Annotated in this window: 51 protein-coding genes and 2 tRNA genes (1 of these 53 cut by a window edge); 31 read left to right on the top strand and 22 right to left on the bottom strand. The window is 33.8% G+C overall.

Features of this window, described 5'->3' with window-relative positions:
- The first annotated feature begins 307 nt into the window (after window positions 1-307).
- The 13 genes from glmU (at window position 308) to PMOB_RS07410 (ending at window position 13,693) form a co-directional block, all read left to right on the top strand.
- Entirely contained in the window at window positions 308-1,663 is a 1,356-nt protein-coding gene (glmU, locus tag PMOB_RS07465; protein WP_041534116.1) for a bifunctional UDP-N-acetylglucosamine diphosphorylase/glucosamine-1-phosphate N-acetyltransferase GlmU, read from the top strand.
- Window positions 1,664-1,665: 2 nt separating this feature from the next.
- A complete protein-coding gene (locus PMOB_RS07460) occupies window positions 1,666-2,616 on the top strand; it encodes a ribose-phosphate pyrophosphokinase (protein ID WP_012209255.1) in 951 nt (316 codons plus the stop codon).
- Between the two features lie 298 nt (window positions 2,617-2,914).
- Window positions 2,915-3,574, top strand: coding sequence for a 50S ribosomal protein L25 (locus PMOB_RS07455; RefSeq protein ID WP_012209254.1), 660 nt, complete (start codon window positions 2,915-2,917; stop codon window positions 3,572-3,574).
- Window positions 3,575-3,577: 3 nt separating this feature from the next.
- Window positions 3,578-4,153, top strand: coding sequence for an aminoacyl-tRNA hydrolase (gene pth / locus PMOB_RS07450; RefSeq protein ID WP_012209253.1), 576 nt, complete (start codon window positions 3,578-3,580; stop codon window positions 4,151-4,153).
- Window positions 4,154-4,181: 28 nt separating this feature from the next.
- Window positions 4,182-4,877, top strand: coding sequence for a ribonuclease E/G (locus PMOB_RS11045; protein WP_049755299.1), 696 nt, complete (start codon window positions 4,182-4,184; stop codon window positions 4,875-4,877).
- The gene (locus PMOB_RS10300; protein ID WP_081429282.1) at window positions 4,874-5,596 is read left to right on the top strand and encodes a ribonuclease E/G; all 723 of its coding nucleotides are present in this window, start codon (window positions 4,874-4,876) and stop codon (window positions 5,594-5,596) included. Before PMOB_RS11045 ends, PMOB_RS10300 begins: the two co-directional genes overlap by 4 nt.
- A 43-nt stretch (window positions 5,597-5,639) precedes the next feature.
- Window positions 5,640-6,875 carry an SBBP repeat-containing protein gene (locus PMOB_RS07440; RefSeq protein ID WP_012209251.1) on the top strand — a complete coding sequence of 412 codons (1,236 nt, stop codon included), beginning with the start codon at window positions 5,640-5,642 and terminating at the stop codon, window positions 6,873-6,875.
- Window positions 6,876-6,911: 36 nt separating this feature from the next.
- Entirely contained in the window at window positions 6,912-7,994 is a 1,083-nt protein-coding gene (locus PMOB_RS07435; protein ID WP_012209250.1) for an AAA family ATPase, read from the top strand.
- Window position 7,995: 1 nt separating this feature from the next.
- Window positions 7,996-9,180 carry a vWA domain-containing protein gene (locus PMOB_RS07430; RefSeq protein WP_012209249.1) on the top strand — a complete coding sequence of 395 codons (1,185 nt, stop codon included), beginning with the start codon at window positions 7,996-7,998 and terminating at the stop codon, window positions 9,178-9,180.
- An 18-nt stretch (window positions 9,181-9,198) separates the two neighbouring features.
- Window positions 9,199-9,585 (top strand): YbaB/EbfC family nucleoid-associated protein, encoded by a 387-nt coding sequence (locus tag PMOB_RS07425; RefSeq protein WP_012209248.1) that lies wholly within the window; start codon window positions 9,199-9,201, stop codon window positions 9,583-9,585.
- Window positions 9,586-9,683: 98 nt separating this feature from the next.
- Entirely contained in the window at window positions 9,684-10,688 is a 1,005-nt protein-coding gene (gap, locus tag PMOB_RS07420) for a type I glyceraldehyde-3-phosphate dehydrogenase (RefSeq protein WP_012209247.1), read from the top strand.
- A gap of 69 nt (window positions 10,689-10,757) precedes the next feature.
- The gene (gene tpiA / locus PMOB_RS07415) at window positions 10,758-12,725 is read left to right on the top strand and encodes a triose-phosphate isomerase (protein ID WP_012209246.1); all 1,968 of its coding nucleotides are present in this window, start codon (window positions 10,758-10,760) and stop codon (window positions 12,723-12,725) included.
- Between the two features lie 122 nt (window positions 12,726-12,847).
- Complete coding sequence (locus PMOB_RS07410; protein ID WP_012209245.1) at window positions 12,848-13,693, top strand: GNAT family N-acetyltransferase; 846 nt, start codon at window positions 12,848-12,850, stop codon at window positions 13,691-13,693.
- Here the strand turns inward: PMOB_RS07410 and PMOB_RS07405 are convergent.
- Window positions 13,683-14,018, bottom strand: a complete 336-nt coding sequence (locus PMOB_RS07405) for a hypothetical protein (RefSeq protein WP_012209244.1) — start codon at window positions 14,016-14,018, stop codon at window positions 13,683-13,685. The genes PMOB_RS07410 and PMOB_RS07405 overlap by 11 nt on opposite strands.
- A gap of 307 nt (window positions 14,019-14,325) precedes the next feature.
- Here PMOB_RS07405 and PMOB_RS07400 point away from each other — a divergent pair, with 307 nt between their 5' ends.
- The 6 genes from PMOB_RS07400 (at window position 14,326) to PMOB_RS10295 (ending at window position 23,791) form a co-directional block, all read left to right on the top strand.
- Window positions 14,326-16,002, top strand: coding sequence for a peptidylprolyl isomerase (locus PMOB_RS07400; RefSeq protein ID WP_012209243.1), 1,677 nt, complete (start codon window positions 14,326-14,328; stop codon window positions 16,000-16,002).
- Window positions 16,003-16,070: 68 nt separating this feature from the next.
- On the top strand, window positions 16,071-16,529 hold the full coding sequence (locus PMOB_RS07395; protein WP_012209242.1) for a QueT transporter family protein: 459 nt from the start codon (window positions 16,071-16,073) through the stop codon (window positions 16,527-16,529).
- Between the two features lie 5 nt (window positions 16,530-16,534).
- Complete coding sequence (locus PMOB_RS07390) at window positions 16,535-17,923, top strand: pyruvate carboxylase subunit B (protein ID WP_012209241.1); 1,389 nt, start codon at window positions 16,535-16,537, stop codon at window positions 17,921-17,923.
- Between the two features lie 182 nt (window positions 17,924-18,105).
- Window positions 18,106-19,308, top strand: coding sequence for a sugar ABC transporter substrate-binding protein (locus tag PMOB_RS07385; RefSeq protein ID WP_012209240.1), 1,203 nt, complete (start codon window positions 18,106-18,108; stop codon window positions 19,306-19,308).
- A 116-nt stretch (window positions 19,309-19,424) separates the two neighbouring features.
- Window positions 19,425-21,179, top strand: a complete 1,755-nt coding sequence (locus PMOB_RS07380; RefSeq protein WP_012209239.1) for an ABC transporter permease subunit — start codon at window positions 19,425-19,427, stop codon at window positions 21,177-21,179.
- Window positions 21,179-23,791, top strand: a complete 2,613-nt coding sequence (locus tag PMOB_RS10295; protein WP_012209238.1) for a sugar ABC transporter permease — start codon at window positions 21,179-21,181, stop codon at window positions 23,789-23,791. The genes PMOB_RS07380 and PMOB_RS10295 overlap by 1 nt, the downstream gene beginning before the upstream one ends.
- Window positions 23,792-23,875: 84 nt before the next feature.
- Here PMOB_RS10295 and PMOB_RS07370 read toward each other — a convergent pair whose 3' ends face one another.
- From PMOB_RS07370 to PMOB_RS07360, 3 genes are all read right to left on the bottom strand, one after another.
- The gene (locus tag PMOB_RS07370; RefSeq protein ID WP_012209237.1) at window positions 23,876-25,537 is read right to left on the bottom strand and encodes a nucleoside kinase; all 1,662 of its coding nucleotides are present in this window, start codon (window positions 25,535-25,537) and stop codon (window positions 23,876-23,878) included.
- A gap of 48 nt (window positions 25,538-25,585) precedes the next feature.
- Window positions 25,586-25,660: transfer RNA gene (locus tag PMOB_RS07365), tRNA-Gly, on the bottom strand.
- A gap of 10 nt (window positions 25,661-25,670) precedes the next feature.
- Window positions 25,671-25,747 (bottom strand) — tRNA-Thr (locus PMOB_RS07360).
- Between the two features lie 264 nt (window positions 25,748-26,011).
- Here PMOB_RS07360 and PMOB_RS07355 point away from each other — a divergent pair.
- The 7 genes from PMOB_RS07355 to PMOB_RS07325 all read left to right on the top strand — a co-directional run bounded on the left by PMOB_RS07355 (window position 26,012) and on the right by PMOB_RS07325 (window position 35,979).
- Window positions 26,012-26,428: an OsmC family protein gene (locus PMOB_RS07355; RefSeq protein WP_012209236.1), complete on the top strand. Its 417-nt coding sequence runs from the start codon at window positions 26,012-26,014 to the stop codon at window positions 26,426-26,428.
- A 24-nt stretch (window positions 26,429-26,452) separates the two neighbouring features.
- On the top strand, window positions 26,453-27,454 hold the full coding sequence (locus PMOB_RS07350; RefSeq protein ID WP_012209235.1) for a DUF5700 domain-containing putative Zn-dependent protease: 1,002 nt from the start codon (window positions 26,453-26,455) through the stop codon (window positions 27,452-27,454).
- 10 nt (window positions 27,455-27,464) lie between these two features.
- Window positions 27,465-28,274 carry an Mrp/NBP35 family ATP-binding protein gene (locus PMOB_RS07345; RefSeq protein ID WP_012209234.1) on the top strand — a complete coding sequence of 270 codons (810 nt, stop codon included), beginning with the start codon at window positions 27,465-27,467 and terminating at the stop codon, window positions 28,272-28,274.
- 62 nt (window positions 28,275-28,336) lie between these two features.
- Complete coding sequence (locus PMOB_RS07340; RefSeq protein ID WP_012209233.1) at window positions 28,337-30,328, top strand: alpha-amylase family glycosyl hydrolase; 1,992 nt, start codon at window positions 28,337-28,339, stop codon at window positions 30,326-30,328.
- Window positions 30,329-30,343: 15 nt separating this feature from the next.
- Complete coding sequence (gene priA / locus PMOB_RS07335) at window positions 30,344-32,638, top strand: replication restart helicase PriA (RefSeq protein ID WP_012209232.1); 2,295 nt, start codon at window positions 30,344-30,346, stop codon at window positions 32,636-32,638.
- Between the two features lie 84 nt (window positions 32,639-32,722).
- Complete coding sequence (gene hpf, locus PMOB_RS07330) at window positions 32,723-33,322, top strand: ribosome hibernation-promoting factor, HPF/YfiA family (protein ID WP_012209231.1); 600 nt, start codon at window positions 32,723-32,725, stop codon at window positions 33,320-33,322.
- Between the two features lie 140 nt (window positions 33,323-33,462).
- On the top strand, window positions 33,463-35,979 hold the full coding sequence (locus PMOB_RS07325) for an alpha-amylase family glycosyl hydrolase (RefSeq protein WP_012209230.1): 2,517 nt from the start codon (window positions 33,463-33,465) through the stop codon (window positions 35,977-35,979).
- Window positions 35,980-36,038: 59 nt separating this feature from the next.
- Here PMOB_RS07325 and PMOB_RS07320 read toward each other — a convergent pair whose 3' ends face one another.
- Complete coding sequence (locus tag PMOB_RS07320; protein WP_012209229.1) at window positions 36,039-36,281, bottom strand: glutaredoxin family protein; 243 nt, start codon at window positions 36,279-36,281, stop codon at window positions 36,039-36,041.
- A 286-nt stretch (window positions 36,282-36,567) separates the two neighbouring features.
- Between PMOB_RS07320 and PMOB_RS07315 the strand changes: the two genes are divergently transcribed.
- Window positions 36,568-37,428, top strand: coding sequence for an alpha/beta fold hydrolase (locus PMOB_RS07315; RefSeq protein ID WP_155811087.1), 861 nt, complete (start codon window positions 36,568-36,570; stop codon window positions 37,426-37,428).
- On the opposite strand, the gene PMOB_RS07310 is transcribed toward PMOB_RS07315, so the two are convergent.
- Entirely contained in the window at window positions 37,417-37,947 is a 531-nt protein-coding gene (locus PMOB_RS07310) for a hypothetical protein (RefSeq protein ID WP_012209227.1), read from the bottom strand. The genes PMOB_RS07315 and PMOB_RS07310 overlap by 12 nt on opposite strands.
- On the opposite strand from PMOB_RS07310, the gene PMOB_RS07305 reads away from it, so the two are divergent.
- Entirely contained in the window at window positions 37,934-38,380 is a 447-nt protein-coding gene (locus PMOB_RS07305) for a GIY-YIG nuclease family protein (protein WP_081429278.1), read from the top strand. The genes PMOB_RS07310 and PMOB_RS07305 overlap by 14 nt on opposite strands.
- Here PMOB_RS07305 and PMOB_RS07300 read toward each other — a convergent pair.
- From PMOB_RS07300 to mreB, 5 genes are all read right to left on the bottom strand, one after another.
- Complete coding sequence (locus PMOB_RS07300) at window positions 38,370-39,611, bottom strand: hypothetical protein (protein ID WP_012209225.1); 1,242 nt, start codon at window positions 39,609-39,611, stop codon at window positions 38,370-38,372. The genes PMOB_RS07305 and PMOB_RS07300 overlap by 11 nt on opposite strands.
- A 152-nt stretch (window positions 39,612-39,763) precedes the next feature.
- Window positions 39,764-41,473, bottom strand: a complete 1,710-nt coding sequence (locus PMOB_RS07295) for a penicillin-binding transpeptidase domain-containing protein (protein ID WP_012209224.1) — start codon at window positions 41,471-41,473, stop codon at window positions 39,764-39,766.
- Window positions 41,454-41,867: a hypothetical protein gene (locus tag PMOB_RS07290; RefSeq protein ID WP_041534115.1), complete on the bottom strand. Its 414-nt coding sequence runs from the start codon at window positions 41,865-41,867 to the stop codon at window positions 41,454-41,456. Before PMOB_RS07290 ends, PMOB_RS07295 begins: the two co-directional genes overlap by 20 nt.
- 19 nt (window positions 41,868-41,886) lie before the next feature.
- A complete protein-coding gene (locus tag PMOB_RS07285) occupies window positions 41,887-42,564 on the bottom strand; it encodes a hypothetical protein (RefSeq protein WP_012209223.1) in 678 nt (225 codons plus the stop codon).
- Between the two features lies 1 nt (window position 42,565).
- On the bottom strand, window positions 42,566-43,585 hold the full coding sequence (gene mreB / locus PMOB_RS07280) for a rod shape-determining protein (protein WP_012209222.1): 1,020 nt from the start codon (window positions 43,583-43,585) through the stop codon (window positions 42,566-42,568).
- Between the two features lie 199 nt (window positions 43,586-43,784).
- Here mreB and PMOB_RS07275 point away from each other — a divergent pair, with 199 nt between their 5' ends.
- Genes PMOB_RS07275 through speE form a run of 3 tightly spaced genes read left to right on the top strand, consistent with a single transcriptional unit; the run spans window position 43,785 to window position 45,600 of the window.
- A complete protein-coding gene (locus PMOB_RS07275; RefSeq protein ID WP_012209221.1) occupies window positions 43,785-44,321 on the top strand; it encodes a helix-turn-helix domain-containing protein in 537 nt (178 codons plus the stop codon).
- A gap of 14 nt (window positions 44,322-44,335) precedes the next feature.
- Window positions 44,336-44,734: an adenosylmethionine decarboxylase gene (gene speD / locus PMOB_RS07270; RefSeq protein WP_012209220.1), complete on the top strand. Its 399-nt coding sequence runs from the start codon at window positions 44,336-44,338 to the stop codon at window positions 44,732-44,734.
- Window positions 44,734-45,600, top strand: a complete 867-nt coding sequence (gene speE / locus PMOB_RS07265; protein WP_012209219.1) for a polyamine aminopropyltransferase — start codon at window positions 44,734-44,736, stop codon at window positions 45,598-45,600. The genes speD and speE overlap by 1 nt, the downstream gene beginning before the upstream one ends.
- 47 nt (window positions 45,601-45,647) lie before the next feature.
- On the opposite strand, the gene PMOB_RS07260 is transcribed toward speE, so the two are convergent.
- The 11 genes in view from PMOB_RS07260 to PMOB_RS07210 are tightly spaced (at most 26 nt apart) and all read right to left on the bottom strand, a layout consistent with a single transcriptional unit that may run on beyond the window.
- Window positions 45,648-46,664 (bottom strand): SPL family radical SAM protein, encoded by a 1,017-nt coding sequence (locus PMOB_RS07260; RefSeq protein WP_012209218.1) that lies wholly within the window; start codon window positions 46,662-46,664, stop codon window positions 45,648-45,650.
- Window positions 46,633-47,469 carry a 5'-methylthioadenosine/S-adenosylhomocysteine nucleosidase family protein gene (locus PMOB_RS07255; protein ID WP_012209217.1) on the bottom strand — a complete coding sequence of 279 codons (837 nt, stop codon included), beginning with the start codon at window positions 47,467-47,469 and terminating at the stop codon, window positions 46,633-46,635. The genes PMOB_RS07260 and PMOB_RS07255 overlap by 32 nt, the downstream gene beginning before the upstream one ends.
- Window positions 47,470-47,478: 9 nt before the next feature.
- Window positions 47,479-48,882 carry a DNA polymerase III subunit gamma/tau gene (gene dnaX / locus PMOB_RS07250; protein WP_012209216.1) on the bottom strand — a complete coding sequence of 468 codons (1,404 nt, stop codon included), beginning with the start codon at window positions 48,880-48,882 and terminating at the stop codon, window positions 47,479-47,481.
- Complete coding sequence (locus tag PMOB_RS07245; RefSeq protein WP_012209215.1) at window positions 48,879-49,496, bottom strand: IMPACT family protein; 618 nt, start codon at window positions 49,494-49,496, stop codon at window positions 48,879-48,881. Before PMOB_RS07245 ends, dnaX begins: the two co-directional genes overlap by 4 nt.
- Window positions 49,486-50,292: an SAM hydrolase/SAM-dependent halogenase family protein gene (locus tag PMOB_RS07240; RefSeq protein ID WP_012209214.1), complete on the bottom strand. Its 807-nt coding sequence runs from the start codon at window positions 50,290-50,292 to the stop codon at window positions 49,486-49,488. Before PMOB_RS07240 ends, PMOB_RS07245 begins: the two co-directional genes overlap by 11 nt.
- 26 nt (window positions 50,293-50,318) lie before the next feature.
- Window positions 50,319-51,494 (bottom strand): ABC transporter permease, encoded by a 1,176-nt coding sequence (locus PMOB_RS07235; protein ID WP_012209213.1) that lies wholly within the window; start codon window positions 51,492-51,494, stop codon window positions 50,319-50,321.
- A gap of 3 nt (window positions 51,495-51,497) precedes the next feature.
- Entirely contained in the window at window positions 51,498-52,202 is a 705-nt protein-coding gene (locus PMOB_RS07230; RefSeq protein ID WP_012209212.1) for a hypothetical protein, read from the bottom strand.
- A 12-nt stretch (window positions 52,203-52,214) separates the two neighbouring features.
- Window positions 52,215-53,573 carry a tRNA uridine-5-carboxymethylaminomethyl(34) synthesis GTPase MnmE gene (gene mnmE, locus PMOB_RS07225; protein ID WP_012209211.1) on the bottom strand — a complete coding sequence of 453 codons (1,359 nt, stop codon included), beginning with the start codon at window positions 53,571-53,573 and terminating at the stop codon, window positions 52,215-52,217.
- Between the two features lie 12 nt (window positions 53,574-53,585).
- Window positions 53,586-56,510, bottom strand: a complete 2,925-nt coding sequence (locus PMOB_RS07220; RefSeq protein ID WP_012209210.1) for a DEAD/DEAH box helicase — start codon at window positions 56,508-56,510, stop codon at window positions 53,586-53,588.
- A 7-nt stretch (window positions 56,511-56,517) separates the two neighbouring features.
- Entirely contained in the window at window positions 56,518-57,219 is a 702-nt protein-coding gene (locus PMOB_RS07215) for a hypothetical protein (protein WP_012209209.1), read from the bottom strand.
- Window positions 57,198-57,671 carry the 3' portion of a hypothetical protein gene (locus PMOB_RS07210; protein WP_012209208.1) on the bottom strand. Its footprint extends 24 nt past the window's final position, so 474 of the gene's 498 nt are visible here — the last part of the coding sequence; the start codon falls outside the window, past its right edge; its stop codon occupies window positions 57,198-57,200. Before PMOB_RS07210 ends, PMOB_RS07215 begins: the two co-directional genes overlap by 22 nt.

Here is a 57,671-nt window from a genome sequence, read left to right as displayed (position 1 = left end):
GCTTTTGAAGTAATATCCTAATTCTCATTTGCGAAGCATTTTGCAGCCTTATGCAAAACGCCTTTTGCTGATCTGTGCAAAATGTTTTGTTTTGCAATGCTTTAGAAATGTTTTCCAAAATCTCGTTTGCGTAGCAAACGATGTACCACGCAAACAATGTTTTTAAATGATTTTTTGCTGATTTATGCAAAGAAGCTTTTGTTTCCAGAGCTGTGCAAAAAAGATCTTTTAAAAAAGAGATTTTTGTTTTTGGGGAGTTTGAGGGGGGGTACCCCTCAATGTCCAATTATGAAAGGAGGAGGTAGATATAAAAGTATTAATACTTGCCGCTGGGCAAGGAAAACGAATGAAATCAAAGATCCCAAAAGTTGCACATAAAATTCTCGATAAACCAATGATAAATTGGGTTATCGATGTTGCAAAAGAGATAACCGACGAAATCGGGATAGTCCTAGGAAATGGTAAAGATCTAGTAAAAGAATTGTTGGCTGAAAATGTTAAAATTTTTGAGCAAAAAGAAAGATTGGGAACGGGTCACGCTGTTCTCTGTGCTGAACAATTTCTCGATGATAACGATATCTTGATACTTTACGGCGACGTGCCTTTTATTTCTTACCATACCCTGAATACTCTCGTTGAAAAACATCTAAAAGATGATAACAGTTCGACTATTCTATCAGTAAGACTAGAGGATCCAACTGGTTATGGACGCATAATAAAAAACGAAGATAAATTTGTTAAAATAGTAGAAGAGAAGGATGCTAATCCTTCTGAAAAGCAAATAAAAGAAGTTTATACAGGTATTGCTGTTTACAAAGGAGAACAATTAAAAAAAGCCTTACACCATATCACCCCACAAAATGCCCAAGGAGAATATTATTTGACCGATGTTTTTGAGCATATGGAAAAAGTTGGTGTGGTAGATTTAGAAAATGAAATAGAAGTTATGGGCATAAACGATAGGATACAGTTAGCAGAGGCTGAAAAAAAGATAAGAAAAGAAATTTTAAAGAAACACATGTTAAATGGAGTTACAATACAGGATCCAGATTCCACATACATCTCCGCCGATGTAAGTATTGGCCCTGATACAATAATTTATCCTCAAACATTTATATATGGAAAAACGACCATTGGCGAAGATTGTGAAATAGGTCCACTAACGAGGATCAAAGATTGTATCATAGAAGATAAGGTGAGAATAATTCGATCAGAATGCGAATTAAGTAGAATACAAAAAAATGTTTCAATAGGTCCTTTTTCAAGGCTGAGAGAAGGAACAGAATTACAAGAAAACGTTAAAATAGGCAATTTTGTTGAAACTAAGAAAACGAAGATATCCTGCAACAGCAAAGCACAACATTTAACTTATTTGGGCGACACTTATGTTGGAAAAGATGTAAACGTTGGTGCAGGAACTATAACATGTAACTATGATGGTAAGAAAAAGAACAAGACCTTTATAGATGATGGAGCCTTCATTGGAAGTAACACCTCTTTAGTTGCACCTGTTAATGTTGGTAAAAATTCTCTTATTGGAGCGGGTTCTGTAATAACAAAAGATGTACCAGATAATGCTTTAGCTTTAGCAAGATCACATCAAATAAACAAAGAAAATTGGGTGTTAAAAAGGAATTCAGAAAATGTTGAGAAGGGAGTATAAAGATGCCAACTAACGAGAATCAATTCAAGTTATTTGCAGGAAATTCTAACCCTCCTTTGGCAAAAAAAATCGTAGAATACATGGGTACAAGATTGGGGGACTGTGAAGTATCAACTTTTGCAGATGGTGAAGTAAACGTAAAAATTAACGAAACAGTCAGAGGATTCGACGTATACATAATTCAATCCATAGCTCCTCCCGTCAATAATAATATCATGGAGTTATTGATAATGATAGATGCCTTAAGAAGGGCTTCAGCTGCATCTATATCTGCTATAATTCCATACTTTGGGTATGCTCGTCAAGATAGAAAAGCAAGGGGTAGGGATCCAATCACTGCAAAGCTTGTCGCTAACTTAATTACAACTGCGGGAGCGACAAGGGTAGTGACAATAGATCTTCATGCCGAGCAAATCCAAGGGTTCTTTGATATACCAGTTGATAACCTTTGGAGCTTTCCTATTTTCTCAAGATATTTTTTAGAAGAAATGAAATTGACACAAAACGAAACCGTGGTAGTTTCCCCAGATGTTGGTGGGGTAAAAAGAGCTAGAAAGTTTGCCCAAAAACTAGGTTGTTCTCTAGCCATTCTAGACAAAAGGAGGCCGAAAGATAACGTTGCAGAAGTAATCAACGTAATAGGAGAAGTAGAAGGATCCAATTGTATAATATTCGATGATATAATAGATACCGGTGGATCCCTTGTAGCTGCTGCTGAAACTCTACATAATAAAGGTGCAAAAAAGATTATTGCTGCAGCCACACATGGTATATTCTCACTCAATGCTGTTGAAAAATTGCAAAATTCAAGTATTGATAAAATAATTGTTACAGATACAATATATCATAAAGAATTGCCTGACAAATTTGTGGAACTTAAATCCTCTGAACTTTTGGGAGAAGCAATTGTCAGAATAAGAAAAAATTTATCTGTTAGTATACTTTTCAGATAATTAACGGTTGGGGAGCGGGGTGAAAGGGTTTTAAACCAAGTTTTTATAAGTAAGATTTTGATCTTAAAAGGGTCACAGGGCGAAGCCCTTTTGCTGATTTATGCAAAATGATTTGTTTTGCAGTGTTTTAGAAATGTTTCCCAAAATCTCGTTTGCTACGCAAACGATGTACCACGATGTACCACGCAAATGATGTACGGGGATCTTAAGGGGTTTACCCCTTAACGTTTGGCGAAGGGGCGCTATATATAACGTTTTTGGAGATATTAATAAAGACAAATGGTTAGGAGGTTATTGTATGGCAACAGTTTTCAAAATGAATGTTAATAGAAGAGATTCAAAGGTCAAGGCAAAGAAATTCAGAAATGAAAAATTAATTCCAGCAGAAGTATACGGGCCAGCTTTAAAGGAAAACAAACATATAAATATTCCATATAAAGAACTGGAAAGTATGTTAGAAAAAGTTTCTGAGACTACTTTGATTGAACTCAATGTAAAGGGAGAAGATAGCGAAGAAAAATTCACTTGCTTCGTAAAGTCTGTTCAAAGGCATAAAGTATCTGACCAGCCAATTCATGTAGATTTTTATGTTCCAGAAGAAGGAAGAAAAATGAATTTGAGGATACCTTTAGAATTTGAAGGTGAACCCATTGGAGTTACACAAGGGGGTTATTTAAATACCTACGTTCATGAAATACCTGTAGCTATTCTCCCCTCAGATATCGTTGATTCAATAAAAGTGGATATCTCTGCGTTAAAACTAGGTGAATCTTTATCCGTTTCAGATATTAAAAGTCTTCTTCCAAAAAGTGCAGAATCACTTCTTGAAGACGAAGAGCTTGTCATTAGTGTAATTGAACCGAAGTCAGCAGAAGTGACTGAAGAGACGCAAGAAGAAGAAATAACCGAACCTGAAGTAATACAAGAAAAATCAACTCAAGACATGAAGGAAGAATAAAAAGTGAGAAATTTGGTAATAGGTTTAGGAAATCCTGGCCCGCGTTATGTTTTTACAAAACATAACGTGGGTTTTTTAGCTTTAGATAAATATGAAGAAAACAAAAAAAATATATCGAATATTAAAAAAATATCCGGTAAGAACTTTGAAGGCTTTTCTATAGAAAACGATATTTTCATTAAACCGTTAACTTATATGAATGCAAGTGGAGAAGTGTTACCATATGTTTTTAAAAAATTTGGTAAAATAGAGGAAAGTTTAGTAATAATTTACGATGATATTTGGTTGAACTTGGGGGAAATTCGTATAAGAAAAAACGGTTCTGATGGGGGACACAACGGATTAAAATCAATAATAGCCATTTTAAAAAGTACCGATTTTCCCAGGATAAGAATAGGTATAAACAATGGATACGAACATGGATCTGGAAATTTAGCAAACTACGTTTTAACCCCTTTTACACAAGAAGAATGGATCATATTGGACAAAGCACTTGACTATGTTACTATTACAATAGACTTGATTTTAGAAGGAAGAATAAACGAAGCGATGAATAAATTTAACAAAAAGATAATTTAGAACAAAGTTGGAGGAAGGAAATTAAGTAATGGACGAAGAAAAGACAATGCTAGTTAGTAAAGCTCTAGAAGAGATCAGAATAGCAATATTGGAAGAAGATAAATTAAGTGAAATTTTTTTCGAGGATTTTGAAACCGATAGAAATATTGGGAAAATCTTTCTGGGTATAATTGAAAATAGGGTTCCGAGTTTGGAGGCTTTTTTTGTTAATATTGGATTAGGAAAGAACGGTTTTCTCAGATACAGAGACGTTCTTGATGATCCCAATCAATATAAAGTTGGAGATAAGATTCTAGTTCAGGTAAGGAAAGACGGTGGAACGAGAAAAGGCCCTCAACTTTCTATGCAAATAAGTTTGCCTGGGAAATATTTAGTATACATTCCAAATTCTAATGAAAGTATTGGGATATCTAGAAAAATTCTCCAAGAAAAAGAAAGAATAAGATTGAGGCAAGTTGCAAAAAAAATTCTAATTGATAACGAATCTATAATATTTAGAACTAATTCTGAAGGAATCGATGAAAAAGAAGTAGAAGTAGAATTAAGCGAAATGCGCAAAATGTATAACAGTATTTTACAAAGATTTCATTCTCAAAAAAATCCTGGAGTTTTATACGAAGAAAGTGATTTTCTTGAGTATATATTAAGGGAAAGATTGGATTCTAAAACAAAAAAAATAATCACAGATGACAGACAAATTTTTAGAAAACTAAAAAAAGTTTGAAAGGTTTCGAACTAAAACCCAAAGTTGAGTTTGTAAGAGGAGATGTTTTTCAGATCCACAATATATACCATCAAATGGAAGAGATCTTTACAAAGAAGATAGAATTATCTGGTGGAGGAACAATTACGGTAGATAGAACGGAAGCTTTAACAGCCATCGATGTAGATTCTGCTGGAAATTTAGAGGGGAAGAATATTGAAGAAACTTCTTTTATTACAAATATGGAAGCAGCCAAAGAAATAGCTAGGCAATTGAAATTAAGGAATATTGGCGGTATGATCGTAGTTGATTTTATTGATATGAAGGACTCTTCACACAAAAAAACGATTATCAATATTCTAAAAGAAGAATCAAAAAAAGATAAATCAAAGGTTACCATATTGGGATTCACAAACATGGGGTTGTTAGAAATTATTAGGAAAAGAACCACACAACCTCTGGATACCAATGTGTATTCACAATGCCCATTGTGTCATGGAACGGGAAAAATCATAGCCCCTTCTCTTGTGCATGGAAGATTGATAAAAGAATTATTGTCCTCCGCAAAGGAAATAAAAAAAGAAAAAATAAAAGTAATTGAAATCAACGCATTTCACAACCTTTCGGGATATTTAACCCCAGCTTTGACTGAAGAACTGGAAAAACAGTTAAACGTAAAATTAGAAGTTTCTTTTAACTGGCTAAATCCCAATTCTTACAATATTAAATACAAAAAATAACTTATTAGCATGAAAGCGGTGAAATATCATTTTAAAGAAAATATTGTTTTTTGCGATAATTACTCTTTCTATCTTTTTTTTCGTTTCTGGAATATATCTCTCTAATTCAAAAACCAATGATACTGTTGATTTTCTGAGTAGCACTTATGATAGCCAAAAGGAGCCTTTAATACAGTATCTTTCAAATACGCAAGAAGTCAACTCAACCAACAGTCAATCTTTTTTCAAAAAGATTGATGAAAATGGGACGTATCTAACTAAAACAATTCAAACAAACAACAATGAATATGTTTCACTGGCTATTAAGGGGAACCAGTACTATTTGTATTTCATAGACGAAGAAGGCAATATAAGAAAAGAAATGTTCATAGAAAGCGGTCAGGTAAGTATAAATGATTTTGTTTTTTTCAATAATACCTTCACTCTAGTGGGACAAAAAAATGGGAAACCTTACATTTTAAATATATCTGATATGGGGGAAATGAACTGGTCTCTTGTCATCAATTTTCAAGGAGCATTAAACTCAATAAAGAATACCTCTGGGAGTTACATCGTTGGAGGATGGGTAATAGCAAATGGTAACAGTCAAGCGTACATCTCTGAAATAAACCTTACCGGAAAGAAAATTTGGGAAAACATGTATGGAAGGGATAGAGAAGAAAAAATCGTTGATTTAGTAATTGATAATAACAGAATCATAGCCTCAGGTACGTCTAATTCTAATCCAGAAAAACAAAACGACTTATTAATATTAGAATATAGTAGAGAGGGAATATTAATATTTTCAGATGAATATGGTTATACAACTTTTCACGAAAATCCAAATAGTATAACCCAAGATAATGAAGGAAACATATATATAGGGGGATACATTACTACACTCAACGAACAAGAGTGGAAAGGCTTTATAATGAAGATATCGAAAGACCTTGAACAAAAAGACACTATTGAAGTTGAATACTTTGAAACTTTATCTATAAAATCACTTTCTCGTGTTGAAGAAGTAAAAGTTTATAACAATCAGATTTATATGTTGGGAGTATGTGTTGACAATTGGCCGGATTATGATCTGTTTTTAAGAATCATAAATCCTAACGGTGTACTAATTGAACAAAAAATCTACGGCACTAACGATCAAGAAATAATCTATTCTTTTGAAATATTACTTGCAGGGGAAATTTTAGGTACGGGGCAGGTAAAAGATTCAAATAATCAAGTTTATCCATTAATTATAAAAACTGATTCATCATACTCAATACCTCAAAAAGAAAAGCCCTAAATCTAAATCATTATCAACGAAAGGAGAATACAACAATTGAAACCATCAACGGTAAAATACCTATCAAAAAAAATAATGGCTTCTGGAGAAATACCTCTCTTATGGGGGCATTTTGGTGTCGGTAAAACGGATATAGCTAAAGAAATAGCTCAAGAGACTGGAAGAGAATTGATCATATTGATCATCTCTCAGATGGAACCCGGAGATCTAATTGGACTCCCTTCTAGGGACGCAGAAAAAACGGTCTTTTTAAAACCTGACTGGTGGCCTAATAAAGATGAAGTAATAATAATGATCGATGAAATAAACAGGGCACACAGATCGATAAGAAATGCTATCATGCAATTATTAATAGACAGAAGAATACATAATCACATATTACCCGCTGGAGCATGGATCATGGGAGCCGCCAATCCTCCCGATGAAGAGTACGATCAAGTAGATTTGATAACCGATCCTGCCTTCATGTCGAGATTTTTTCATTTAGAATTGTCTCCTGATGTTGACGATTGGGTAAACTGGTCTAATCAAGAGCAAGTAAAAGGTGAAGTTATTTCTTTTATCAAAGAATATCCTGAATATCTTTCTTCCGATAATATTGTATCGATGAGACTCAATTTAAGACCCAGTCCCAGAAGTTGGTATAAATTATCCAACGTTTTATCTAATTTATCTGAAGATGATATGAAAAAATATGGTTACGTCATTGCTGCCTCAATAGTTGGATCCGAAGCAGCTAGATCGTTTTTATCTCATTTGGAAAATAAAGTTGAACTACCAAACCCAAAAGATTTACTAATCGAGGGCAAAAATCTTGAAAGAATCGAGAAATTGACCAATGAAGAAAAAGTAAGTCTTATTTTGAGAATAAATAATTATTTTGAATCATTAAATGAAGAAGAAATGGAACAATTATTATCTGATGGCGATCAAAAAACAATCGCAGAAAATGTAAAGATCATAAGTGAGGTCATACCTAAGGATGCTATGTTCTCCGTATTAAGATTTCTAAACGAAATGGTAGAAAAAAATAAAGGATTAAAAAAAGCCTTTTACGACAAACTTTTGGAAGAAATTGCCATTAAACTAGGAGATTCCACTTGGATGGAAGGAATTTAGAATGGATGATATACTTCAAAAGGCTTGGATTGAACTGGAAAAAGAAAGCTTATTTTTTTCTTACTTGAGGATGAATTTTGATTCAATGCCAACCACTTCAGTAAGAACTATAAAGGTTTCAATAACAGCTCAAGGGAAATTTAGATTGTTGTATAATCCAAACCGTTTAAAAAATATTGGTTTAATATTAACCAAAGGAATTTTAAAACACGAAATTTACCATATAATTTTTGGACATATATTCATAAAACCTAAAAACAAAAGGGAAAGAGGTATTTGGGATTTAGCAATGGACGCAGCGGTAAACCAGTATATCAGAGAATTAGATGTATTTGCAGAACCTTTAGATGTAATGGTAGCCGAAGGACATGCCCCAGACAACGAATTCTTTTTTGTTACCGCTCCCATGAACCTCTTAAATAAAACGGCAGAAGAATACTATAGATACGCAATGGATTTGTTGGAAAAAAACAAGATGATCGATATAGAAGAGATATTAGAAAAAAGAGAGAACAATCTTGACTCACACGACTTTTCATCAGATATTCCAGAAGAAATGGCTTTTGATATCGTAAGTGAGTTTGTTACAAAAGCTTACGACAAAAGCAAAGACAATCTTCCCGATGGTATAGAATTAGCAGTTTCTCTTATGGTAACAAAACCTTTCTTTAACTGGGAAACAATGTTAAGAAGATTTTTTGGTAGTTCTATTATCGTTGAAAAATATAGGACCCTAATGAGACCAAATAGAAGATATGAGGATCAACCAGGTTGGAGATCAAAAATGGGACCAAATATTGCAATAATCATCGATACAAGTGGTTCAATTATAGAAGAAGAATACAATGCTTTTTTCAGTGAAATAGAAAATATTGCAAAATCTCTCGGTGGAAAAGTAACCCTAATTCAAGCAGACAGTCATATCCAAAATATTATGACCTATCACAAAGGGAGCTGGAAGGAACTAGTTTTAAAAGGTAAAGGGTCAACTGACATGCAACCCGCAGTTGATTACGTTGAGGAAAATTTAAGACCAGAAGGCATAATCATATTCACAGACGGTTGGGTTGAAGTACCAAATGTACAAAGGAGGATCCTCTTTATCTTGTCAAAAAAACACAACCCCGATTTTATAAATAATGTGATAGAATATTATGGAAAGAACAGTATTGCAATTATCAGCTAACCGTTAGGAGGAATATTTATGGCCAAAAAAATGAAAAGTTTAGGTGGAAGATCTCTTTCTAAAAAGACCGGCAGCAAAACCGATATGAACAAAATGCTTCAAGAAGCGCAAAGGGCACAAGTTGAAATGCAAGAAGAACTAGATAAGCTGGATGAAGAGTTATCCAACGTTGAAGTAGAAGCCACCGCAGGCGGGGGTGTAGTAAAGGTTGTGGCAACATGCGATATGAGAATAAAAGATATAGTTATATCTGAAGAAGTTGAAGATGAAGATATAGACACCTTAAAAGATCTTATAATAGCTGCTTCAAATGAAGCGATAGAAAAGGCTAGCAAACTTAAAGAGGAAAAAACTAACGAGATTTCACAAAAATTCTTAGGAACTCTGCCTAACTTTGGGGCTTAAAAAAATTAACTTTTTCTTTTCAAAAATGCATAATTTCATGTGTACAATAAAAGTAAGAGAAAAAAATAACAAACAATTTAACAGGAGGTGTTTTATAAGTGGCAGTTAAAATAGGGATAAACGGTTTTGGGAGAATAGGTAGATTAGTTTTTAGGCAGTTAGTTGAAAACCCAAACTTTGAAGTAGTGGCGATAAACGATCTTACAGATTCAAAAACTTTAGGGACACTTTTAAAATACGATTCCGTTCATGGAAAATTCAAAGGAACGGTGGAGGTAATTGATAGCGGTTTAAAGGTCAACGGGAAAGAGATCAAGGTTTTGGCAGAAAAAGATCCCGCCAACCTCCCATGGGGTGAATTAGGTGTTTCAATAGTTATCGAATCTACAGGTGTATTTGTAAGTAAAGAAAAGGCTTCTGCACACCTAAAAGCTGGTGCTAAGAAAGTTATAATCACCGCTCCAGCAAAAGGTGAAGTAGATGCAACGGTAGTTATGGGAGTTAATGACGATGTAATCACTCCTCAGATGGAAGTTATTTCAAACGCATCTTGTACAACCAACTCAATTGCACCAGTTATTAAGGTACTAAACGACAAATTAAAAATTAAAAGAGGTTTGTTAACCACCGTTCATTCATTTACAAACGATCAAAGGGTTTTAGACTTACCTCATAAAGATTTGAGAAGAGCAAGAGCAGCATCTCTAAATATTATCCCAACGACAACCGGGGCTGCTAAAGCTGTTGGATTAGTAATTCCAGAACTAAAGGGTAAGTTAGATGGAATGGCTTTGAGAGTTCCCACTCCAGATGGATCTATTAGTGATTTAACTGTAGAAGTGGAAAAACCAACAACCGTTGAAGAAATAAACAAAATGATGAAAGATGCCGTAGAAAATGAATTAAAAGGTCTCTTTGAATATAGTGAAGAACCAATTGTTTCTTCTGATATTGTTGGTTCAACTGTTGCAGGAATATTCGATGCTACATTAACTAATGTAATTGATGGAACTTTTGTTAAAGTGTGTGCCTGGTACGACAACGAAAATGGATACTCATCAACCGTTGTCAAATTGACTGAAAAATTAGCTAAGATGCTGTAATTGCAATCAAAAAGAGGGGATTTAATCCCCTTTTTCTTTAAAAGAAATGTGAATATAGGGGGTGTCAATATGGAAAAATTAACTATAAAAGACGTAGATCTTAAAGGCAAAAAAGTCATAATGAGAGTTGATTTCAACGTTCCTATAAAAGATGGAAAAATAACCGATGAAACAAGAATCGTAGCCGCTCTTGACACAATTCAATACGCCTTAGACAAAGGAGCAAAAGTAATATTACTATCTCACTTAGGCCGTCCCAAAGGTGAAAAGGACCCTCAATTTTCTCTAAAACCCGTAGCCGATAGATTAGGTGAGCTATTAAATAATAAAGTTTATTTTGTAGATGAAACCAGAGGACCAAAAGTTGAAGAAGCTGTTTCAGAGTTAAAAGAAGGTGAAGTATTAGTTCTTGAAAATACAAGATTTGAAAAAGGTGAAACAAAAAACGATCCTGAACTGGCAAAATATTGGGCTTCTTTAGCTGATCTTCATGTTAATGATGCTTTTGGAACGGCTCATAGAGCACACGCTTCAAATGTTGGAATCGCGGACTATATACCAAGTGTTGCAGGATTTTTGATGGAAAAAGAGATCGAATTTTTACAAAAGGCCGTTGAAAACCCTGAAAAACCGTATGTAGTAATCCTGGGTGGTGCTAAAGTATCCGACAAAATAGGGGTAATAAATAATTTGTTAAATAAAGCCGATAAGATTTTAATCGGCGGAGCAATGATGTTTACTTTTTTAAAAGCTTTAGATAAAAAGGTTGGTTCTTCATTAGTAGAGGAAGATAAACTCGATGTTGCAAAAGAAATTCTAGAAAATGCTAAAGCAAAAGGCGTTGAGATTGTTTTACCTATTGATGCCGTTATCGCTCAAAAAATAGAAGCAGGTGTTGAAAAGAAAACCGTAAAAATAGATGATGGAATTCCCGAAGGTTGGATGGGCTTAGATATAGGACTTGAAACCGTATCTTTATTTAAAGAGAAAATTTCTGATTCCAAAACGATCGTTTGGAACGGTCCTATGGGAGTTTTTGAAATAGATGATTTTGCTTTTGGTACCGAAGAAGTAGCAAAGGCAATTGCAGAAGTAACTAAAAAAGGTTGCATAAGTATTATAGGTGGAGGAGATTCTGCGGCTGCGGCAGAAAAATTCGGTTTGGCTAGCGAATTTTCACACGTTTCAACTGGTGGAGGAGCCTCTTTAGAGTTTTTAGAAGGTATAGAATTGCCAGGTATCTCTTCAATATCCGAAAAAAAAAATCTGAATGAAAGAATATTCATTCTTGCTGGAAATTGGAAGATGAACAAGACAAACGCGGAAGCAGCTGAATTTGTCTCAAAACTAATAGGACAGATAAAAACTCAAGATAAGTTTGAAGTTATTGTTTGCCCGCCTTTCACAGCTCTTGAAAAGGTAAGGGATATCACAAGTACTTCTAGTATAAAAGTAGGTGCCCAAAATGTTTATTACGAGGATAAAGGTGCTTACACAGGCGAGATCTCAGTTAATATGTTGAAAGATATAGGAGTAGAATATGTAATTCTTGGTCATTCCGAGAGAAGGCACATCTTTCAAGAAAGCGATGAACTCATAAACAAGAAGCTCAAAAAGGTATTAGCATCAGGTTTAAAACCCATACTGTGTGTAGGTGAACAGCTGGAAGAGCGTGAAAAGGGTTTAACGTTCAACGTTGTAGAAAGACAGATTAAAGAAGCTCTTTATGGTTTAACAGAAGAAGAATCAAAAAAGATCATAATCGCCTACGAACCCGTATGGGCAATCGGAACAGGCAAAGTAGCAACACCCAACCAAGCTCAAGAAGTTCATAAGTTTATCAGAGACCTTTTGAAAGATATCTTCAATGAAGAATTCGCTAAAAAAACTACAATACTTTATGGTGGAAGCATAAAACCAAACAATTATTTGGGCCTTTTTGGTAAACCAGATATAGACGGCGGTTTAGTTGGAGGTGCCTCATTAACACAAGAATTTGTAGAGCTTGCCAATATTATGAAATCAATCATCGAATAAGCCACCTTACAGGGTGGCTTTTTTTCATATTTTTCTTTTTTTATGTTAGAATTGTACATAGTAGAGATTTCGTAAAATTGGATAGTATGGTTTGATCTGTGAAAAGGAAGGAGGGGGGAACGATGATTACTTACGAATCACTAAAAAATGTTTCAACGAGCGTTGTTATCGAGCTCGTAAATGAAGTATTTAAAGACTATGTTTTTCCAGTGAATTGGAATTTGGAAAGTTTTGAAAAAGATGTGAAAGAAAACTCTATTTCCATAGAAGATTCTTTTATAGCTCTTTCTGACGGCATACCTGTAGGTTTTAGTATTATATCCATACGAAAAGATGTTGGAAGAATCGACTCATTTGGAGTAAAAGAAGAATTTAGAGGAAAAGGGTTGGCTTCTGAAATCATCTTTCGAACAATTGAAACATTAAAATGGAAAGAGATAAAGAAAATAATCTTAGAAGTTGCCCAAAGTGATTTAAGGTCTATAAGATTTTATAATAAGCATGGTTTTAGGGCAACAAGGGAGCTGGCTTCTTTTTTTAAAGAAAAAGATAACTCATCAAATGCTCATTTCAAATACGAACAAACTACTTCAGATGTAATCCATGAAATGGCAATAGAAGCAAAATTTAGATTTAAGAGAAAACCAAATTGGCAAAGAGAACCTATAACCATAAAACTTAGTGAAAACAGATACAACTATGAAATCATCTCCGACAACAATAAGAAATGCGGCTATGTTGTGTGGGGATTCAACAAAGATAATTGTTACATAGTCGATGCCTCCCCTGTTGAAGAGGGTTACACCTTCGACGCAATAATTGAAGATATCTCATCTAAACTTTTTGAAATAAAAGATAGAATTGTTTTAGTCTCAGTTCCAGAAGATGATCCGTTGTACAAAGCTTTAATTGACAATAATTATTCTATATTTATAAAACAAATAGAAATGGAAAGAATCATTCATTGATTAATTTAGGCTCTATTTGAACAAATTCATCGATATTCAAATTGTCGTTTATAGATACGAAATAATAAGATTTATAACTTTCTTTTGTCTCTAATTTCACGTTATGTTTTTCTTTTCCAGCCTCAAGTGTAAAAATAAGCTCATTTCCATTTTTTATTAGATCGTGAGATAATAACTTTTCACTAGTAGATTTTAGAGCGTATAAGACAAAAAATAGATGTTTGTTTCCTCTTTTGTAGCTAATTTCAGTTTCTAATTGAGGCAGTTGATCATTGAATTTGTGGTATAAAGTTTTCATTATCAGTTTCTCTTTTAATGGAATCAATACAATCCCTCCCTCCTTTAGGTAGGTTAATCTACTCTTAACTAGAAAGTTATATAATTTTCATTCTATTATACCACATATAAAAGAATCAGCCAAATTTTCTAGCATAATTTTTAAGCTTCTTTTAATTATTAACAGTTATCATGAAAGTATTGCTATTCCTTTCCTTATTGGTGGGGATCGGTGGAAGGGCAAAAAAATCCTTTTCCTTATGGGCGGGCTGCGGGGCGAAGGGGCGCTAAAACAGGTTTTAGAGTTTTTGAAGTCAGTATATCGTATAAAATTATCAAATCAGAGGAGGTCCAAGATGAAAAAACTTTTAGTAGTATTTGGTATTCTAGTAATTCTCTCTGTATCAATATTCTCAGAATCAGTGGCATATTTAACTTCACAGGATGGGGAACAAATTCACGAATCTTATTTTTTGGAATTGGATCAATTGATGGGGGAGTATCACAATACATTATTGAATATGTTGAGTCAAAACCCCCAATACGATCAGTATTTTAACAAACCATTAGATCTAATAAGTATAACTGATGTTTTAATGGAATACAAAGCCATGGAAAAGTTTTTAAACGATAATGGGATAACGTTGGATGCAACGAAAATTTCCCAAGAAACAGATCAGATGTACAGTCAATACATGGGAAATGAAAGCACAAAGCAAATTTTCTTAATGTTTTTTGAAAAAGAAGAATATTTTCGTGGTTTCGTTAGCAGCCTAGTGTATAGAAATGAGGTAATTAACGAATTAAGAAATTATTTTTCCAATTTCTCAGAAGTAGAACTATCAACCTATGTTTCGGATAACCTAGAAAATTTCAAAAACGAATTTGATACAGTTAAAATCAGTAGAATTGTAACAGTAGATGAAAGTACAGCCAATAACCTTAAATCTGAGATATTGCAAAATAATATCTCTTTCACTGACGCAGCTTCAAAAAACTCTGTAGACGCTCAAACAGCATCAGTTGGTGGATTGGTTGGATGGGTAAAACGTGGAGATATTTCTGAAAATATATTTGAAGCTTCACTCTCTTCAACTCCTGGAGAAATAATCGGTCCATTAAGTTCTCCGTTGGGATATGAAATAGTGAGAGTTGAAGACAAAAAGATATATGAAACAGCGGATGAGTTATTAGCAGACGAAGATATAAAAAGTCAATTGACTGCTAGTTATGTGGATTATCAGATCAACAATTGGTACGGGCCATACATATCTAACTACGATTTTGTAATTTCATACGAACCCTTGGATATAGCATACGATATTTATTATGCGCAATCTTTTGAAGACTTAGCAAATGTTGAAAAGAAGTACCGTGAAGCTATATTAAACGATAATGAGTTACCTGAAGAATGGTATGTCTCTTATATTTTCACTGTGGAAAATCTACTTCCTATGAAAATTTCTCAAAAAAATGATTTTGAAAGCTATTTGAATATAGCTCAATCCTATCCAGAATTTCTAGGATATAGCAACGATGAAATAAATAATCAAATTGAATATTATACCCAAATCAAAGACACCGCCGAGTCGACAGATCTCCGTAACGAAGCCTCCCAAAAAGAATTTGCTTTAAGGGAAATTGCATATTTACAAGGTACCTATGGAGTCTTCACAGAGCCAGAAATTCAGAGCAAATACAATGAATTAACAAACGATGTAGAACAAATGAATGTAGCCTTGGAAAATTCTCTCGTGGCATTAAGAGAAGTGAATCCAGATTCCATAGAGATTATAGGAAGATTATATCAAGTAAAACCTGACGATCCTAATGTAGCTTTTGACTATTATGCAACTGTTTACTCCTACATTTTAGAGTATTATAATTCAACAGGTGACATTGAATCTGTAAGACAAGATTTGGAAACAATAAAAGGTACCTTAGATTCATTAAATACAGAAAGCCTTGATGAAGAAAGATCTAATCAAAGGCAGCAAATACTCGAGAATATAGATCTACTTTTAAATCAATAAAAACTTTAATTTAAAAATAATCTGGTAGAGTTGAAATACTTTACCAGATTTTTCATTTTGGAGGAGATATGAGTTCAATAAGGATCGTTAGAGCCTCTTTAATAGCGGCATTATATGTTGTTCTTTGTATTATATTTCAACCTATCAGTTTCGGCCCTATACAGGTTAGAATTGCTGAGGCTTTTGTGGTTCTGACTTATCTTGATCCTGCATTTATTCCAGGAATCTACGTAGGTGCACTGTTAGCAAATATAATAGGTGGTTTGGGTGCTTGGGATATCTGGTTTGGAAGTTTATTGACCTTGATAGCAGGAATTATAACTTGGAAGATGCCAAATGAGTATTTAGCTCCTCTTCCTCCCATATTAATTAACGCCTTTGGGGTGTCTGCTTATGTCGCCCCATTGTATGGAGTACCGTATTTCTTTTCTGTACTTTGGATAGGAGTCGGAGAAGCTGTTGCAACGTATATTATAGGGCTTCCAATTTTAAAGATTTTTAAAAGAAATTTTTACAAAAGGAGTTGAATAAGATGAATAAAAAACCATATATAGTTGATACAACTTTAAGAGACGGGCAACAATCTTTAATAGCAACGAGATTAAAAATGGATGATTTTGAAGGTCAATTGACAGACTTCGATCAAGTTGGCTATTATTCTATGGAAGTATGGGGTGGGGCTACTTACGATTCATGCATAAGATACCTCAACGAAGATCCATGGCAAAGGCTAAAAACCATAAGAGCGAAATTAAAAAATACCAAAATCCAAATGCTTCTAAGAGGGCAAAATTTAGTTGGATACAGAAATTATGCCGATGACGTGGTAGAATTATTCGTTAACAAAGTAGCTGACTACAGCATGGATATCATAAGGGTTTTCGATGCTTTAAACGATATTCGTAACTTGGAAAAGTCTATAGAGGTTGCAAAAAAAAGAAATATTCATGTTCAAGGAGCTATATGTTATACCGTTAGTCCCGTTCACAATCTGCAGTACTATTTAAATTATACAAAAGAATTAGTGGAAAGAGGCGTCGATTCAATTGTTATAAAAGATATGGCGGGATTGTTAAAACCAAAAGATGCCTATGATTTGGTAAAAGAAATCAAGAAGAAATTCAACATCCTTGTTGATATTCATTCTCACGCAACCACTGGTCTTGCTTCTATGGCTTATTTCGCTGGAGTAGAAGCTGGAGCAGACATTCTGGATTTAGCGTTGAGCCCTTTTGCTAACGGTACCTCAGAACCAGCGGTCGAACCTTTTGTCTACACCTACGACTTAGATCTAGATACAAAAACAATAATGAAATTGGTTGAATATTTTTGGAAGGTAAGGTCGAAATACAGTGAGTACGATGTCAAGATGGAATCAATAGATGCCAGAATATTAAATGCTCAAATCCCTGGAGGTATGCTTTCTAATTTAGTTTCTCAACTAAAGTCACAAAAGGCTGAAGATAAATTAAGCGATGTTCTACAAGAAGTACCTAAGGTTCGAAAAGATTTAGGATATCCCCCTTTGGTAACCCCCACTAGTCAGATCGTAGGAGTTCAAGCTGTTTTAAACGTATTAACTGGTAAAAGATATTCAATGATAACTAACGAAGTAAAAAATTACTTGAAAGGCCTCTATGGAAAACCACCTGCCCCAGTAGACGAAGAATTATACAAATTAGCATTAGTCAATGAGAAACCCATAGACTATAGACCAGCAGATGATTTAGAACCTGAGCTAGAAAAAGCGAAAAAGGAAATAGGCATATTGGCTCAGAATGATGAAGATTTATTGACCTACGTTTTATTCAAAGAAGTTGGTAAAAAATTCTTGAAAAATAATTACGTTCGTTCACTTAACATTGACCTAAACCTGGCAGAAAGCTTTCAGAATGAAGATACAGCAATTTATCCTGTTTAAATTTTTGAGAAAAATATCGAAAAACTGAGATTTTTGCTCTTAATCGGAAATAATTCTTGATAATCACCTTTAACCGGATTTAATCGCCAATAATCCCGATTTGAAATTGTATCCTTTTTTGTTATAATTAGTTTAGTAAAAACGTTTCCATAAGGAAAAAACACTCAAAAGGGGGTATTAAGATGAAAAAAGGCTTAATTTTAACTTTGGTAATGTTAGTAGGAGCACTTTCACTTTTTTCACAAACTTTAACCGTGTGGTCTTCTGAATTGCAAGTTGACTTTATGAGAAGAATCGGCCAGCAGTTTACCAGAGATACTGGTATCAACGTCGAAGTTCAAATGGTTAATTTCGGTGATATCAAGTCAAAATTTCTAACTTCAGCACAGGCGGGGGAAGGTCCTGATATAATAGTAGGAGCTAATGATTGGGTTGGAGAATTAGCATTAAATGGCCTGCTTGAACCTATTCCACAATCTGCTATCGAACTTAACAAGTTTGCTCCATCAGGAATTCAAGCATTCACATATGAAGGTAGGCTCTATGGATTGCCTTACGCCATTGAAGCAGTTGGATTATTATACAACAGGGATTATGTGAGTGATGATGAAGTTCCAACAAATATAAACGAATTAATGGCTTTGGCAAAAGAATTAACAACAGATGAAACGGTTGGATTCGCTGTTGTTCCTAACGATTTTTATCAAACTTATGGTTTCTTTAGCGGATATGGTGCTTATGTCTTTGATTATGATTCTAGGACTGGTTACGATATATCTGATATAGGATTGAACAATGAAGGAGCTATAAAAGCCGGATATCGTTTGAAGAGTTTCTTCGACGAAGGTATAATGCCTCAAGGTATGGGTTACACTATTATGGATTCCATGTTTACAGACGGGTTAATTGCCATGATGATAAATGGTCCATGGTCCGTAAAAAGATATATAGATGCGGGTATAGACTTTGGAGTAGTGCCATTAACAAGCATAGAAGTTGAACCAGGTAAACAAATGAGACCTTTTGTGGGTTCACAAGGATTGATGATCAATTCTAGATCACAAAACAAGGCGTTTGCTATGGAATTTGTGATCAATTACTTAGCAACAGCTGAAGGAATATATCAATTCTATATCGCTGATCCGAGAGGTCCTTCAAGATTGGATGTAGCCCAAATAGTAGACGAACAAGGTGGTCCAGTTCCAGCAGAAATGGTTGCAGCATTCACAGAAAGCGCATCAGGTGGAGAACCAATGCCTAATATACCAGCAATGCAATCTGTATGGCAACCTATGAGTGATGCTCTAAACAACATTATAAACGGAACACAAACACCGGAAGATGCTCTTAACGATGCCGTATCAAAGATAAAAGCAGCTTTGTAATTTATAACCTTTGATTGATCTTCTAAGATTAAAAGATAACAAGATTAACCGACAAGAAGGGGAGGGTAACTCCCTCTCCTTTTTTTTAAAGCTAAAATTTTTGGGAGGGGCAGCTCTTGAATAAGTTCACTACTTTTTTAATATGGATATTCATTGGAGTGATGAATGCACTCCTTGTATGGGCGATACTTCTTTTATTCATATTTGCCAACTATGGATTAGGCATAGTAATAAGTATTTTTCTCGTTTTTATGGATTGGGCGATTTTTTCCAAAAAAGCTTATCCGTATCGATATACGTTGCCTGCTTTGTTTTTTCTCTTCATTTTAACCATATATCCCATTTATTACACGATTGATACCTCATTCACTAATTATGGAACGGGACATTTATTCACTAGAACTAACGCTATAGATACTCTTCTTACAGATCCGGTGTATTACTTTGAGCCAGAAAATCCAAAAACTTATGATTTCAAAGTATTCGTCAGATACGATGAAGAATACAAACCAACTGAAGATTTTTTATTACTTTTATACGACGAAAAAAATATGTATTTATCAGAAAAACCAGTAATTTTAGAGTACGATTCTAGAAGTAATCTAATATATGCAGAATCAGAATTGTTTCCTATTGAAAGAGACCAAATAACTGTAAACAATGCCACTTACAAAATAATGCGCCCCACGGAAAGTTTAGGAACCAATGGTAGCGATTCAATAATAGCCATTGAAAAAGATGGAGAAGTCAGATACACGTATTTTTATTCGCCCGTTGATCCTCTTACCTCTACAAATTCAGCGTTTTACAACTCTGTATTGAGACAGAATTATTTAAAGTCTTTAAATTTGGTGTTTCAAGATCAAAACTTCCGCCTCTCAAGTTCCACGATATTCCGAAAATTCTCTGAAGTCTACAGGGTTTACGATACATCGGTTAAGGTTATAGTCGACGGAGAAAGAGAGATCTACAAAACAGTTGTAATGAACACTCTTACCAACAAAGAATTAGTTGAAAGGGACTCTGCCTTTTGGGATTACAATGAGAATGGAGAATTGTACAGATTAATAGGTTATAAAGACTATATAGGTGGAGAAAACTTTGCAAAAATAATAAGTGATCCTAGAATCTCCGGACCATTCTTTAAAATTCTTAGTTGGAATTTTGCCTATGCAGCTTTAAGTGTTCTTTTTACTTTTGTAGTTGGCCTCATTTTTGCGCTAGTCCTAAACGATGTAAATCTCAAAGGGAAAGTAGTGTACCGAACTTTACTAATAATACCGTGGGCGATACCTGCTTTTATTTCTGTTTTGGTTTGGAGAAATGGATTCTTCAACGAAACATACGGGATAATCAACAAATTCATACTTGGGAACTTAGGGTTAAACCCTATAAAATGGCTGAATGATCCATTTTGGGCAAAAGTGGCAATATTGATAACTAATACTTGGCTCGGATTTCCTTACATGATGACTATAACCCTCGGTTCTTTACAAAGTATTCCAGGCGAACTATACGAAGCAGCCGTCATAGATGGTGCAAACAGATGGAAACAGTTTAGACAGATAACGTTACCACTTTTGATGGTCGCAGTTGCGCCATTACTCGTTATGAGTTTTGCATTCAATTTTAACAATTTTACATTAATATATCTACTTACAAGTGGGGGACCCGCAATGGCAGGTACGAACACACCGGCAGGTTCAACAGACATTTTGATATCATATGTATATAAATTAGCCTTTGAAGGATCACTAGGCCAGGACTTTGGATTTGCTTCCGCTATTTCGATGATCATATTTGCAATAATTGCTGTGTTTACCTACTTTAACTTTAGATTCTCAGGCTCGTTCGAAGAGGTGAGTAGATAATGGCTGTGATCGAAAAGAAAAATTACACTTTAAGGCATATAATATTGATCATCTGTGTTGTTGTAATACTCTTTCCTCTTGTATGGTTAATCTCTACATCGATAAGAAGAGATAATGCCGCATTTTCACCAAAATTGTTTTCGAACAGATTAACTATGAATAATTATAAAGATTTAATCCTTCAAACTCCAAATGTACCTGAAATAATAAACGAACTGAACTCTCTTAGCTCGTACATTGGGGAATACAGCGGGATATCTTTAACAGAAGCACAAAAAGAATCAATGAAATTTATAACCAGTTTGGAAGAATACTTTACCGAAACTCAAAATAACTTCGAAGATTTAGAAAGCTCGTATGATGATATATTTACACTTTACGAAACACAGTATAAAGACCCGTTTTACAAAGATATAAACAAAATAAGAATTGAAGATTATCAAACCTTCGAAGAAGAGTTAACTGCAATACTTAATCTCTCCGAAAGTATGGGTATAAACGTTGATATCATGCCATTGCAAACATTGATAAGTGATTATTTTACTCAAAGAAAAGAAATAATGACCAGCTTTGAAAATAGCTCTTTAAATAAAGATAGTGAATACTATATAGAAACGATGAATACAATACTGCAAATCCCGCTGAAAACATCTACTTGGAGGGTAAGAACTTATAGGAGATGGATAAAAGAAGAACCCGAAGCTGAAATATTCGGAAACAACATTTTATCTTTGGCAGAAAGATGGGAGAAAATTGAAACAGAAATAGAACGGATACAAGAAGATATTCAAAAACAGGCTAATGAATTATACGGTCAGTCTGTAACTCAAATATCTCAATTAGAAGCAGATTTAAACAATATAAATTCACAAATATCACAAATCACTTCACAACAAGTGCTTTTGGAAAGACAAAACAGTGATATATTCAACAGTTTATCCGCACTTTTTGATATATTCATAGTCGAAAAAGAGCGATTGCATGCTTCTTACAACATACTTGAGGGACAAGACTTATCGAATGTAGAAGGAAAGTCACCATTATTTGGTGAAGATAAATCTTTTTACGATAACGTTCAAAAATTTTCTCAGATCATTCCTCCTGCTTACGAGAATTTGAATTCTATAGACATATTCATCGAAAACGGTTTTGTTGAAACACTTGAACTTTTCAATGAAGTCTATCAATTTTTAAACGAAAACTTCACAAAAATATACGCCATAAAAGATTCGAAAACAATTTTGCCAGGTTATCAAGCGGCAAAAAGTTCAACTTTAAAACTTTCTGGAAGCATTAACGAATTACTTCCACTAACATCACAATACAGTTCAAATACTCGTCAATTAGCCCAATACAGTGCTCAACTAAATAATTTAAGAGAACAAAAGAACGAAATTCAAACCGCGCTTAGCCTGATCAAACAAGAAAATGACGAAATTTTAAGTAACTTAGAAAAAACACAAAACATTCCTTTTTTGTTAGTTTATATGGAAAGCTCCAATCAAGAAATAACTAACAACTTTGAGTCAACTAATTATGCATCTTTCATAAGTTCAAAATATTATCCGTATTTTTCCCCTGATCGAAACAGATATATACTAATGAATTGGTATAAAAATTTGTTAGAGTCAAAACAAAGATTCGACCAGGGAAGAGAAAATTTAACTGCTATCCAAAATCAAATGGAAGAAAATATTAATATATTCAAAACAAACCTCAACGAATATCTTACTTTGAATCAAGGCGGTAACGTTACTATTATTGAACCACTTTCTGAGATTCAAACACTTTATAACACACAATACGGAAAAGCTTCGGCTGATATAGCTCGTGCCTCAAGGATAGTTAGTGATCTTGCAAATTACACTGATTACTCCGAATTAAAGTCCAAACTTAGGAATATTGATAAAAATCTTTATTTATTGCAGCAAGATTGGTCAGCAAAAATAAGAAAACCGTTTACTAGATGGCTACTAAATTCCATAATGGTAGCTGGTATAACATCAGTATTAACTGTTTTAATAACCTCCATTGCAGCCTACCCTTTTTCAAGGATGAGGTTTGTGGGAAGAAAGCAGGGGTTATTTTTCTTGATGATTATTCAGATGTTCCCAGCCGTAATGTTTATGATAGCAATTTATGGCATATTGAAATTTATGGGTGATAACTTTGGGGTATTTGGTTTGGATTCTTTAGATGGATTGATCTTTGCCTACATGGGAGGAATTGCTTACAACATGTGGCTGTTCAAAGGTTACTATGACACTATCCCGGACTCTTTGGAAGAATCTGCAATGATTGACGGTGCTACGAGGTTCCAAACCTTTTGGAGGATCGTATTGCCTCTATCTCTACCCATAATTGCTGTTGTTATGATACTTACCTTCATGAACATATTCAACGAGTTTGTTATGGCAAGGATAATATTACAAAGCGAATCAAATTATACCTATGCTGTTGGATTGCAAACTTTCTCCTCGGGACCTTACGAAACAGAGTGGGGATTGTTCACCGCAGCCTCACTATTGGGTGCTATCCCAATGATAATTCTATTTTTGTCTCTCCAAAGATGGATAATCGGAGGATTAACTCAAGGCTCTGTAAAAGGTTAATCATTATCAAAAAAGGAGACATGCAAATCACATGTCTCCTTTTTTTTAACAAATTACTGGGGCTGCCCGCCCACCTTTTTTAAATCAATATCTAAAAGCACTTTTGCCTATGAATTCTCTTATTATTGAAGTTTTGGGTATTTCTTCGAGTTCTGTGATTGGAAGAAAGTAATCCAAAAATCTCAGTAACCTTTTAGCTTCTGTATATTCAGGATGAAAGTTATCAATGCTTAGCAATAAAGGTTCTGCAAATAATTTCAAAACAGACAGCTCGTAAACTAGGTGAGAATTGAACATAATGTCTGCTTCGTCCTGAAAAGGAAATATGTTTTTATGTTCGCCTTTCACAACCGAAGGCCAAATTTTTAATGTATCTTCGGCGGAATAACCTCTAAAGTAATAATCCCTCACTAACCTTCTTATAAGTCTAGTATCCGTTGTAGGAATTCTATCCATACTGTCTAAGTTCATTTGAGTTAAAGAACTCACATAGATTTTGAATTTTTGGTCTTTTGAAATAGAAGCGGTTAAAAGCTCGTTCAAACCATGTATTCCTTCTATAATAATAGGTTGATTTTCTTTTATTTTCAAGGGTTCATCTCGCCAAAATCTTTTACCAGTTTTGAAGTCGAATTTTGGGAGGGTAACTTCTTTCCCGTTTATCAGATCAACCATTGTGTCATTAAACAATTCTAAATCTAACGCATTTATGCTTTCAAAGTCGTAATTACCATTTTCATCCCGCGGGGTCTTCTCTCTTTCCAAGAAAAAGTCATCCAACGATATTGAAATAGGCCTTAATCCATGCACTTTAAGATGTAAAGCAATTCTTTTGGCACTTGTAGTTTTCCCTGAAGAAGAAGGTCCAGCTATCGTTATCAGTCTTACACTTTTTCTATTCACTATTTCATCAGCTATCTGTGCATATTTTTTTTCGTGTAAAACTTCTGCTACTCTAATTATATCTCTTACTTTTTCGGCACCTTGAGAGATTATGGAGTTTAATTCTCCTACAGTTGTTATTTCCATAATGTCCAACCAGTTTTTGTATTCTTCGAAAGTTGCAAATAATTTTGGTGAATAACTATAATCTGGAACAAAGTTGTGAAAACTATTTGTGGGGTGAATTATAACGAAACCCTTTTCTACCTTTTTCAATTTGAACTTATTGACATATCCAGTTGAATAAGGAAGATATCCGTAAAAATAGTTAAAATATTTATCAGCATAATATATATTAACGGTACTTTTCTTTCGGTATTTGAAAAGTAAGGCTTTATCTTCTTCTCCTATATCCGTAAACATTTTTATAGCATCGAATTTATCAATGGTTTTCTTTTCAAATACTATGTCTTTTTCAATGATTTCTCTCATCTTGTTTTCTAGTAGCAATAAATAATCTTCCGAAGGTTCTCCAGATTTAAATTCGCAATACATGGCATCGTTGAGAGTGTTATTTACATAGAACTTATCTTCTGGATTGATTTCTTTTAGGGCAATATACAAAACAAAGAAAAGCCCTCGCCTATAAATACGCACTCCATCGGGTGTTGTAATGTCGCAAAATTGTATACTTCCACTTTTAGGAACTTTGCTGAACAATTCCTTAATGTCGTTGTTGAATTTTACGTATAAAACCATTTTTCCAGAAGATTTCTCGAATTTTTTAGCTATATCAATGAATTTGGTGTTTTCATCTGCATAGTATACGTGTCCGGATTCAACATCTGTCAGTTGAAAACTCATTTTAACTTTCTCCTTTCAGATAGTAAAACCCGGGTTTAACCCGGGTTTTGGAGCGGATAATGGGATTCGAACCCACGACCCCTTGCTTGGCAAGCAAGTGCTCTACCGCTGAGCTATATCCGCACTGATTTTCTGGAGCAGGTGATGGGGCTCGAACCCATGACCTCCGCCTTACCAAGGCGGCGCTCTACCGACTGAAGCTACACCTGCATTGTCAAGATAAATTATACTATATTTATATTCTTTCGTCAAGTCAATATGCTTTACTATCAAATTAGCTAAAATAAATAGGTAGCTGAAAAAATCTAAAAATTTTAAGACATTACATCTCAAAATTAAAACCTATAGAAACTTAATTTCAACTTATTAATCACTTTTTCATGATATAATTTGATACAAGAAAGATTTAAATTTAGTATTTAGGTGGGCAGCGGGACGAAGGGGAGCTATAAAACTATAATGGAGGTTTTTACGATGACAGAATTTTTATTGCAAAACACACACGGTAGTCACTTTTACATGAAAACACCTTCTGGTCATGATATTCATGTAGACGCAGATCCAGAGAACCTTGGTTATGACTCGGCTGCAAGGCCCATGGAGTACTTAATCGCTGGTTTAGGCGGATGTACGGGAATAGATGTAGTAACGATTTTGGACAAAATGAAAGTAAAGTACGATGCCTTGAACTTGAGAATATTAGCAGAAAGAAGTGAGGAGCATCCCAAAAAATACACGAAGATTCATATAATTTACGAATTCAAGGGAAAAGATCTACCCATGGATAGATTACAAAGAGCTGCTCAACTTTCACAAGAGAAATATTGTGGAGCAACCGCCACATTTAGAGGTTCTACAGAGATGACCTACGAAGTGAAGATTATTGAGTAGTCATTTTTTAAAGATGAGGTTAAAATGAATATATCTATTAATCACAATATCGATGGTATAAAGGACTTTATAGAGGTTTTCATAACTTATCCACATATTAATGAAACTGATATAGAGCGGCTTTTGAGCACTAAATCATATGAAAAACTTATAAGCTTATTTGGCAAAAATATAGGCTTAGCTAAGAAAACACAATGGGAAGAAATATTTTATGATGCTTACAAGCTTAGTCTGGAAGATAAACAATATGCAGGCTCTGATATTATCAAAAAAAATATAATAGAACCTGTAATATGGGCCATTAAGAATATAAATAAATTATACAGTTATACGGAAAAAATCGAGAGAATTGTTGAGAAGAAAGAATTCATTAGAAAGGCTCTAAAGTATTTACCCCCAATAAATTGTGACATCGAAATTAAGTTCAACTACTATATATTTATGAATAACGCTGCCGTTGAAGGGAATCAAGTTCTGATAGACATTGGATTTGCAAACCAGTTATCTGAAGTTCAACTAAACGATTTACTCGCTCATGAGATGCACCATTACTTAAAAGATTATATCAACATTTATAAGCAACCTCAAAATGGGTATAATGATGTTACACTCTCCCTTTTTACATTAGAAAATGAAGGTATTGCAGATATGTGTAACTTCGAAAGTCTAAAATATATTTATGAAAAGTTTGGATGGATGGAAAAGGGATTACTTATGGATATTTTGATAAATTCAAATAAGTATATCAATCAACTAAACAACATTTTAAAAATAAAGTTAGTGGAGAATAATAACCACGTTAATATTTATGAATTCCTTATGCAAAACCAAATTGTTCATCCACTAGGTTATAAGATGGCTCGTACAATCGAAGAGTATTTGGGGTTAGATGAATTAAGAGATTGTGTGGGGAATCCATTGAAGTTTATTTCAAAATTTAACACAGCCTTTGAGATGGAAAATAGTAAAAAAGCTTTTGATGACGAAGTTATAGAAAAATTATGTTTTATCTACAATAATCGATAGGAGGAGTAAAATGGCTGACCTAAAGGAAAGGAAAGATAAGGCTTCTAAAAAACTCGAAAATATTGATAACGTTATTATGGTTATGAGCGGTAAAGGAGGAGTTGGAAAAACCACTGTTGCGGTGAATTTAGCGGTTGCTCTGGCTCTAGAGGGTCGAAAAGTAGGGCTTTTGGATATTGATTTACATGGTCCTGATGTAGTAAGAATGTTGGGGGGGAGAGAAGCCAAAGTTTCTGCTGTTGGAGGAGAAATACTACCCCCTGAAGTACACGGAATAAAAGTTATTTCTATTTCCCAATTTTTAGATAGCGACAATGAGGCTATTATCTGGAGAGGTCCTTTAAAAACAGGTGCTATAATGCAATTTATTGGTGATGTTGCTTGGGGTAAATTAGACTATCTAATTATCGATGCACCTCCAGGTACGGGAGATGAACCTTTAACAGTTTTCCAAAACGTGGAAAAGATAAAGGGTTCTTTGATCGTTACTTCACCTTCTGTCGTTTCCCAAGACGACGTAGAAAGGGCTATTAATTTTGTGAAAAAAATGGATAAGCAAATTATCGGTATAGTTGAAAATATGTCTTATTTTATCTGCCCAAATTGTAAAACTAAACATTACATTTTTGGTGAAAACGGCGGAAAATCTTTAGCAGAAAAATACAATTTAGAATTACTTGCACAAATTCCTTTGGATTCAACTGTCAGGGAAAACATGGATGCAGGTAAACCCGTTGCTTATTTCGGAACTCCAGAAGTAACAAATGTCTACGTTAACTTGGCAAAAAGGGTAATAGAAAAAGTAGAAACAATTAGTTAATAAGGTAGAAGATCGCTATCTCGAATCTGTTAACTTTTTTCATTGATAGGGGGGTTACTTTCATGAAGAAAGCATTATTCGTTGTCATGATACTTACTTTTGCTGTTGTTTCTTTTTCTGTTAGCACTACGTTTTTATACTCAAAAGAAGCAACTTCTGTTTATTTAGTTGCCAGTTTTAACAACTTTCAACCTATTCCTATGGACAAAAGCTTCACGGGACTGTGGCGTTATAACGTTGATTTAGAACCTGGCAAATACCTGTATAAATTCATCGTAGATGGAAAAAGAACGATAGATTTTTCAAACGAGGATATAGAAACCTATAACGGTGAAATCTTCAATGTACGCACCGTTCAGGAATCGTTTGTCTTGCCAAAAGTTGGAGACGGCTCAATTAAAAAGGTTTATTTCGATAACGAAAGAAGATATATAAATCCGGTTCAAAAGGGCGAAATATATCTTTCAATAGAATTCGAAAAAAATGATGTTGAAGACGTTGAACTACAAGCCAACGCATCCTCCATACAAAAATCTGTAATAGAATCAAGCAACACCGTCATTTATAGGTTCCACGTATTTACCGAAGCTGAAGTTTTAAAGTATAGATTTTTGATCTACGACAGCGAAGAAATAATATACGGTTTCAACGGAACAGAAGAGTTTTTTGAATTCGACTTTAATCATCCTATAATTTCATATTTTGATATACCAGAATGGTCTAAAGGAAGGATCTATTATCAAATATTTCCTGATAGATTCAGAAATGGTGATACTTCCAATGATCCACAAGGAACCTACAGTTGGAACGGTCCACATAATAGAAATTCTCTTTCTTTTGGTTTTTATGGTGGAGATCTGCAAGGGGTCATTGACTCAATTGATCATTTAGAATACATTGGTGTGGAAGCCATCTACTTCAACCCCATTTTTGAAGCTCAGACTCCCCATAAATACGATACAACAAATTATTTAAAAATTGATGATTCTTTTGGAGACGAAGAAGTCTTTTCTAATATGCTAGAAGCGTTACATGAGTCAGATATCAAAGTAATCTTAGATGGCGTATTTAATCATACAGGAACAGAATTCTTCGCGATGAAAGAAAACTTTCTCAAACAAGAAGAATCTGATTATTTGGACTGGTACTATATTAAATCATTCCCCATCAAAAAATCTACAGAAAGTTACGAAGGTTGGCATGGGTACGCTGATCTCCCGCAATTAAACAATGAAAATCCTGAGGTGAAGGCATACATAAATCAGGTAATTGGTAAATGGATGAGTTTTGGTATAGATGGTTGGAGAATGGATGCGGTTGATCAACTCCCTGAAACTTATTGGTCAGCTCTTTACGAAAACATTAAAAACATAAACCAAGAAGCCCTAGTTGTCGGAGAATTTTGGAGAGATGCCACTTCTTATTTTGAAGATCCAAGTTTCGACTCTGTAATGAATTACATCTTCAGAGATGCGGCTATCGCATATGCCAAAGGTGGAAGGGCTATTAACTTTGTTAATACCACTAACGCATATATAGACAAATATCCACCACAAGTGTTGCATGGGTTATGGAACCTTTTGGGTTCACACGATACTGAAAGAATTCTAACTGCTCTCGGTGAAGATACACAACGAATGAAATTAGCTGTCGTACTTCAAATGACGTTTATAGGGTCACCTCTAATATATTATGGTGATGAGATAGGCATGACGGGGACCACAGATCCATTTTGCAGAGTTCCATTTTACTGGGATGATAGTAAGTGGAATATGGAAATTTTAGACTTGTACTCTCAGTTGGCGGAATTAAGAAAAGAAAGTGATGCCTTGAGAAAAGGTGATTATACAGTACTGTATGCAGATGAAAGTGTTCTAATTTATGAAAGACGCTATCAATCAGAGAATGTCATAATTGCACTAAATTCTAAAGATTCACAAATTGAAATTGAGTACGATTTGAACGGAAGTTACAGAGATATCTTAACTGGAGAAAGCTTTAATACCATAGAAAAAATGCCAGGTAAAAGTTTTCTTGTACTTGTTAGCGAGTGAAATTGGAGGATTTAGATGTATTATTATGAAGTAATCCCCATAGGACAAATGGTTTTTAATGGGTTTACCTATAAAAGCGATAAAAAATTAGAGATAGGTCAAAGAGTTATCATTGATTTAAGAGGTAAGTTCCTTCCTGGTTTAGTTTACAAAGAGTCTGAAACTACAGAATTCGACAAAATAAAAGAAATCGCATTTCCATTGGATAATAAGAGTTTTTTAAATGAAAAGCACATCAAACTTATGGAAAAGGTAAGCTCAAAATTTATGGCTCCTATTGGGGAGGTTGCAAGATTGTTTTTTCCTCCTCTTTCTTCGGATATTTATAAACTGAGAATTACACCAAAAAGTTCTTTTTCTCCTATTCAAAAGCCTATTTTTTACAAGCAATTTTTAAAATCTTTTGATAATGCTTCAAAAGCCAACAAGCAGTTAAGAGAATATTTAGATTCAAATTTAATTGAGATAGAACTATACAGAAAAGAAATTACAAAGAAAATAGATAAGTTTGTTAGCCTAAAAATGGACTTAAAAGAGATGTGGAAGTTCAATGTGTCAAAATCTGCCAGAGAGGTAATAAATTATCTATCCATAAACGGTGAAACCTTAGAAAGCGATCTGTACTCACAAGGTATTTTGAAAAAAGGTTCCACCGTTTTGAACACTTTATGGAAAAAAGGTATAATTGAATTATCTGAAGGTTTCCCAATTTACGAAGAAAATACAGAAATTTCTTTAAATGATGAACAGAGGCAAGCAGTTGAAGCAATAAAAGCAAATTCTGATAAACCACATTTATTGTATGGGGTTACGGGGAGCGGTAAAACAGAAGTATTTTTTGAAGTTGCAAGGCCTATCTTGGAAAATGGCGGGAAAGTCCTTCTTTTAGTGCCAGAAATCTCTTTAACCTCGGAGCTAATGATCAGGTTAAAAAAACGATTTGCTAACTACAATGCAGCGTTTTACCATTCCGGACTTACAAGTAGCGAAAGAGTACAAACTTGGTACAAAGCCGTGAATGGTGAATTGGACTTAGTCATAGGAACAAGAAGCGCCATTTTCATACCCATGAAAGATTTAAAAATGATTATAATCGATGAAGAACATGATCAATCTTACTATCAGATAGAAAACGTTAGTTACGATGCGATAGATACGGCTTGTTTTAGAAAAGATTTAGAAGACATTCAACTGATACTTTCATCAGCAACACCACGGGTGATTGATCTGTACAAGGCAAAAGCGAACTTTTTTTATCTTGAAAAAATACATACAAGGTACTTTACCGAAATGCCTGAAGTCCAAATAGTTGATATGAAAAAAGATGAAAAATATAACTGGATATTCAGCAAAAAGGTAGTAGAAAATATAGAAATTTCTTTGAAAAAAAACAAAAAAGTAATTGTTTTCACGCCAACAAGAGGATATGCCAATTATGTAATTTGCAGCGACTGCGGATATATATTCAAATGTGATGAGTGTGATGTTTCATTAACCTTTCATAAAAATGAAAGAAAATTAAGATGCCATTACTGTGGAAAGGAAAGTGAATTACCAAATTTTTGTCCAAAGTGTGGAGGCTTTAAACTTCAAACAAGAGGTTTCGGTACGGAACGGGTTATGGCTGAATTGGCTAAATTGTTCCCTTCACAACCTCTAGTAAGGGTTGATAGGACGGTTATAAAAACATTCAAAGATTTACGAAACACTTTTAATTTCATGAAAGAACCAGGGAAAAAGATCGTTGTTGGAACTAAGATGATCACTAAAGGTTTGGATATTCAAGATTTAGATTTAGTAGTCATTCTTGACGCTGACAGATATTTCAACTTTCCTGACTACAACGCTCAAGAAAGCACAGCCTCTTTGCTGATGCAGGTTGCAGGAAGATCTGGCAGGAAAGAGAAAGGCAAAGTTATCATTCAGAGTTTTCAACCAGAGAATCATATTTATAAATCTTTAATTGATCATAATTTTGACCTAATTGCAGAGAATGATCTTGAACAAAGGAAAATATACGGATATCCTCCGTTCGTCACATTATTTATGATTTTAGTGAACAACCCTTCCGCTGACAAAGCAAAGGCTAAAGCAAATGAAATCGTCGAAGAGTTGAGTAAAATTGAAAATCAAGTTGATATTGAAATATTGGGACCCGTTGTGCCAATCATTTCCAAATTAAGAGGGAATTACAGGTATCAAATCATTATAAAAAGTAAACAGAAAAATCATGACTTTTTATACTCAACGCTTAAAAAACATTTTAGAGACATCAAAATTTATGTTAATCCCCCCACTACGTTAGTATAAATATTACTCTGAAAACAATATTCATATTTAATGCAAAAATATAGATATAAGTATAGCAACTATTCAAATCTGGAGGTGATTTAGATGGAGTATAAAGTTTATACAAAGGAAGTAGAACTTACCGAAGCTTTAGAGAATTATATCGAAAAAAGAATGAGTAAACCAGACCATTTGCTCAAAAAACATCCTGATATTGTCTCTCCTTCTGATGTCAGAATAACAAAAGAGAGGGGCATATACAAAGTTGAAATAACTACCCACATTAATCCTTTAAGTAAAATCATAAAAGTAGAAGAAAGAAGTAACGATCTTTATGAAGCTATTGATGAGGTAACAGACTCTTTGGAAAGAAAAATCAGAAAACTAAAGAATCGTTTACAAGAACAAAGTAGAACAGATAAAAAGGCACGTATGGAAATAGAACAAAATCTTCAAAATCCTGACATTAAAAATCTTGATTTAGCTGAAGAAAATGAATCAGAAATTGAAGAAAAACCTGATGCTCCAAAGATTGTGAGAACAAAAAATTTTGATCTAACTCTTATGAGCGTTGAAGAAGCAATGTTACAAATGCAACTTTTAGGCCATTCATTTTTCGTTTTCAGAAATCCAGACAATGATGCCATAAGCGTTCTTTATGAAAGAAAAGATGGAGACTTAGGCCTCATAGAATTCAATGAATAATCGTTAAGCACTTAAAGGGATGCACAATGCATCCCTTTTTGTTATGCGTATTACTTGGATTTGCACGTCGCTCAAATTTATGTTATAATTTTTTAGTAAAACGTTTCCATTATTACAAAAGTTAAAAGGAGGATGGAGAAATGAAAAGATACTTAGGTTTAGTAACATTGTTTCTTTTTTTAGCTTCCTTTGTTTTTTCTGGAACACCTTCTCCAAATTGGGAAGATCAGATCATCTATTTTGTTATGATAGACAGGTTTGCAAATGGAGATACTTCCAACGATGTACTAACAGATTCAGGAATAGAAAGTGGAATAGTAAACTCAAAGTACAATGGTGGAGACATCCAGGGTTTGATCGACCAGTTAGATTATATAAAAGAATTAGGGGCAACTGCAATCTGGGTTACACCGCCTGTCGCTAACCAATGGTGGGATGGAAGTGTGAATTATGGAGGTTATCACGGTTACTGGGCAAGAGATTTTAAAAAGGTAGAAGAACATTTTGGAGATGTAGAACTTTACAAAAAATTTGTAGAAGAAGCTCACAAAAGAGGTATGTATGTAATTCAAGATATCGTAGCGAATCATACGGGTAATTTTTTGATTTACAAAAACGGACGATATTTTTTAAACAATCAAAGTGTTCCAACAAACAAACCCGACCAGTATCCTTTCAATATGAATGATTATAACGATCCAGAACAAAGAAAATTGAATGTTTATCATTGGCCCTCTGAAATTAAAAATCCAAACCAATATAATACCGAATTTTCTCAGTTAGATGATTTGAACACTGAGAATCCTTTAGTGATTGAAGCTTTGAAAGATTCTTACACTTTTTGGATAGAAGAAGCGGATATAGATGGTTTTAGGATAGATACCGCTATATATGTTCCAAATGAATTTTGGGAAGAATTTTTAAATGGAGAAAATGGAATATATGAAATAGCGCAAAAAGTTGAAAAAAATGATTTCTTAACTTATGGTGAGGCATGGATAACACCTCAACCGTTCACGAACGTAGCGGAGAAATCTTTAAATGAATATATGGAAATTGGATTTAATTCAATGTTAGATTTTCCTCTTCAAACGGATATCAAGCGTGTGTTTAAAGAAGGAAAACCAACATCTTACTTGGAGTATCGATTAAATCAAAGAGAAACTATGTACAAAGATCCTTCAAGAATGATAACCTTTATTGATAATCACGATATGGATAGATTCCTAAAAGGTTCTGATATAAACAGTCTCAAGCAGGCCTTAACTTTTATATTCACTATTCCAGGAATACCAACTATATATTACGGTACCGAACAAAACTTTGTTGAAACACGGGCAGCAATGTTTGAACAGGGATTTGCTTCTGGAGGAGTTGACCACTTTGATACAACAACACCTACCTTTCAGTACATCAAAGAATTAACTGAATTAAGGAAAAATATACCAACCTTCAGATATGGAAAAGTAGAAGTTCTCTTCGCAGATGAATTAGGTCCAGGACCTTTCATTTATAAAGTAAAAGATGAATCAAAATCTTATATTATTTTGATGAATACATCTTCCAATAAAAAACATGCTACAGATGTTGATTTAGGGATTGATGAAGGTACCATTCTTAAACCCATTTTAGTAAACAATATGATTAACAAAGAAATCGTATACTCTTCGCCTTTGAATATCTTGTTAAACGCTAAGGCAATCGGTATATTCGAGGTAACGAATGAAATTAACCCTGTCAAGGAAGAAGACGTATCTGTAGAAATTACAAATTTAGAAGAAGGTCAAACCTTCTCTGAAAACTTCGTATTAAAAGGAACAGCATCAAACGCAAAATCTATTCAGGTAATCGTTGATCGTGAGGAAAAGGAATATGCTAAAATCAATCTCACACAAAAACAAAATGAACCTTGGGAAATCCCAATAAACATCTCGGATTTCACACCTGGGCAACACAACATATTCGTTAAAGCCTACGGAAGAACTCCATTAATAGTTGATTATTCAGAAAGTTATAATATTAATTTCGAAATTCCAATGGTGACTCTTAAAATAGTTGAAGACTCTCTGGGAGACGATAAAGGACCTAATGGAACTTATTCTTACCCAAAAGACCCAACTTTCAACAAACAGATGGATATCAAAGAGGTTGAATTGATACAAATTGGAACAATGCTTAGGATGGTTGTAACTATGGAGAATGTGACTGATATCTGGAACCCTGCCAACGGATTCGATCATGTGACATTCCAAATATACTTCGACGACCCTGACAAAAAAGGAGCAGTAGAATTACCATTTCAAAATGCAACTATGCCTAATAGCTTAGATTGGGATTACGAAGTTTACGCAACTGGCTGGGGTATTAGCCTTTTCAGTTCAGAGAACTCATCAGCTAATAAATATGGTGATCCAATAACTCCTGCCCCTACTACGCAGGTTAATAAACAAGAAAATAAAATAACCTTTATGATTCCACTTTCAACACTTGACACAAGCGACCTTTCAGGATGGACAATTTATATAACAACATACGATTACGATGGAATCGAAGGGGTCTTGAGACCCTTATCGCCAAATGGAGGACCTTGGTCGTTTGGGGGAGGTAACCCAACCGATCCGAAGATAATGGACGATGTTTTGATAAAGATTGAATGAGAAAAAAACATAGGGTCTAATTTTAAAGACCCTATGTTTTTATAATTGAAATTGTTTTTTTAGTTTATCCCCAGCATACTATCGATTTTGTTTTTATCAAAACCTATTATATACTGACTCCCTATTTGAATTACTGGAGTCCCCATTTGATGAGTCCTTCGAACTAGTTCTTCTGCTGCTTTTGGATCTCTTGAAACATCTACTTCACTAAATTTTATTCCTAGCTCTCTAAAATACGATTTGGCTTTTCTGCACCAAGGACAGTTTGGAGTTGTATAAACCTTTACTTTTACATGTTGCATGTTATCTTTCAACCTCCTATACCCTATATAGGTATTTTTTATTATAATAACAGAATTTTATAATGTTTATTTTAAGAAAAAGTAAATATAACTTTGTAAAATAGAGATGCATAAATGTCAATTACATGTATAAAATACGAGGTGATAAACAACGGACTACATATTTGAATATCCTAAACTTCCGATAAATTACAAAGTAAGAGAAGAAAACGATTATTCTGTTTACACTTTCCACACTGTGTACACTGATCCCATTTACAAAGAAAACGAAACTCAGGTAATTCATATGTTTAAACCTGAACAAAAAGTTAAAGGAGACATAATCTTTCTACATGGTATTGGACCCAACAACGTTCCATATCTTGAATGGTACGGGAGGTATTTCAAAAAATTTGGCTACAGAACGAGTGTTGTGATCCTTCCTTACCATCTGAGTAGAAAACCAAACGATGTAGAAGATGGTGACCCTTATTATTCACCTGAACCAAATGAGTGCACAGTACTTTTTCATAATTCTGTAAAAGATGTTCGAAGAGCAATCGATTTACTTGAAACCTTCGATGATTTTTCGGAAAATCATTTGTACTTAATGGGGGTATCTTTTGGAGGAATCATTGGTACTATGAGTTTAGCTCTCGATAAGAGGATTAAAAAAGGTATCTTGATGATCACTGGTGGGAATTGGAGATGGATAAACTTTTACTCACCATATACGGAAAAAGTTAGGGAAAGATACGCAAAAGAAAAAAATTCATTTGGTTGCGATTCCGAAGAGTTTTGTAAAAAATTTAGAAGTGATGCGGCTAACTTTGTAAAAAATAATATCAATTCTATAGATGATATATTCCAAAAAACACCTATCACTTGTTATCATTACGACTCTTTGAGTTATGCTAAGTTCGTTAATCAACCTGTTCTTTTTATAAAAGCTCTTTTCGATAAGATCATGCCACATAAAGCCACAAATGAACTTCAAAACTTATTACCAAATAAAAAGGTGAAAAGTTTATTGGCAGGACATAAATCAAGTTATATATTCAAAAGAATCGTGGGGCGTTGGGTAATTAATTTTATAGAAAAAGACCAGCCCCAAGAGATTTGGGAGAGAAGTAACAAAAGAGAAGAAGTTTTAGGATCAAACCGTTAGATCCAAAGTTAATCCTAAAATAAACTCCAAATCTAAAGAAGAGCTGTTACTTTTATAAATTTCTAAGGATTGAAGGGTGCTGAGTAACTTTTTAATTTTTTCTGGATCCGTTTCTGTTCTTAATTCATTCGTTATCTTTTGAATTTCCTTTTCGATTTTTTGCTTTATATCTTTTGTTTCCTTGGTGTTTTTCTCTGTATTTTGCAATTCATAAACGGGATCTTGTGGAGAACTTTTATCTGTTTCTTTTCTATACAGAATAACAGCTTTAGATTTTCCTCCAACGGCAGCTAAAAATCCTCCCCTTCTTTTAAGATTAAGGTCGATGTCTGTATATATAACAATTCCACCTTTTTTCAGAGCCTGAGATTTAAATTGGTTTATATTCCCCAACTCATGGGCTGCCACCCTAAGTATACTCAAAGAAGCAGGGGAACTGTTAGCCAATCCAAGCTCGCCCGGGTCTAACTTGTAGCCCAAGTATGGGTTAAAATGCTCTGGCTTGATGGAGTCAATCATAAAAATCACCTTTCTCTTGGGAGGGATAAAGACGAATAAAGGATCTTACATTTTACTGATTGATATAAAAAAAGACTTTACAGTAAACTTACATCACAAAGAGATAAAGATCAACAAAGGATTGTACGCCTACATAGGTTCTGCTATGAAAAACCTTTACCAAAGAGTTGGTAGACATATGACTTTCAAGGAGAAGGCATATCAAAAACACTGGCATATAGACGGCATTTTAGAAAACAATGAAAACAAAATAATATTTGTCGCGATGCTCCCTTCAGATAAACGCCTTGAAGAAGATATCTCAAAGGAATTCGCCGAGAGATTTCAATTTATTAAAGGGTTTGGTGCCAGTGACTTAACTGTAAAATCAAATCTTTACCTCGTAGATAATATCGACTATTTTTTTGAAATTATTAAGAGTTTTATTCTTTAAGTACAGTTTTAATTGTCATCCTTATTTTTACCTCATCTATTATATCGAAGACAATATCAATTTTACCTTTTTCTGAGTTGTTTTTTAAATTTTGATAATTTCCTTCTACGTGCATTTCTTCTATTTCGATATTGGGTTCAAACATACTCAAGTTAACGATTTGTCGATCATCGCTGAAATTCTTAACTGTTATCAAAAAGTCTACTATTCGGGAGTTTGCCGATTTAACTTCAACATCCGACAATTTTTCTATCTTATATTGTACATTCCAACTCTCACCTAAGTTTATCTTGAGCGAGTCACCTACAGGTGTGTCTTCTATGTATGCTAACTTTATTGGAAAACTTTCATTATCGAATTCTTCGTGTATCCAGACTTCTCCAGAAGGTAACTCTATCCCTAAACCATTGTATTTTGCATTTTCTATGTGTCTTATTATCTGGGTTTTTGTATAATTTGGTATATTGGAGTACAAAGAAAAATTAATCACGTTTCTGTCTTCGTAGGACAATATATCGTTTTGGGATATCCTAACATTCATTAAAGTATTTTGAAAATTAATTTTTCCCAAATTCATTGTATAAGTTTGACTTAGAATTGCTTCTTGTGCAACCATTCCAAAATCATCTTCATTTACTATACGTGTGCTACTCAATAACTTTGTACTCTCTATGTAATCACGAGAAGACAAGTTAAGATATTCGTTGACTAAGTATAGGTTGTTTTGCCCAACAGGAACGCCGTTGAATTGAACGTTTTTGTTGAAAGTTCCATCACTTTTCATTTCATAGATAACTTCCCACGAACCTTCTCCTCTTAAAGCAATTACAGCACTTTTAGGGTTTTTCAATAGAATTTGAGTAGTGGGTTGGATCTTATCTTTATTCTTTTCATCGGTAACGCACCAATGATTTAATTGAGGGTTATAAAATAGAATTTCATTTGTTCCAACAATCTTGTAAACATCTTCATCTATGGCTTCAATAGATTTTTGAGTGTAATCTTCCAAAGAAGCTATCTTAAAAGGAAAATGTTGATACACCTTTTTGAGTTCCCAAGAATCCACTCCACTGATCCAAAGCACATCAAAACCCTCGGGAACAAAGAATGAGGTTTCGTTAGAAACTGTATAGAACAGTTGAACATCTTTAAAGATAAAGGTATAATTTTCAGACAAAACCGTCATACTTAAAAAAACGATGAGCATAAAAAATACATACATTTTCTTCATGAAATTCATCTCCTTTTGATTTATTAAAAGGACCTGCGGTTCTAGCCCAGTAAGGGGAGAGCTCCCCCCCTGTGACCCTTTTTTAAAAACAGAATTTTCTTTATAAAACTATCTAATATCTATAGCGCCCTTCCCCCGCTCCCCACCCTTTTTTATTGAATATGATATTTTTCAAGTAGATCATCGAGTATCTCTCTAGCAATAGGTGCTGCACCGGTGGACCCCATCCCTCCATTTTCTATTACAACCACAATCGAGTACTGTGGATCATTTGCTGGTAAAAATCCGGCGAACCACGAGTGAGCAGGTTTTCCACCTCCTACTTCTGCGGTACCTGTCTTTCCGGCTACCGTTATTGGGAAATCCATAAACGACTGATAAGCAGTACCTTCTTCACCAGGTGGCCCACTGAATGAAGTCACTTCTATCATACCTTGGTAAACATATTTCAGGTATTCTTCGTTCATTTCATATGAATCTCTAAGTAAAGGTTCATTTTTATTTATTATATTTCCAAAAACATCTTCTTCTCTTTCAAATAAGCTAAACTGATAATATTCACCTTTTGTAGCAAGGATGTTATATATTCTTAGAATTTGAAGTGGCGTCATTGTGATGTATCCTTGACCTATATACGTTAATAATGTTTCTCCTGGATACCATATAGTATCAAATTTCTCATACTTCCATTCAGGGTCTGGAAAAATCCCATTTTTTTCATTTGGTATTTCTATACCTGTTTTAGAAGTAATATCAAATCTATCTGCAACACTTTTTAAATAATCTATTCCCAAATTTTCCCCAAGCCAATAGTAATAAGAGTTAACCGATGCTCTCAAGGATTTTACCAAATCGGTTTCACCATGTCCTAAAGTATACCAATCGTAATAAGATGCGATAACGTTACCTTGAGAGTTCTTTAAATCGTATCTTCCGGTTGAATTTATGGTTGCTTGTGGAGATATACCCCCCTCAAGTGCAGCATATGCAACAAACGGTTTTATAATAGATCCAGGCGGATACAATGCGGATGCAGCTCTATTTAACAATGGCAAATTATTGTCATTCAAAATTCTTTGAAACTCTAAATTACTCATTCCTTGGGCAAACAAATTAGGATCTACCGAAGGATGACTAACAAAGACTAAAATTTCTCCCGTTTTTGGTTCGGAGATTATCACCGAACCATTGTAGTTGTTTTCTTTTAAATAATTGTACGCTTTAATTTGTAAATCTAAATCTAATGTCAAATAAATATTGTTTCCATTAATAGAATGGGCATTAATTATTATAGGAGAAACTGATTCGTTTGTTGCAATATTGACCATTTTGTACCCTGTCTGCCCCTGTAATTCTTCATCAAACACTAATTCCAATCCTGACCTTGGAGTACCTTCATTGTCGACATAGCCTAAGACGTGGTACAAAGATTCGTGGGCATATTTTCTTATATATCTTTCTTCAACTTGTAGATTTCTGTCAATACTGGCTATCTTTTGAGCTGTTACCGAATTTATTTCTAAATTCACTCTTTTTTGAAAATTTAATTTATCTATTATAGCATACGGATTATCCACTACATCTTTTAGAACTTGATACAATTCGGCCTCTGTTTCTTCACTGAGCGTTCCTCCTAAATTCGTTAAATTATATATCCTTTGGTTCCATGCTAACAAATTTCCATTTCTATCGTATATATTTCCTCTTTTAGGAGAATCTTTTACAATTCTTGTTGATAACTCTTGAACTTCCATTGAATATTTATCCCAGTTTAAAATCTGTAATTGAAATGATCTCGCAAAAAGTAAAGCAATACCCAAAAAAAATAAAGAAAACAGTATTTTAGCTCTTTTTTCTTTCATTGAAAACCAGCCTCATGTTCATAAAATATAATACAAAGACGATAATCATATCCCATAAAAAAGGATAAAGAGAAGAAGTAATGACACTCATATAAAGCGACAAAACACCCACGTATATCAATGCTTTAATTAAAGTCATTTCCAACTGATGTAAGAAAAAGTTGATGAGAAGAAAGATAACAAAAAAAATTATTGCAAGAAATCCCAATTCAAACCTAGAATTGAAATAGAAAATAGTATATATCAATACGAAGAAAAGAAGTCTAGTATCATCTTCTTTAAAGTCTGCCACATATAAAGCAATTATAGGGAAAACAAAAAAAAGTATTTCTCCAAGCCATCTATCAAACGAAGCGGTAATGAGGGCTAATAAAAAATAAATTAGATACATCATATATTCTCACTTCTTTACTTTAGTAAGGGAAAAAGTAAACTAAAAAACCATCAATCGTCACAGGGTTGAAAAGATAAAGATCTCCATATTTAGAAACAATTTCACCTGATAAAAATATACCTTCTTTTTCTCCGCTTTTTACATAATTAGGAAGATCTATATTCAGGTGTTCGTCCATTATTACATTATAATTATCAGGTATTTCAACCAATAAATTACCTTTATCTTCTCTTATCAACACATCTACGAAACCTATTTTTCCAAAAAAATCTTGGTTTCCCCAACCCAATTTTCTAACCACTACTCTATCTGAAAATGTATTTTCAACAAAGCCTAAAAGATTCCCATCAGTAGAAACGGCTAAATAACCTTTGTCTAAATTTCCTTCATTACTCGTCAAAACGTTAAAAGAGCGCTCTGTTTCACTCAAAATTATACCTCGAGGGATCGTTAAATCTACATTTTCGATCTCTTTACTTTCTATTATATAGATAGGCTGTTTTTTGAGTTCATCCAAGATACTAGAAATTTTTTCAGCACTTGCATTTCTTTCTGAAACCTTGAAATGAAGCGTTGAAAAAAGCATATCAACCGGGTATGTTAGAGGTTTTAAAATACCTCCCAAGCTTTCAAAAGTATTAAATAAAATCGAAATAAAGATCAAAATTACTAAAAATAAAATCCCAAAATATCTCATATTAAGCTTTTTGAGATATACTTTTTATAAGATTTATCTTATCAATAACCATCCCTGCCCCTCTTGCCACACAAGTTATTGGATCATCCGCTATTACAACTCTTATCAAAGTTTCCCTTTCTAATAGCTCTTTTATGCCCTTTATCAAAGCCCCTCCACCAGCCAAAAATATACCTCTATTTACTATATCATACAAAAGTTCAGGTGGGGTTTCTTCGATAGCCAATTTAATATTTTCAACTATCTTGTTAACCGGTATCCGCATCGCATTTCTTATCTCTGAGCCTGTGATCGTAACACTCTTTGGAAGGCCGCTTAGAACATCTAAGCCTATCACTTCCATGCTTAAATCATTGTACTGAGGACTATCAAAAACATTTCCAATTTCAATTTTTATCCTCTCAGCAGTTTTTTCTCCTATTACCATATTGTATTTTGATTTTATGTGATTGATAATTTCCTGGTCGATTAAATCTCCCGCTACCCTTATAGATTTGGATAATACAATATTTCCAAGTGAAATTACAGCTATTTCTGTGGTACCTCCACCTATGTCTACGATCATATTTCCCGAGGGTTCTTCTACATCCAATCCAGCTCCAATAGCAGTTGCCATGGCTTCTTCAATCAAAAAAGCCTTACTGGATCCGGCATCCAAGGCTGCTTCTCTCAAAGCATTCCTTTCCACCTGGGTTGCATCTGTAGGTATTCCAACAACTACCATTGGTTTAAAAAAGCTAAAACCATTCAATGCAGTGTTTATAAAATACTTAAGCATCGTCATAGCCACATTGTAATCTGCTATTACCCCCTCTTTAAGAGGCCTGATGGCGATTATATTAGCAGGCGTTTTCCCAATCATTTTTTTAGCTTCTTTTCCTACTTTTAGCAATTCTGAAGTATCTTTGTTGATAGCTATAACAGAGGGTTCGTTTAAAATTATCCCTTTACCTTTCATATAAACTAACGTGTTTGCTGTTCCTAAATCTATACCTAGATAAGGCCTCAAATACGATCGCATTGCTTAAAAGTCCTCCTTAAAAGTATATTATGCTCCCCACCCCACTAGTTATTAGTATAACACAAACAACTCAAAATTGATGTTGTAGAAACATAAATGTAAATTGTTGTAATTGACAAATATAAAATAAAAATTTATAATATTAACCGACTTGTTTAATTAACTGTGCATTTTTGATAGTTTATTGGAGGAACCTTGAATGCAAATAGGTGAAAAGATAAAAAGCCTTAGAATAATGAGAAACATGACCCAAGAGGAGCTCGCGACGAGATCTGATTTAACTAGAGGCTTTATTTCCCAAGTTGAACGGGATTTAGCTTCTCCTACCGTTGAAAATTTGGAAATGATTCTAAGAGCCTTAGGAACTGATCTGAAAGACTTTTTTTCAAATCTTGAAAACAAGGAAAAGATCGTTTTCACAAAAGAAGATCGAATACCTATATATGATTCACCAACAGGTGTTAAAGAAGAGCTCCTTTTAACGACGTCAGAACCAAAAAATATAGAACCTTCTTTGGTAGTTTTGGAACCAGGTTGTTCAACGGATATTGAGAAACCTCATGAAGGTGTGGAATTGGGATATGTGATCGAAGGAGAGATAGAGTTATACCTAAACAAAGAAGTTTATTTGGTACGCAAAGAGGAAACTTTTTTTTATTCAGCAAATAAGAAGCATTTCATAAAAAATAAAAGTAGTACAAATTCAGCAACTCTAATATGGATAGAAATATTTTAAAGGAGGATTGAGAGATGGCTAAATCCCTAGGAAGGCATTTGATAGCCGAATTATACGACTGTGATGAAGAGATACTAAACGATGTTGAACAAATAGAATACTTAATGAAAAAGGCAGCCATTGAATCAGGGGCAACAATAGTTACTTCAACATTTCATAGATTCTTACCTCATGGGGTAAGTGGAGCAATAATTGTTTCTGAATCTCATTTGGCAATTCATACTTGGCCTGAATACAATTATGCTTCTTTAGATATATATACTTGTGGAGATTCTGTAGATCCATGGAAAGCTTTCTATTATCTAAAAGATGCTTTAAATTCAAAAAGACAGGAAAGTCAAGAATTCAAACGAGGAGTCTTTTCTTCTATAGGAATTCCTGAAAATTCCGCTCATAAAATAGAGGTGAGTTGATGGCTGAAAATAATTTTAACTTTCCACATACTATTTTTACCGAGTACGATAAAGTACATAATGTAGGAGTTTTCACAGAAGTAACTAATCACATTTATACCGAACAAACTGAATATCAAAGAATAGATATATATGAAACTCCAACATTTGGAAAGTTATTTTCATTAGATGGGTTCATCATGACGAGAGATTCAGATGAATTTGTTTATCATGAAATGATCTCACACGTTCCTTTGTTCATACATCCTGATCCCAAAAAGGTTTTGGTAATCGGTGGAGGCGATGGAGGAACTGTCAGAGAAGTATTGAAACATGATTCTGTAGAGAAAGTGATCCTTTGCGAATTGGATAAAAAGGTTGTAGAAACTGCTTTAACGTATTTACCCAACATTTCTTATGAGTTAAAAAATCCAAAAGTAGAAATAGTCTATGAGGATGGAAGTAAATTTGTTTCTCAATTTAAAGATGAGTTCGACGCTATATTGATTGATTCCACTGATCCCACAGAAGGTGAAGGTGGACTACTTTTCACCGAAGAGTTTTATCATAAATGTTTTGAAGCCTTGAAGGAAAACGGAGTTTTCTCTGCACAAACAGAGGAGCCTTTTTTAAGAAAAGAATGGATGATAAGGGCGTATAAAAGAATCAGCAATACCTTCAATGTAGCTCGATTGTACATGGGTTATGTACCTCAATATATGCCGGGTACATGGACATGGACATTTGCTTCAAAAAATTTGGATCCAATAAAAGATTTTGATCCTGAAAAGGTTAGGGAGTTTAATAAAGAACTTAAATATTACGATGAAGAAGTTCACGTTGCATCTTTTTCTCTACCTGTTTTTGTAAAAAAATTAATCAATTGATTCATTAAATAATGGCGGACATTGGTCCGTCTTTTTTTCTAAAACAATCAAACTATGTATATGTTTCTTTTATCATATATTTTTTCCAACTCTGAAGAGACGAATTCAATCATTTTACTTTTTAATTCCTCAGGGTAAGTGGATACACCATTTGCGGTTTGATAAGGGAAAAATGCAATCGGGGATTTAAAAAACTTTTTAAATCTTTTTAAGTAGTCAGACGGCATTCTGAATACTCCCAGTGTAATCGCATTAATCTTCTTTAAGTTAATGTTCTGTGATATCTGGTTAATGAACGCCTTATATTTCTCTCCCCAATCTTCTCCTATATAAAGTATAGGATCCAACGCTAAATTGACTTTCCAACCTTTTTGTAGTAACTGAGATATAGCCATTAGCCTTCTTTCTAAAGAGGGGGTGTTTTTTTCATATTTTGCTATTACTTCTTGGGGGGATATACTCCATGTAATGATCAAATTTTCTAATGGAGAGTAGTTCAAAAATTTTTTATAATTGGTTGTTTTAGTCCTAATTTCTATAGTTATCAAAGGGTTTGCCTTAGCAAACTCTATCCATTCTTTTAAAAATGGGTAGATCCCTTCAAAAAGAAGGATATCTGAATCATACGATATGCTTAGATAAAGCTTCCCTTCTTCACTTAACAATCTGCTTAATTCATGAAAGTAATCTGAGAGATTAACAAAGAATAAAATGTGGGAAGAGAAGTTCATACCTTTCAAATAACAGTAATCGCAATCGAACAGACAATTAACTATGAAATTTGTGTAGTAGAAATTTTGTTGTTCAAAGTCATGGCACAAAGGAGACCCTTTATAGATAAAATCACCCTTGTTAACTGCTAGAATCAAAGACAGTGAGAGTTTTTGTAGAAAAGGGTTTTGGTTCTTTCTAGAGAATATTTCATTGTAGTTATCTATATATACTATCTTACTTTTGCTCAGCTTGCTAGTAATTTCATTTGTTAGGGAGTAATTTAAAGCTTCTTTTTCAATGTAGATGTGTGAGAAGGTTTCACTTGTATAGTTTTGATTTGAGATCTTCAAAAGTCGCATCCCTTTCTTTTTGGCTTTTTGGAATGTAGTTAAAATATTCTTCTAAGAATAAAGGGCTTACTTTCTTATTAGATTTGAAATAGGCATATGCATTTTCAAGTTGTTTGGTCTGTGAGAACGTTAGCTTCAAACCTTTAGATACCTTCTCTATGATTTCTTCGTCTTGTTGTTGAAGAATAGGGTGAAATAACTTTAGTAGAGAACTCACCAATTTTGTGAAAGAAAAAATTTCTTCTAATTTATCGTTAATCAACTCATCTATATTCTTTTTAGTCAATCTTTCTAATGGTTGATTTTTACTTACTTTATCGGAGACTATTTTTACTACATATATCTGATGAACAGATAAAAATTTTGAAGCAATCTCAAAAAAAGCCGATGATTCCATATCGACTAGGTCTTCTTCAAATTCATAATTGCTGTTGAGAATATCTATACTTTGAATGGAACCTTCTTTTAGGTTGTGTTCGACTAAGATATCCGTATAGTACTTCCTTTTTCTTTCATAATCTACTACTTTATTAACTAAAATTAGATCTCCAACTTCAAATTTGTTATTTAAGCTACCACATATTCCTATGTTTATTGCATAATCATTATGGGGATAACCTTTTAAGGTATCTTTCAATAGATAAGATGTAGCTCCGGCTACGTTGATTTTTCCTACGCCTGATACTACAAGGTTGACTTCGTCATCGTGATAACTCTCAAAAGGTCTATCTGTTGTTTTTTTTAAATTTAAATATTTTATTATCGCTCGTGCTTCAACACCCATTGCAGAGATTATATTAAGCATGTAATTCCCTCAGAACAGTTTCTTTTCTCTCAAATTGGCTTTTTCTTTTTGTTGGGTCAGACTTTCCACCTCGCCACCTTCGAGAGAAAAAGTGATTTCGTATGATCCATCGATCAGCAAAAATATATTCACCTTTAATTCATCTACATACTTTTTTAGGATTTCATATTCTAACTTTTGGTTTGAGGAGAATTTGAAATGTATTTTATTGTTTTCAATTTCCGGATTCGAAAATAGCATAGCGAAGTATATAGCCATGTTGGACTTCTTCTCGTGTGGATCGCTGAAGTAATCAAGAATCTTCTTCATAATTGGGTGTTGAGTTTCTTTGGGAACGGATTCTGTGGCTACTTGTTTTCTTTTTGGAGTTGTTTCTTTATCATAAGATATAGTTGAGGACGTAGTTGAATTTTTATGCATGAAATCTAAGATCTCCACATCGAAAATCAACCTTTTATTTTCACTGTATTTTAAATCTTTAAGTATATCGTTGAATGTCCCCATTAAGTGAATTAAGTTACTTCTTTTCTCGTTAATTAGTGAATCAAAAATATATTCTATGGATTGCTCCAAAAGAATTTCTGGATCTTTCCCTAAATTGAAAAGATCTTCAGATTGCGCCAAAAATTCATCGATTTTTGAATTGTAGACATTTTCTATGAATTGAACAATAAAATTTTCATCGAACAAACCTAGTATATCGAGGGTGTCTTGGTGAGTGATCTTCTTCTCTCCAAATTTTTCTACTTGTTCCAACATCGATATGGCATCTCTCATCCCACCTTTTGCCCTTTTAGCAATGATTTCTAGGGCGTCTAACTCATATTCTATTCCTTCAGAGCTTGCTATATTTTTCAATCCTTCTACTATTTCATTCTGACCTAAATTTTTGAAGTTTATAATTTGAGCCCTAGAAATGATGGTATCAGGGACTTTTTCCAAATTTGTGGTTGCTAAAATAAAAATAACATGTGAAGGTGGTTCTTCTAACGTTTTTAATAGCGCGTTGAATGCTTCTCTTGTCAACATATGAAATTCATCGATTATATATACTTTGTATTTCCCATAGACTGGCCTGTAATTGGAGGAGTCCCTGATGTTTCTAATTTCGTCTATTCCTCTATTCGAAGCCGCATCCATTTCAATTACATCCAAAAAACTGTTATTGTTTATAGAAACACAGTTCTCGCATTTGTTGCAAGGATTGTACCCTTGAGGATCCTTACAATTTAATACCTTGGCAAGTATTCTGGCGGTAGTGGTTTTCCCGGTGCCCCGCGGACCCGAAAAAATATAAGCATGAGAAACTTCTTGCTTGTTCAAAGCGTTTTTAAAGTATTTTACTACATGAGGTTGTCCTAAAATTTCATCAAAATCTTTTGGTCTGTATTTTCTATATAAATTATTGTTCACAAAGTTCCCTCCGAATTGCCGACAAGATTTAATTTGTACACCTTGTTTTTTATTAGTGATAACACATCTTCTTTGTTATCCTCTAATACCTCAAATATGAAATAAACTTCGTCTGAAAAGTTTTGCTTTATTATTTTGAAGTTATTCTGTTTTTGCATGAGGTTTTGTATGAAGGAAAAATTACTGTAGTCACATTTTGCCTCGTAAATAAATACCTTTTCATAGGTAACCACTTTAGAAGCTTTAACAACATCTTCAGCTGTTTTAGAATAGGCATCTATTAAACCTCGAATCCCTAATTTCACTCCTCCAAAATACCTCGTAACAACAATGGTCACGTTCAAGAGACCAAATTTTTCAATTACACCGTATATAGGTTTGCCAGCGGTGCCTGATGGTTCATTGTTATCGGAATAATTAGCGATTTCTCTTCCTCCCTCATGCACCTTATAAGCCCAACAGTTATGCGTGGCGTTATTGTACATTTGGGAAATCTGTTTTATAAATTTTTGTGCTTCATCAACCGAATTGGTCTTTGCGATATTACCAATGAATTTTGACCTTTCTACAGTGTATGTAATTTCGATCGGATCTTTTATTGATTTATAATTCAAGATATATCTTTATCTTCCCTTCAAAATCATCGGTTAGGTTAAATTTATTAGCCGCACTGGATTGATTGGCAGAAATCTCATAGAATCCTGAGCTGTCAACATGTAACAATAATTCGCCCTTTTTAACTTCAGAGTAGTTCTTCACGACCCTAACAACTTCTTTTGTACCGTTTATTTCAACTGTTACCTTTTTGCTTAAATCTAAATGTTCTATATGGTTGGAAGATAAGTTAGTTTCGATATTTCCAAAATCATCTGAATATAAATAATCACATATTATTTTGTTATCTTCAATAATAGGTCTTTGCACATCTAAATTTGCTAATTTTTCAGTTTTGGGTCCAAAATGATCGATATTGATACCTTTAGAAATGTATGCAGCCACTGGTGCAAATATATCACGCCCATGAAATGTTGATGAATAATCGGTTTTATAGAAAAATCTCTTGTCGGATAGCTCAACAGATTTTTCAACTCCGAACTCTTGCATCACAAAAGTAAATAAACCATTATCTGGTCCAACAAAATAATAGTTGTACTTTGACGTTTTCAATGCGATCGGTTTCCTTGGGCTACCTACGGTTGGATCAACAACACACAAAAAGACGGTCCCTTCTTCAAAATCTTGACAGGCTCTAAAAATTATAGCTGCATACTTCTTTATATTAAAATGTCCAGCACTGTGGGTGATATCAATTATATCAGCATTTTGATTTATTCTTTTTATAACAGATTTACAAACAGAGACATAATATGAAGATAGCCCCCAATCCGTTAAAAAGGCTATATGATTCACCGAATTAGACCTCCCTTATTCCTTCCCTATGTTTCTTGCGTAGCTTGTAACAAAAGTAATGATGCCAAACAGAAAAAAAGTCCAAAACCTAATAAAATTAGAATTTCAAAGCTTATATCACTTAAGCCATAACCTAATACCGTTATTTTTCTCCAGCCATCTAAAGAGTATTTAACGGGAAATAGGTTCGCAATCTTTTCAAGAATGCTTCCTGTAGGAATTGGAATTAAAGTACCGCCAAATACCAACATCCCTCCAATCATTGCCGTTACAAGGAAAGAAGCAGCTCGAGCTGTTTTTAAAAAAGAAGATAAAAACAACCCAAAAGAGGTGAAAGAAAATACGGATACTAAAACAAGTAAGATCAAATTCCATGGGTTAGCTTGTGATTGAACACCAAACATTCTAAACATATACCACGAGAACATTCCTGCAACGAAACCTATTATGATGTACGATATTATTTTTGATAAAATGAATTGCCACGTTTTTAATCCATTTGATATGTATAAATCTAGTAATCCAACTTCTCTGGCTTGACCGATGGAAGAGGCTATTCCTATCATAGATAACAAAAGGATTACAACCACCGCAACGATAGGAGCAAACATATCATTAATCCCCAAATTTGTAGTGGGAGAAACAACTAAAGAACCGTCAGAGGCACTTGGTATAAGCATTTTTATCTCTGGTTTGGGCCTCGTTTCGTCGATCCCTATACCTCCTTGAAGTAAGAACTCAGTTGTGGAGCCAACTTTTATTTCGGGTATACCAGCTAGCTCATCAAAAACAGCTTTAAAACCGGTATAGACCATCATACTGTTTTGAATTTTGTGAGGGTTTGGTATAATGTACAAGACCGTCTGCTTGTGATCAACCAAATCTTGCGTAAAACCTTTTGGAATGATCAGTATTGAATCATAACTTCCTTCTCTAATTATTTGATTCAATTGTTCATCATTTTTAATTTCTATAGTGTTCTCAAAATTCAAAAATTGTTTTATCAAAATGAAACTGAAATTACCTAAAAGACTGTTATCTTCGTTATATAAGGCCAACTGGAAATCTTGTGCCATATCAGCAGGATAGAATGAAGAGCCAAAATATGCTAAAATAACGGGTATTATAATACTTAGTATTAATACTCCTCTATTTCTCAGTACTTTTTTTATCTCATACCACGACATCTTCAAAATTTTCATTGTCTATCTCCTCGCTTCTTCTAAATGTGCAGATATTTTAAGTATGATACTTGGCGATTCATAAAAAGTCAAAGATTCATCCCCCACTAAAAGATATAAACCGTAGGTGTTTATATACGGTTTATGCATAGTGCTCATATTACTTGGCCAGATGAACATATCTCTTATTTTGGGGTAGTACAACTCTTGTTTCTTTTGCAATTTGAACATTCCGAAATCATCTATTTCATTATAATCAATGAACCTCGTGTAATACCCGCTTCTTAACTTGGTGTTGAAAGCTATACCTTTGTCTGAAAAACCAAATGCAGCAGTGGATAAATTTGTTAATTGATCGATATTTTTAATCTGCCCCATTCCAAAAAAACATACTTCAAAATCCCAATTTTCTTTAGAATGGCCTGTCTCTTTTATATAATCTTTCAAATCGTCAACTATTTTTTCATCTCTCGAGGCAACAAAAATCAAAACCGCTGCCAAAGAGATATATAAAAATATCGGTATATTTGATAGCCCAATTATATTCATAAAAAGCTGCGAGATTAATAAGAGCGCACCTTCTGTGATGAATGGTTTGGCTCCCCTCTTTTTAAGAATAAAATACGAAACAATTAAGCCTATAGAAGATAGTCCAAAAAAGTACCAACCTTTTATGAAAAATTGTATCAAGGGGATTAGTCCAAAAAAAATTGAAACTAACAGATACATATATTTTACCTCCTACTTTCCAACACAGAATGTGGAGAAGATTTTATCCAGTAATTCTTCAGTATAATTTTCCCCAGAGAGTTCGTAGATCTTTTCAAGTGCTTTTCTTACGTCATACATAATTATATCGTTAGAAAAACCTTTCTCAAGCGAATTAATGGCGTTTAAAACAAACTCTTTAGATGATTCTAAAGTTATCTTTTGCCTTTGGTTAGTTAGAGTTGGTTCTTCTATGTTGACCTTCTCAAAAAATTTTTCATAAATCTTATTTTCCAAATTTTTAATTGCTCCGTTCTTTGCAGAAATTATAACAAAATCATTTGGATTTTTTTGTTTCAAAGATAGATAATTATTCTCTGTAAAATTAGGAGAGTCGGATTTATTTAATATAATTATAACAGTTTTATCTCCCAATTCATTTAATTTATTATAAATTAGTTCGTCTTCCTGGGTGAAAGGCGTTGTACCATCCAAAACAAACAAGATTAGATGAGAATTCTTTATAGAATTTATGGTCCTTTCTATTCCAACCCTTTCCAAGGTATCTTCTGTATATCGTATTCCGGCTGTATCTATGAGCCTTATGTATATGCCGTTTATGTTCAAGTTTTCTTCTATTGTGTCCCTAGTTGTCCCAGGAATATCGGTTACAATCGCTCTATCTTTTCTCAAAAGGGCGTTTAACAAGGTACTTTTCCCAGAGTTCGGCTTTCCTACTATAACTGTTCTTACACCTTCAACGGCTATAATACCGTTCTCAGCTTCTTTTAGTAGTTGATTCATACTATTTACGATATGGACTAATTTGTTTTTTAAATCGTGATCTTCAAATTCTATGTCATCAGGATAATCCATTTCTACCTCGATCTGGGCTGAGATATTTAGCAAACTGTTTTTTATGTCTTTAATTTTTTCCGAAACGGCATTTTTAAGTTGATTAAAAGACGCTTTTAAAGAGATTTCCGTCTCTGAAGTAATCACATTGTTTACAGCTTCTGCTTTTATGAGATCCATCTTACCGTTTAAGACAGCACGTTTTGTAAACTCCCCAGGTAAAGCTTGTCTTGCCCCATATTTTATAATCGTATTGAGTACAGCATAAGTGATAAGTTTACCACCATGGCAAAATATTTCAAGCATATCCTCCCCTGTATAAGAGTGAGGCTGTGAATGGTAAACCCAGGTAATCTCGTCGACTTTTTCTCCTTCTTTATCGTAAAGCCAACCATAGTACATCTTCTTAGGTGTATATTTTTTTCTTTTTAATGCTTGGTCTATTATGTTTTTAACGTGATCGCCAGAAATTCTTACTACCCCTATGGCTCCCGTACCAATCGGAGATGAAATGGCTACTATTGTATCATTCAACACATTTTTCACCTCTTAAGAAAAAACCTTTTCCATATATTTCATATGATCTTTTGGCCCATAACTAATGAGTTCTTTCGTTTCTGGATAAAAGGTAATCTTTCTTGAATATTTGTTGTACTTTTCAATGACAGGATTTACATCATTTTCGAATTTAAAAGATATGTAAGTATCTCCTATTTCTATCTCTTTAATGCCTTCCATATTGGCTTTAACTTTTATCAAAGCGTACTGAAACAATCTCTCAACTTCTTCTGGAAATTTACCGTATTTATCGCGTATTTCAGACCTTATATCCTCAACATCATCAACTGTTTTAGCCACCGATATTCTTCTATATATTCTCATTCTTTCAATAGAATTAGAAATATATGATTCTGGAATAACTAGGGAACCTTTTATACCTTTTATCTCTGTGTAAGTTTGAGGTTTTTGAATTTCTTCTTCCTTTTTAATGCCATATTCAAATAAAATTTTATTCAACATTTCATGGTATAGATGATAGCCTATCGCGTTAATATGACCTTTTTGCTCTATTCCCAATATATCCCCGTATCCACGAATTTCTAAATCTCTCAAAGCAAGCTTTAATCCACTTCCTGGTTCATTGTACTGTTTGATTGCTTCCAGCCTTTTTTTGGTTTGAGGGGTAACTTCTTTTTTAAATAGAAAGTAGACAAAAGCTCTTCTGTTAGATCTTCCAACTCTTCCTTTAATTTGATACAACTGAGAGATCCCATACCTTTCTGGGTCATCTAGGATAAGGGTATTGACATTGGGTATATCTATTCCATTTTCTATTATTGTTGTCGAAAGAAGGAGATCAATATTTCCATCATACAAATCGTTTATAGATTTTATAAACTCCTTTTTTGGTGTCCCGCCATGAACCATTGCTATCTTTATTTCTGGAATAAGTGTTCGCAATTTTTTATGCAGTTCATTCAATTCCTGAACTCTGTTGTGAATATAGATTACTTGTCCACCCCTAGATTTTTCTCTCAAAATAGCCGTGCGTACTAACTTATCTGAGTATTTCCCAATAAATGTTTGAATGGGTAACCTACCCACAGGCGGCGTCGATATCGTGGAGATGTCTCTTAAGCCGCTGATAGACATGTATAAGGTTCTAGGTATAGGAGTGGCGCTCATCATAAGGAAGTTTACTCCATCACTTAACTTTTTGAATTTCTCTTTCTGAAGTACACCAAATCTTTGTTCTTCGTCTACTATAACTAATCCCAGGTTTTTTACCTGCAATAAATCTGATAATAAGGCGTGCGTCCCTATTACTATATCTACTTGACCTTTTCCTATACTTTCAAAGAGGTCTTTCTTTTCTTTTTGAGTTTTATGACGGGTAACTAAAGCTATCTTAATTCCAAAAGAGTCCATTCTTTGTTTGAAATTTTCGTAATGCTGCTTGGCAAGTATCGTTGTAGGAGCTAATAATAGCACTTGGTAATTTGAAACAACCGTTCTGAAAGCTGCTCTCATTGCAACTTCAGTTTTACCAAATCCCGAATCACCTGACAACAATCTATCCATCGGTCTTTCACTTTCTAGATCTCTCATAACCTCTTTGATACTTTTTTCTTGGTCAGGTGTTTCGACGTAAGGAAAGGTTTCTTTGAATTTTTCTTCCAATTCAGGATCTCCAAATAGTTGTATTCCTCTTTGATTTTCCCTTAAGGCATAGATCTTTTGAAGCTCTTCTATCTTTTGTTTAATCTCTTCTTTTACCTTTTGCTTTGTATTTTTCCAGCTTTTACTGTTCAAAGAAGATATTTTAACGGATTCTGGGTCTCCGATGTATTTAGATAGTTTGTCTAACCTACCTACTGGGACATATACCCTTGAATTATCGGAGTATTCTAATGTTACAAACTCTCTCAAACCCAAAAGAGTCTCAACTTTGTTAACACCATGGTATATTCCTATCCCATAATCTTCGTGTACTACCAAGTCCCCATCGTTTAGATCTTCCCAATCAAGAAGAGGTATATACTCTAACCTTTTATCTTCCTTTTTGGATTTTATAAAATAAATCTTTTCTAAGGTAAGTTTAACTTCTTCATATTTTATTTTGTTTAAAATTTCAAGGTTATGTCCAGAAAACATTTTATATATTTTTCGTTTTAGTTCAGTGTCACACATTTCATAATTTTCTTTTTCTTTTTCAGAGTAAGAGTTTATGATTTCTTCTTTGTTGATTAAATAAATATCTCCATCTTCATTAAGATAACTAAATATTGTGTTTTTATCTTTGTAAAAGATTCCCGGAAGGGTATTGAATTGGTCGAGAGTCAGAAACTCTTCTTCATTTGTCCCATTAAGATATTTTTTTAATCTCTCCTCATAAAATTCTAAGTTGTGATCAAATTTCATAATTTCAGATCCTGGAATTATCTCAACTTCTTTTAAATTTTCAATAGACCTTTGGGAATAAGAATCAAAAAAGGATATTCTATCTATTACTTCATCCCATAACTCTATTCTAACCGGTTGTTCGTAAATTGGAATGAAAAAGTCTCTGACAAAACCTCTTTTAGAATATTCTCCGGGACTAGTTACTTCTTCTGAAAGATTGTATCCTAAATGGTAAGGAACGTTATGATCAAGATCGAACGTATCTCCAACTTTGATCTTTTTGCTTACAAATTCGTTTTTAGGCAAGGTGTACCTTATTAAGGATGAAAAGGTAGTTAAAACGGTCACGTTCTCTTTCGTTAATAAGGCATGTAACGTTTTCATTCTCTTTGCTTTGATATTTGGAGAGATATCCAGATTTTCAAATGGAAATATGTCAAAATCTGGATAAATGAAAACCTCTTCCTCATCGTCAAAATCTTGGAGATATCCATCAGGTAAAACTAAAATTTTTTGTTTGTTAACTTTTTTTAGCGAATCTAGAAAATTTATAAGTTCTTTTCTAATCAAATCAAAGTTACCTCCTGATAAACTTCAAATACTTCTTATTGGTTTCAGAATCGAGAAAAACGGCACAATCAAGGTAGTCAGTAATGTCTGCTTTATTATTTTTGAGAAAACATATTAATTTTTCACCTTTCCAATAGTAATTTATCTCTTCTGCTATGGGAACTTTAATACAAAAACCTAAGAACGAAAGCTTTATCTTTTGCATTTTTTTTGATGATACAACTTCTTGGGCTAACTGTAAGATGTATTCCTTTGAAACAGGTCTTTTTAAAGCCTTTCTAATTGGTTTAACTACTATTTTTTGAGGGACACTTTCTTTAATATTAAATTCTATCATTTTTGTCGTATTTGGGATTGCACCTGTTGGCATTGGAACATTTATTAAGCTGACTCCCATCTTAATTTCACTCTCTTTTATATTTATACCAGATAAAGAAGAATTTTTAATTATACTAATCTTAATAAAATCAAAATTATTTATTTTTTTTGGTAAAAAGTGATCTATTTCTTCAATAAAGTTAATTCCCCTTTCGCCCCATGGGGGTTCTGTTATATTTACCAACTCGTTAATACCAATGGTTTTTATTTTTAGGTTTTGGGTTTTTGAAGATAGAAGTTGAAAACTTATGTTCTGGAAAGGCACGGAATTTATAGGGGTATCCAATGAAAGATTAACTTGATTGATAGTTATTTTTCTTTTGAGGAACATATATACACCAAAGCCTCTTTTAATCGAGTAAATGGTTCAAAGATATCAAAAATCTCTATGTAGGATTTAAGCTTCTTCAACGTAAGAGAATCTAGAACTTTCGAAGAATAAAATCTTAAGCTAGAATTTTGATTTATGGGAATTATACCTTCTTTTTCTTTAACTTCAAAGCCTTTATCACTACTTACTTCCATTATATACATTATAACTTTGTCAATATCAATATAATTTATTAGATCGCTGTCGTCCGTTAGTATTAAGTCCACATCGTGAGGTGAGTATAATTCTTCGCTACTTAGTATCTGAAAGGCTAAATAATTTTTTAGGTTCGATCCATAAATTATTTTTTGGATTTTGGAAGGTTTTATCGGTTCTGTGTATTTAAAGGAAACAGGGATACCGTTTTCATTGAGAACCAATAATCCACCTGAAAACGTTTCATCTTCTGATTT

Source organism: Petrotoga mobilis SJ95, from assembly GCF_000018605.1.
GTDB classification, from domain to species: domain Bacteria; phylum Thermotogota; class Thermotogae; order Petrotogales; family Petrotogaceae; genus Petrotoga; species Petrotoga mobilis.
The sequence above is the reverse complement of the archived record's forward strand: the minus strand, read 5'-3'. Positions and strand labels throughout refer to the sequence as shown.

Bases quoted from the DNA above. Each gene is read 5' to 3' on its own strand.
- PMOB_RS07285 (WP_012209223.1), bottom strand. From the start codon at position 42,564: ATGAGATATTTTGGGATTTTATTTTTAGTAATTTTGATCTTTATTTCG.
- PMOB_RS07290 (WP_041534115.1), bottom strand. From the start codon at position 41,867: ATGATGTATCTAATTTATTTTTTATTAGCCCTCATTACCGCTTCGTTT.
- speD (WP_012209220.1), top strand. From the start codon at position 44,336: ATGGCTAAATCCCTAGGAAGGCATTTGATAGCCGAATTATACGACTGT.
- PMOB_RS07215 (WP_012209209.1), bottom strand. From the start codon at position 57,219: ATGTTCCTCAAAAGAAAAATAACTATCAATCAAGTTAATCTTTCATTG.
- PMOB_RS07340 (WP_012209233.1), top strand. From the start codon at position 28,337: ATGAAGAAAGCATTATTCGTTGTCATGATACTTACTTTTGCTGTTGTT.
- PMOB_RS10295 (WP_012209238.1), top strand. From the start codon at position 21,179: ATGGCTGTGATCGAAAAGAAAAATTACACTTTAAGGCATATAATATTG.
- PMOB_RS07275 (WP_012209221.1), top strand. From the start codon at position 43,785: ATGCAAATAGGTGAAAAGATAAAAAGCCTTAGAATAATGAGAAACATG.
- PMOB_RS07395 (WP_012209242.1), top strand. From the start codon at position 16,071: ATGAGTTCAATAAGGATCGTTAGAGCCTCTTTAATAGCGGCATTATAT.
- priA (WP_012209232.1), top strand. From the start codon at position 30,344: ATGTATTATTATGAAGTAATCCCCATAGGACAAATGGTTTTTAATGGG.
- PMOB_RS07455 (WP_012209254.1), top strand. From the start codon at position 2,915: ATGGCAACAGTTTTCAAAATGAATGTTAATAGAAGAGATTCAAAGGTC.
- hpf (WP_012209231.1), top strand. From the start codon at position 32,723: ATGGAGTATAAAGTTTATACAAAGGAAGTAGAACTTACCGAAGCTTTA.
- PMOB_RS07320 (WP_012209229.1), bottom strand. From the start codon at position 36,281: ATGCAACATGTAAAAGTAAAGGTTTATACAACTCCAAACTGTCCTTGG.
- PMOB_RS07255 (WP_012209217.1), bottom strand. From the start codon at position 47,469: ATGCTTAATATAATCTCTGCAATGGGTGTTGAAGCACGAGCGATAATA.
- PMOB_RS07390 (WP_012209241.1), top strand. From the start codon at position 16,535: ATGAATAAAAAACCATATATAGTTGATACAACTTTAAGAGACGGGCAA.
- tpiA (WP_012209246.1), top strand. From the start codon at position 10,758: ATGGAAAAATTAACTATAAAAGACGTAGATCTTAAAGGCAAAAAAGTC.
- PMOB_RS07315 (WP_155811087.1), top strand. From the start codon at position 36,568: ATGTTTAAACCTGAACAAAAAGTTAAAGGAGACATAATCTTTCTACAT.
- PMOB_RS07400 (WP_012209243.1), top strand. From the start codon at position 14,326: ATGAAAAAACTTTTAGTAGTATTTGGTATTCTAGTAATTCTCTCTGTA.
- PMOB_RS07345 (WP_012209234.1), top strand. From the start codon at position 27,465: ATGGCTGACCTAAAGGAAAGGAAAGATAAGGCTTCTAAAAAACTCGAA.
- speE (WP_012209219.1), top strand. From the start codon at position 44,734: ATGGCTGAAAATAATTTTAACTTTCCACATACTATTTTTACCGAGTAC.
- PMOB_RS07355 (WP_012209236.1), top strand. From the start codon at position 26,012: ATGACAGAATTTTTATTGCAAAACACACACGGTAGTCACTTTTACATG.
- PMOB_RS07235 (WP_012209213.1), bottom strand. From the start codon at position 51,494: ATGAAAATTTTGAAGATGTCGTGGTATGAGATAAAAAAAGTACTGAGA.
- PMOB_RS07230 (WP_012209212.1), bottom strand. From the start codon at position 52,202: ATGTATCTGTTAGTTTCAATTTTTTTTGGACTAATCCCCTTGATACAA.
- PMOB_RS07295 (WP_012209224.1), bottom strand. From the start codon at position 41,473: ATGAAAGAAAAAAGAGCTAAAATACTGTTTTCTTTATTTTTTTTGGGT.
- PMOB_RS07430 (WP_012209249.1), top strand. From the start codon at position 7,996: ATGGATGATATACTTCAAAAGGCTTGGATTGAACTGGAAAAAGAAAGC.
- PMOB_RS07425 (WP_012209248.1), top strand. From the start codon at position 9,199: ATGGCCAAAAAAATGAAAAGTTTAGGTGGAAGATCTCTTTCTAAAAAG.
- PMOB_RS07310 (WP_012209227.1), bottom strand. From the start codon at position 37,947: ATGATTGACTCCATCAAGCCAGAGCATTTTAACCCATACTTGGGCTAC.
- mreB (WP_012209222.1), bottom strand. From the start codon at position 43,585: ATGCGATCGTATTTGAGGCCTTATCTAGGTATAGATTTAGGAACAGCA.
- PMOB_RS07350 (WP_012209235.1), top strand. From the start codon at position 26,453: ATGAATATATCTATTAATCACAATATCGATGGTATAAAGGACTTTATA.
- PMOB_RS11045 (WP_049755299.1), top strand. From the start codon at position 4,182: ATGGACGAAGAAAAGACAATGCTAGTTAGTAAAGCTCTAGAAGAGATC.
- PMOB_RS07300 (WP_012209225.1), bottom strand. From the start codon at position 39,611: ATGAAGAAAATGTATGTATTTTTTATGCTCATCGTTTTTTTAAGTATG.
- PMOB_RS07410 (WP_012209245.1), top strand. From the start codon at position 12,848: ATGATTACTTACGAATCACTAAAAAATGTTTCAACGAGCGTTGTTATC.
- PMOB_RS07460 (WP_012209255.1), top strand. From the start codon at position 1,666: ATGCCAACTAACGAGAATCAATTCAAGTTATTTGCAGGAAATTCTAAC.
- PMOB_RS07305 (WP_081429278.1), top strand. From the start codon at position 37,934: ATGGAGTCAATCATAAAAATCACCTTTCTCTTGGGAGGGATAAAGACG.
- PMOB_RS07385 (WP_012209240.1), top strand. From the start codon at position 18,106: ATGAAAAAAGGCTTAATTTTAACTTTGGTAATGTTAGTAGGAGCACTT.
- PMOB_RS07325 (WP_012209230.1), top strand. From the start codon at position 33,463: ATGAAAAGATACTTAGGTTTAGTAACATTGTTTCTTTTTTTAGCTTCC.
- PMOB_RS07370 (WP_012209237.1), bottom strand. From the start codon at position 25,537: ATGAGTTTTCAACTGACAGATGTTGAATCCGGACACGTATACTATGCA.